Here is a 57,671-nt window from a genome sequence, read left to right on the forward strand (position 1 = left end):
GGGCGCGGGCCGGCGGTCACAGGTCCACGTCCAGCCCGGACGACGACCGGCGCACGCCCGTGGTGACGGCCGACGGTCCGGCGTCGGCCGTCACCACGCCGCGACCGGGCCGGGCGTCGGCGGCCGTGCGGGCCGGTCCCTGGTCCTGGTCCGGGCGGTCCGACGGCGCGTCGCCGCCCACGCCGACCTGCACGTCGAGTCCGCCGAGGTCGCGCGCGAGGTCGCGTCGCAGGTCCGCGAGCGCGCCGCGCAACGCCTCGCGCGACGCCTCCGTCCCGCCCACGAGCTCGACGCGGACCTGGTCCGCCGCGATGTGCGCGACGACCCGGACCGGGCCGAGGTGCTCCGGGTCGACGGGGACCGTGAGGACGTGCCGGCCGTGCGCGAGACCGCCGAGCGCGGTGAGCCGCGCGCCGAGCTGCTCGGCGAAGGGCGCGGGCGCCGGTGTCGGGCCGGTCGGGGCCGCGTTCGGGTGCGTGGGGCCCGTCGACGTCGCCGGGGCGGTCTGGGCGGTGAGCGCCGCCTGGAACGTCGTCGCGGCCGAGGGTGCGGTGACCGGAGCGGTGGTCTCGGCAGGGGACGCGGCGCGCGCGGGGTCGCCCGTGGTCGTCGTGATGGGCGTTCCGGCGTGGACGAGCGGGCCGTCCGCCGGGGCCGCGCCACCGGCGGCAGGGGCGGTGGTCGCGGTGGTCGTGTGCGACGGCGTCGGGGTCGGTGCCGAGGTCGAGGCCGTCGTGGCGACGGTCGCCGCGCCCGGGCGCGCCGTGGCGCCGTCGGTCGTGGTCGGCACGGCGTCGCTCGGCACGGCGTCGCTCGGCACGGCAGTCGAGGTCGTCGCGACGGCGGACGCGGCGGCGCCCTCCCCCACGACGGCCGGCGGTGCCGGCGGGCTCGCCGGGGTCGCCGGCGCGACGCCGGCGCGCGTCGCGGGCGCGTCGACGGGGGCGGTCGCCGCCCCGGCTCCGACCGCGGCGAGCACCGTCGCGGCGGGGACGGCGGTCGTCGCGACGAGCGCCGGCAGGGGCGTCGTCGGGGTGGGCGTCGCCGAGCCGGCAGCGTCGGCCGCCGGCTCGGGCGTGGCCGTCGCGTCCGCCGTCGCGTCGCCCTGGCCCGTGGCGTCGGCCTCGGCCGGGCGGCTCGCGCCGCCCGTCACCGCGGCGTCCGTGGGGTCGGCGGGGGCCGCCGGGTCCGCGCGATCGGTTGCGCGCTCGGGTCGGGCGACGTCGGCGCCGACACGGACGTCGTCGAGCGTGCGGGCGAACGCGTCTCCCGCGCCCGGCAGGCCGGTCGGGGAGGACGCGCGCGAGGGCCGCGCGGCGAGCGTGGTCACGGTCGTCGTGGTCGTCACGAGGCCACCCCCAGGGAGGTCGCGAGGCCCGCCAGGGACGAGCCGCGGGTGCTGGACAGCGACGCGAGGAGCTCCATCGCGGCGCGCTGGCTCGCGGCCGTGGCCGCCGTGCCGGTGGAGGGCCCGCCGAGCCCGGTGAGGCCGGTCAGGCCGGTCAGGCCGGTCAGGCTGCCGAGCCCGGACACGCCCTGCAGCCCGCTCAGCCCGGCGAGCGCGGTCCCGCCCGGCAGCCCCGGGACGGACGCCGAGACGGTCGTCGCCTGCTGCTGCGGGAGGATGCGGCGGATCGCGGTGGGCGTCGCGTAGACGTCCCGCACGACGACGTGCGCGCCGGGCTTCGGGGCGTCGACCATCTTCCCGTCGCCCACGTAGATGCCGATGTGCGTGCCGCCGCCGAAGACGACGAGGTCGCCGGGCAGCGCCTGGTCGAGCGAGGCGACGGGCTCGCCCATCTTCTGCTGGTCGCGCGCGACGCGCGGGACGTCGGTGATGCCGACGTCGGCGAGCGCGCGCAGCACGAGGCCCGAGCAGTCGAGGCCGCCCTCGTCGAGGGACTCGCCGCCCCACACGTAGGGCACGCCGACGTACTTCTGCGCGGCGGCGACGAACGACTGCGCGGTCGCGCCGCCCGCCGGGGCGGCGGGCAGACCGGACGCGTCCGACGCGCCGGTCAGCGACGCGAGCAGCGTCTGGAAGTCGTCGCCGGTCGCTGCGGCACCCGTGGCGGCGGGGACAGCCGTCGTGCTCGCCGACGCGGCAGGGCGCGGGGGCGCGACGAGCGCGCGGAGCTCGGCCATGCGCGCCTGCACGGAGGCGATCCCGTCGACGGTCATGCGTCCTCCCGTGCCACGCGGCGGCCCGCGACCTCGTCGAGGACGACCTGCTCGGCGTGCAGCTCCTCGGCGCGGACGGTCGCGTCGTGGCGCTCCTCGAGCCGCTCGACGGCGCGCGCGTCGCGGCGGGCCGCGACCCACACGTCGGTCCGCTCCTCGCTGTGCGTCTGCGCGGCGACGACCTGCTCGCCCTGCTCCTCGAGGAGCGCGACGAGCGACGCGCGCGACGCGACGGACGCCCGGAAGGCGAGGCCGTCGGCGACGTCGGGCAGCGTCGAGCCGCTGAGGCGCTCGCGCGTCTCGCGGGCACGCTCGGCGGCGGCACGCTCGGCGCGACGCGCGGCGGCGAGCTCGGCCGCGGCGCGCTCCTCGGCGAGGGCGCGCACGCGCAGCAGGCCGGCGAGCGGGAAGGAGCGGGTCATGCGACGTCCCCCAGCTGCTGGACGAGGGCGGACAGGTGCGCCCACGCCTGGGCGGACGGCACGACGTCCTCGATGTCCTGGCGCAGGAACGCGTCGATCGCCCGGCCGTGCGTGACGGCCGCGTCGACGAGCGGGTTCGAGCCCGCGACGTAGGCGCCGACGTCGAGGAGGTCCTGCGCCTGGCGGCGGGCGGCCATCACGGCGCGCAGCCGGCGGGCGGCGTCGCGCTGCTCGGCGGTCGTCACGCGGGACGCGACGCGGCTGATCGAGCCGAGCGCGTCGACGCTCGGGAAGTGGCCGGCGACCGCGAGGCGGCGGTCGAGCACGACGTGCCCGTCGAGGATCGAGCGGGCGGCGTCGGCGATGGGCTCGTTGTGGTCGTCGCCGTCGACGAGGACCGTGTAGAGGCCGGTGACGGAGCCGGTCGCGCCCGTGCCGGCGCGCTCGAGGAGCTGGGCGAGCAGCGCGAACGTCGACGGCGGGTAGCCGCGGGTCGCGGGCGGCTCGCCGACGGACAGCCCGATCTCGCGCTGCGCCATGGCGACGCGCGTGAGCGAGTCCATCATGAGGACCGCGTGCCGGCCCTCGTCGCGCAGCGCCTCGGCGATGCGGGTCGCGAGGAACGCGGAGCGCAGGCGCACGAGCGGCGGTTCGTCGGACGTCGCGATGACGACGACGGACCGCGCCAGACCCTCGGGGCCCAGGTCGTCCTCGAGGAACTCGCGGACCTCACGGCCGCGCTCGCCGACGAGCGCGATGACGGACACCTCGGCGTCCGTCCCCCGCGCGACCATCGACAGCAGGCTCGACTTGCCGACGCCCGACCCGGCGAACATGCCGAGCCGCTGGCCGCGGCCGACGGTCACGAGCGTGTCGAGCACGCGGACGCCCAGGTCGAGCGGCTCCTCGACGCGGCTGCGCTCGAGCGGGTGCGGGGCACGGCCGTCGAGCGGCACCCACGCCTGCGCCCGCAGCGGGCCCTTGCCGTCGATGGGCCGGCCGAGACCGTCGAGCACGCGGCCCAGCAGCCCGGGCCCGACGGGCACCCGCAGCGGCTCGCGCAGCGGGCGGGCGGGCATGCCGGCGCGGAGCCCGGCCGTCGGGCCGAGGGGCATGCAGCGCGCGGTGGCACCCGCGGTCGCGACGACCTCGGCGAGGACGTCGTCGCCGACGCGCACGAGCTCGCCGACGGCGGCACCCGTGCCGACGACCTCGATCGTCAGGCCGACGACCGCACGCACCGTGCCGATGCGCTCGGGCGCGGCGGCCGCGAGCGCGCGGTCCCACGCGGGGGCGCCGGGCGCGGACGCGCGGACGGGTGCGACGGCGGCGACGGGCGCGTCGAGGGTCGCGGTCACGCCTGCTCCAGGGCGGCGCGCGCGCGGGCCAGCGCGGTCGTGACGCGCGCGTCGAGGTAGCCGTCGGGCAGCTCGGCGACGGCGTCGCCGGCTGCGAGCGTCGCGTCCGCGACGAGCGTCACGGTCGCGGGAAGCGTCGGGGCGGTGCCGCCGGTCGCGCTCGTCGCGGCAGGCACCGCGGCGAGGTCGTCGGGGTGCATCCGGACGGTCACGGGCTCGGCGGGGTCGACCTGGGCGAGCACCCGGGCCAGCACGGCACGGGCACCCTGCGCGTGGTCGGCGAGCTCGATGCCCAGGACCGCGGTGGCGAGGTCGAGCGCCGCCGCGTGCAGACGACGGTCCACCTCGGCGACGACGGGCACGGTGCGCGCGGCGGCGGCCGACGCGGCGGCCTGGAGCGTGTCGAGCGCGTGGTCGAGCGCCGCCTGCGCGGCGACCCTGTGCTGCTCGGCGGCGGCACGGACCCGCACCGACTCCTCCTGGGCGACGCGCGCGGCCTCGCGGGCCCCGGCGGCGTAGCCGGCGGCGAACCCCTCGGCACGCGCGGCCTCGGACGCGGCGCGGTCGATCACGGGTGCGACGGTCGAGGCCGCCGCGAGCGGCGACGGCGTGAAGACGACCGGGTCACCCGCGGAGCGCGCGACGGGCGACGCCGTCGCACCGGTCGCGACGAACGCGGCCGGCACGGGGACGGCGGGCGTGACGACCGCACCGCCGGGCAGTGCGGCGGCGAACACGGGGGCCGCGGCCGGCACGTCCGTCGTGGGGGTCGCCGTGGCGTCCGGCGTGGGACGCGGCGTGGGCACGAATCCGAGGTCAGGCAACGAGCTCGTCCTCCGCGTCGCGCCGGATGACGATCTGGCCGCTCTCCTCCAGGCGCCGGATCACCTGGACGATCGCCGCACGCGCGTCCTCGACGAGCGAGAGGCGCACGGGGCCGAGCAGCTCGATCTCCTCCAGCAGGTTCTCCCGCGCCCGCTCGGACAGGTTCCGCATGACGGTCTCGCGGACCCCGTCGCTGACGCCCTTGAGCGCCACGGACAGCTGGGCGGTCTCGACCTGGCGCAGCACGAGCTGCATGGCCCGGTCCTCGAGCAGCGTGATGTCCGCGAACACGAACATGCGGCTGCGGACCTCCTCCGCGAGCTCCTCGTCGCGTGCGGCCAGACCCTCGAGGATGACCTTCTCCGTGCCGGGGTCGGCGCGGTTGATGATCTCGACGAGCGGCTGCACGCCGCCGACGGCGGCGAAGTCGTTGGCCTGCAGGACGCTCGACGCCTTGCGCTGCAGCGTCTCCGCGATCACCTGGACGACGTCGGGCGACGCGCGCTCCATGAGCGCGATGCGGTGCGCGATGTCCGCCTGCAGCTCGGGGTCGAGGCCCGCGAGGATGATGCCGGCGTGGTCGGGCTTGAGGTGCGCGAGCACGAGCGCGATGGCCTGCGGGTGCTCGCTCGACAGCAGCGAGACGACCTGACGCGCGTCGGCGTGCTGCAGGAACTCGAACGGCTGCCCCTGCATGGTCGTCTGGAGCCGCTCGAGCACGTCGGCGGCCTGCTCGGCGCCGAGCGACGCGACCAGCAGGTGCTGCGCGAGGCCCATGCCGCCACCGACGCCCGGGCCGACGACGGACACCGCGTGGAACTCCTCGAGCACCTCGTCGGCGAGCCGCTGGTCGACACGCTCGAGCCGCAGGATCTCGGCCGTGAGCTCCTCGATCTCGTTGACGTCGAGCTGCGCCATGACGCGCGCGGCGCGGTCGCGGCCGAGCTGCAGGAGCAGCATCGCGGCCTTCTGGGTCCCGGTGAGCGCGGCCATCAGCGGCGTCCGGACGGGGTCGCGGTGCCGAGCCAGCCGCGCAGGAGGTCCGCGACCTCCTCGGGCTGCTCGTCGGCGAGGGCGGTGATCTCGGCACGCTTGCGGGCGACCGGGTCGGGCTCGGTCGGCAGCGGCCCGGCAGGCAGCTCGGGCAGGGCGTCCTCGGGGAGGCCCTCGAGCGCGAGGCGCGCGTCGTCGTCGAGCACCGGCTGGAGCTCGCCCAGGTCGATCGCGGTGCGGCGCGACCGGCGCGACCGGCGGGTCATCGCGATCGCGATCGCGAGCAGCAGCGCGAGGACGACGGCCCCGATCGCGGCCTGCTGGATGAGCGAGCGCTGCTCGGCGGCCTTCGCGGCGGCGTCCGCCGCGGCGAGCGCCTCACCGGCGGCCTCGGCCTGAGCGGTGTCGAACGGCACCGCCTGGACGGCCACGGTGTCGCCGCGCTCGGCGTCGATGCCCGCGGCGGCCGCGATGGTGTCGCGCAGCTCCGCGAGGTCGATCGGCGCGGCGGCCTTCTCGTCGAGGACGACCGCGACGGACTGCCGCTCGATCGCGCCCGGACCCTGCTGGACGCGCTCGGTCGTCTTGTTGATCGCGTTGGTGCGGTCCTCGGTCGTCGACTCGTACGAGCCCGACCCGTTCGTCCCGTCGCCGCCCGGCACCTGGATGTTGTCCGGGCCGAGCACACCGGCGGCGCCGGAGGCGGCACCGCCCTCGTACGTCTCGGTCGTGGTCGACGACGCGAGCGGCGGGGTGTCGGGCGTGGCCGCGAACTCCTCCGTCGTCCGGTCGGTCTGGCTCTGGTCGACCTCGGCGGTCACCGTGACGGCCGACTTGCCGGGCCCGACGACGCGGTCGAGCAGCGCCTGCACGGACGCGGCGACGCGCGCCTCGTAGTCGCTGGCCTGCTGGCCGCCGACGCCGCCGGTCGTGCCGGTGCCGACCGCGGACAGGACCTCGCCCGTCGAGTCGACGACGGCCACGTCGGTCGGCTTCATGCCGTCGATGCCGGCGGACACGAGGTGGACGATCGCCTGCACCTGGTCGACCGACAGCGACGTGCCGGGGCGGGTGCGGACGAACACCGACGCGGTCGGGTCCGCCTTCTCCGAGACGAACACCGAGTCCTCGGGCAGCGCGAGCTTCACCGTCGCGGACTCGACGCCGTCGATCGCGCCGATCGTGCGGGCGAGCTCGCCCTCCAGCGCGCGCTGGTACGTCGTCTGCTGCTGGAACTCGCTCGACGTCATGGGCATCTCGTCGAGCAGCGAGTAGCCGCCGCCGTCCGCGTTGGTCGGCAGACCGGCCGCGGCGAGCTTGATGCGCTGGTCGTACAGCGCCGTGTCCGGGACGAGGACCGTCGAGCCGCCGTCGGCGAGCTGGTACTGCACGCCGTCCGCGGTGAGCTGGTCGACGACCGCGGACGCGTCCGCGCCGGACAGGCCCGTGAACAGCGGGCTCATGGTCGGGCGGGACATCCACGTCGAGAGCGCGAACGCCCCCAGCACCAGGACGGCGACGCCGATGAGCGCGAGCGTGCGCTGCGCGAGCGAGAACTGCTTGACGGCCCCCGTGAGACGGTCCACGGCGGCCTGCACCTGGGCGGGCATCAGGCCTGCATCCTCATGATCTCGGTGAACGCCTCGACGGCCTTGTTGCGCACGGCGGCGGTGAGCTCGAGCGCGGTCGACGCCTGCGCGGACGCGATCGTGTAGTCGTGCACGTCGTCGAGGTCACCCGTGACGGCACGCACCGCGAGCTCGTTCGACGTGGACTGCAGCTGCTGCAGGTTCTCGATCGAGCCGAGGATCCCGGCGAACTGCGCACCCGCGGCCGGGTCGGCGGCGGTCGCGGCACGCGTCGCGTCGAGCGCACCGGTGGGGAGCACCCCCGTCACGGGGGTCACGGCGAAGGTCATCACTGCCGTCCGATCTGCAGGGCCGCCTGGTAGGTCTCGCGCGCCCGGTCCACGACCGTGGCGTTCGCCTGGTAGCCGCGCTGGGCCATGATCAGCTGGGTCATCTGGCTCGACATGTCGATGTCGGGGTACCGGACGTAGCCGTCCTCGTCGGCCAGCGGGTTCGACGGCTCGTACACGAGCCGACCCTCGGCGCTGCCCTCGACGATGCCGGCGACCTGCACGCCCTGGTTCTCCCCCGCGCTCTCCGCGGCCACGACGTACTTGGCGCGGAACGCGTCCTCCGACGTCGGGCGGACGGTGTTGAGGTTGGCGAGGTTGTCGCTCACGGCGTCGAGCCACTTGCGGTGGACCGTCAGGCCGGTGGAGGCGATCCCGATCGCTCCGAAGATCGTCATCAGCTGGTCCTCATGGCGGTGCGGACGGACGAGAACTGGCCCGAGACCGCCTGGGTCGCGAGCTGGTAGCGCAGGTTGGTGTCGATGTTGAGCAACGTCTCGGCGTCGAGGTTGACGTTGTTGCCGTCCTCGCGCGTCGGCTCGAGCGACCGGTGCGTCGTGGCCTCGACCGCGCCGCTGCCGTGCGCGACCGCGCGCGTCAGCTCGTCCTCGAACCGGACGCGGCGGGCCTGGAAGCCCGGGGTCTGGATGTTCGCGACGTTGTCCGCGATGGCGCGCTGGCGCAGCGCGAGCCCGTCGAGCGCGCTGTTGAGCGCGACGGAGCTCACGGAGTCGAACAGACCCATGACAGGTACACCTCTCCCGAGGACGGGTGGGGCGGCCGATCCGTGGCCTGTTGCGTGAGCGAGTCCTTGCTCACTCCCCCCATCGGCCGGGCCTCCGGGCCGATGAGAGGTTTCAGGACGGGCGAACGGGTGACATCACGCCTGGGCGTCGACGTACACCGGGAGGTCCGGGCGGACCGGGCGCAGCGCGTCGGCGGCGACGAGCTGGCGGCGGCTGCGCACGAGCGCCTCCGCGGTACGGCGGGCGACGTCGAGCTGGCGGTCGAGCAGCGCCTGGCCGCGCTCCTGGAGCGAGACGGGCAGGGTGCCGAGGTCGCGCGGCGGCTGCCACACGGCGGCGCGCGCGACCTCGTCGACCGGCGCGAGGTGCGCGGTCCGCAGCAGCTCCTCCGCCGCGGCGACGTCGACCTCGAGCGCGTCGAGCGCGCGGACCCACGCGGCGTGGAAGTCCGTCGCGGGCGTGCCGGTCGTGCCGGCCGCCGGGGAGAGCATGTCAGCCGACGCCGAGCAGGCCGACCGCGGTCGCGGTCTCCAGCGCGGGCGCGTCCGCCGGGGTGGGGATCTGGACCTGCGCGAGCGAGCGCGCCGCCTCGTGCCAGGCCTCCGCGAGCGGCTCGATGAGCGCGCGGCAGGACCGGGTGATCTCGACGTCGCCGCGCGCACCGGCGCGGATGAGCTCGCCGAGCAGGAAGCGGTAGATCGACATGAGCTGCGGGCCGCCGTCCCACGCCGTCTCGTCGAGGCTGACGATGAGCTCGGCGACGATCTCCTGCGCGTGCTGCAGGTGCCCGCGACCGGCGACGACCTCCCCGGCCTCGAACGACTCGGCCGCGCGGTCGACGTCGACCAGCATCCGGTCGTAGAGCATCGTGAGCAGACGCGCGGGTCCGACCGTGGCGACCGCGTCGGCCACGTACCGCGAGCGGATGTCAGGCATGGGGTGCGACCTTCCGGTGGGCGTCAGGAGCTCGAGGACGCGGACAGGGACGACAGCTGGCCGGCGAGCCAGCTCGACTGCGACTGCAGGTTGGACAGCGTGACCTCGAGCGCCGAGTACGTCTTCTGGAGGCTCTCGCGACGGATCTCGAGGCGGCGGTCCCACGCGTCGATCTGCGTGCCGAGGGTCTTCACGAGGTCCTGCTGGCCGGTGATCTTGCGGGTCAGCGTGCCGTCGACCTTGTCGGAGGCCTCGACCGCGACGTCGGCGACGCGCTGCGCGAGGCCCGACACGACCTTCTGGACCTTGTCGGGGTCGGCGGCCAGCGCCGCCTTGAACTTGGCGTCGTCGAACGTGAACCCGCCGTCCTTGCCGATCGTGATGCCGACCTCGGAGGGCGACGTGCCGTCGACGGGGTAGGACGCCGCGGTCTGCAGCGCCTGCTTGAGACCGCGGACGGCGCTGTCGCCCGCGAACAGGCCACCGCTGACGACCGTGCGGCCGTCCGCCGCGGTGGTCGTCGTGGTCGACGTGCGGGACGCGACCTCCGAGAAGACGACACCGAGCGCACCGACGAGGCCCGAGGCCAGCGACGTGATCGCGGCCGTGTCGCGACTCACCGTGAGGGTGACCGGGTCGGCCTCGACCTTCGAGATCGTGATCGACGTGCCGGCGAGCACGTCGGCGAACGTGTTGGACGACGAGGTGACCTTCTGCTCGGCGCCGACGACCCCGGCCCAGAGCGTGATCTCGGCGTCCTTCGCGGCACGCGTGTCGACGAGGGACAGCTTCGCCGCCGTGCTCGCACCGACCTGCTCCTTCGTGCCCGCGTAGACCTCGAACGCGTGCTTCGCACCGGTCTCGGTGGAGGTGAGCTGGAGCCGCGTGGTCCCGCCGACCGTGACGGCGACCGCGTTGACTCCGGCCTTCGACGCGCTGATCGCGCGGGCCGTGGCGGCGGCGTCGGCGCCCACGGTGACCTCGGTGAGGGTGCCGTCGGGAGCCTTGAACGTGAGCTTCTCGCCCGCGGCGGGGAGCGTGGCGTAGTCGGTCAGCGAGACCTGGCTGGCCGCGAGGGCGTCGACACGGAACGTCAGCTCGGTGGGCGTGCTGCCCGTGCTCGTCGTCGCGGTCACCGACGCGGCGGACGCCGCCGCCTTCGTGACCTCCCACGACGTCGCGGTGGCGGCCTTGGTCGCGGCGTCCTTGAGCGACGAGACCTTGGTGTTGAGCGACTGCAGCGCCGTGACGAGGTTCGTCGTGGCGGCCTGCTTCGACTTCAGCAGCGTCTGGGGGGCCGACTCGACCTGCATCAGCTGGTTGATGAGGTCGGTCGTCTGCAGCCCGGAGACCAGGCCGTCGATGCCCATCGTCGCCATGCGCGGTCGCTCCGCTCGTCGTGGTGGTGGTGCGGGGGTGAGGCGCCGGTGGCGGGCGGCTGGTGGGCCGCCCGCCACCGGAGCGCTCTAGGTGGTGGCCGTCCCCGGTCGGGGGGTGGTCACCGGGTGGATCACCGCAGGAGGGACAGCACGCCCTGGGGGATCTGGTTGGCCTGCGCGAGCATCGCCGTGCCGGCCTGCGACAGGATCTGCGCGCGGGTGAAGGAGACCATCTCCGACGCCATGTCGGTGTCGCGGATGCGGGACTCCGACGCGGACAGGTTCTCGACCGAGACGTTGATGTTCTTGATCGTGTGCTCGAACCGGTTCTGCAGCGCACCGAGGTTGGCGCGAGCCGTCGAGACCGAGGAGATCTTCTCGTCGATCTTCGTGATGGACGCCTGCGCGGCGGTGGCCGAGGAGAAGTCCAGGCCGGCCGTCGTGTTGGCGACCGTGGCGCCGTTGTCGACACCGGTGCCCGGGTCGGTGCCCGCGGCGACGGTCCCGCCGTTGAGCGCCTTGACCTCGATGCCGGTCGCGGCACCGTTGGCGTCCTTGACGACGTTCACGGAGAAGTTCGCCGCGAAGTTCGTGTCGGCCGCGAGGGCGTCGGCGAACTTCTGCACGCTGCCCGTGGTCGCGTTCGAGATCGCGGTCGCCTGGGCGCCCGAGATCGCGACGACGACGTCGCTGGTCACGCCCGAGCCGTTGTCGACCGAGAACGTGTAGTTGCCCGCGGCGACCGCGGTGTTGTCGACGTCGAACTTCGTGCCACCGGTCGCGAGCGAGCCCGTGGTGAGGTCGGCGGCGATCGTCTTGATGTTGGCGCCCGACAGGTCGACCTGGATCTGGCTGTTGGTGTCGCCGTCGGCGCCGACCTGGAAGGTCAGCTTGCCCGAGCCGCCGCCGGCGGAGCCGTCGAGGAGCTTGGTGCCGTTGAAGTTCGTCGACGCGGCGATGCGGTCGAGCTCGTCGACCAGCTGCGTGGCCTCCGTGTCGATGTTCTTGCGCGCCTCGGCGTTGTTCGAGTCGTTACCGGCCTGCACCGCGAGGTCACGCACGCGCTGCAGGATCGAGTGGACCTCGGTCAGGGCGCCCTCAGCGGTCTGCACGACCGAGATGCCGTCCTGGGCGTTGCGGGCGGCGACCTTGAGGCCACCGACCTGCGAACGCAGACCCTCGGAGATCGCCAGACCGGCCGCGTCGTCCGCCGCACGGTTGATGCGGAAGCCCGAGGACAGCTTCTCGAGCGACTTCGAGAGGTCGTTCTGCGTGTTGGACAGGTTGCGGTACGCGTTCGTCGCCGCGATGTTCTGGTTGATCGAGAGACCCATGGTTCTCTTCCTCCTTGATTCGGGTCCGGAGCGGCCCATCCGTGGGCACACCCTGCAGATCGGCGGGTTCCGACGGTCGGTGAGGGTTTGCGTCGAAGAACTTTCCGACGGTCCCTCGCCTGCGCCGGCCGCCGGGGATCAGGCGCCGCGCAGACGCGCCGCGACGGGCGTGCCGTCGGGTGCGGCGACGACGTCACGCTGGCTCGGCACGACCGACAGCCGGTCGGCGGTCGGGATCGACGTGACGAGCGCGGCGCGTGCGGCGACGGCGGCGAAGTAGGACTGACGGCGGCGCTCGGCGACGCCGTCGGCGCGCTCGGGGGCGGGCACGAGGTCGGGGTCGAGGCCCGCGTTCATGCCGTCGCGCAGCAGGCCGAGGGCCTCGGTGCGCAGCTGGCTGATGCGGGACTGCGTGACGCCGAGCTCCGCGGCGAGGTCGGCGACGCTGCGGTCCTGGAGGAACAGGCCCTCGATGACGGTGCGCAGGCGGTCGGGCAGCGTGACGACGGCGGCGCGCAGCCAGCGGTGGCGCTCGTCGGCGAGGACGCTCTCCTCGGGCGTGAGCTCGCGGTCGACGACGAGGTCGGCGACGGCACCCTCGGTCGCGTCCATGGACAGGACCCGGCGCTCGGCGTCGCGGGTCGCGTCGTCGACGGCGCGGAGGTCGACGCCCATGGCGTTCGCGAGCTCCTCACGCGTCGGCTTGCGCTTGAGCACGCTCGTGAGCCGCTCGGTGGTCGCGGCGAGCTCGCGGACGCGCTGCCGGGCACCGCGGGACGCCCAGTCCATCGAGCGCAGCTCGTCGACGAGCGCGCCCTTGATGCGCAGCGAGGCGTAGCGGGCGAACGGCACGCCGGTCTCCGGGTCGTACGCCTGTGCGGCGAGGACGAGCGCGAGGCTGCCGGCCGACGCGAGCTCGTCGCGCGAGACGGTCGGGGGGACGCGGTGCAGCATCTCGCTGACCGCGTACCCGACGAGGGGCAGGTGCGTCGTGACGAGCTCGTCGGTCGCCGCTGTGTTGTTGCTCACCTGCACTCGTTCGGCCCAGGTGGCAGCACCCTTGAGTCATGGGTTCCGGTTCACCCGTGACTGGACACGCGCCCAGTTGGAGGACGGTCCGGTTCGTCCTGGGGGAACACCCAGAAACGATTCATGAGAGCGTTTCCGCAGGCAATCGGTGTGACGCGCATCACACCCGAATGGCCCTGCGGGACCTTTCGGACGCTTCCAGGCGCACCGGACGGGTGAGTCCGCAACCGCTTCGACGACACGCCGGTGACCCGATGGTGTGACAGCGCTCCCACCCCCGGACCACGCGATCTCCGGCGAACTCGTCACAATCGCCCGACCCGTGCCGATGGAGGGAGCAGACGCCCGACGGACCCCGGCGGGCAGGACCTGGAGGACACCCCCATGCCCCTCAACGGGCTCTCCGACGCACTGTGGCAGCAGCGGAACCTGCTCGAGCTCCTGCTCTTCAAGCTCGAGGAGGAGCAGCTGATCCTCACGAGCGGGCGCTCGCGGTGGCTCGGGCACGCGACCCGCGAGGTCGAGACGGTGCTCGACGAGATCCGCACCGCCGAGCTCGGCCGCGCGCTCGCCGCCGAGCTCGCCGCCGTCACGCTCGGCCTGCCCGGCGACGCGAGCCTCGCCGAGATCGCCGCCGCCGCACCGGCACCCTGGGACGACCTGCTGCGCGCGCACCGGGACGCCTTCGCGACGCTCGCCGCCGAGATCGCCCAGCTGTCCGACGGCAACCGCGAGCTCCTCGCGCTGTCGCACCGCGCGACCCAGGAGACGCTCGCGACGCTGCAGGACGTCCACACGTACACGGGCGCGGGCACGACCGCGGCGGCCGCACCCGCCGCGCGCCTCGTCGACCGCACCTTCTGAGGAGACCCCCACCCGCATGAGCACCTTCTCCGGCCTCGGCACCGCGCTGAGCTCCCTGATCGCGCAGCGGCAGGCCCTCGACGTCGCGGGGCAGAACGTCGCCAACGCGAACACCGTCGGCTACACGCGCCAGCGCGCGTCGCTGTCGGCACTCCCCTCCGCCAACGTCCCGTCGATGTTCTCCGTCAACAACGGCGCCGGCGAGGGCGTGCGCGTCACCGGCGTCGAACGCCTCGGTGACGTGTTCCTCGACCTGCGCCTGCGCACCCAGACCGCGGGCGCGTCGTACCTGTCGGCGCGGGCCGAGGCGTACGGCGTGCTCGAGAAGAGCCTCGGCGAGCCCGGCGAGACCGGCCTCGCGAGCCAGCTCTCGACGATGTGGGGCGCCTGGTCCGACCTGTCGAACACGCCCGACAAGAACGCCGCGCGCGCCGTCGTCCTCCAGGACTCCAAGGCCGTCGCCGACCGCATCGCGAGCCTCTACACCTCCGTCCAGACGCAGTGGACGCAGGCCCGCACCACCACCGCCGGGCTCGTCGAGCAGGTCAACACGACCGCCGCGGGCGTCGCCGACCTCAACGCCCGGATCCTCGAGATCACCAACGCGGGCGGCACCGCCAACGAGCTCATGGACCGCCGCGACCAGCTCGTCACGCAGCTCTCGTCGCTCGTCGGCGCGAGCGCCACGACCCGCGAGAACGGCCAGGTCGACGTCCTCGTCGGCGGCAACGCGCTCGTGTCCGGCAAGCGCGTGCACGAGCTCGCCGTCACCGGCGCCGCGTCCTTCGCGCAGGCCACCGCCGGTCAGGCCGTCACCGTCGTCTGGGCCGAGCGCCCGACGCAGAGCGCGGGCCTCGACGGCGGCCGCGTCGCCGGGCTGCTGTCCGTGCTCGCCCCGCCCGACGCGACCGGCACGGGCGGCATGCTCACCGAGGCCGCCGCCCGCTACGACGCGCTCGCGACCACGCTCGCCGACCAGGTCAACACGCTGCACGGCGGCGCGGTCACCGCCGACGGCCGCACCACGGGCGACTTCTGGACGTTCCAGGCCGGCCGGCCCGCCGCGCTCGGCCTCACCGTCGCGCTCACGTCCGCCGCGGACGTCGCCGTCGCCGACCCCACCAAGGGCCCCCTCGACGGCACCGTCGGGGACGCGATCGCCGCGCTCAAGACCAGCCAGACCGGCCCCGACGCCCACTGGTCCTCGACCGTCGTCGACCTCGGCGTCCGCGCCTCGAGCGCGAGCTCGCGCGCCAAGGTCGCCGAGTCCGCCCGCGCGACCGCCGAGCAGCAGCAGCTCGCGGCGACCAGCGTGGACACCGACGAGGAGACCGTGAACATGCTCGCCTTCCAGCGGGCCTACGAGGGCGCCGCGCGCGTCCTCACCGCCGTCGACCAGATGCTCGACGTGCTCATCAACAAGACCGGCCTCGTCGGAAGGTGACGCGATGATCCCCCGGGTGACGCACCTGACCGTGCAGCGCCAGACGTTGTCCAACCTGCAGGGCAACCTCACGTCCATGGCGGACCTGCAGGCGAAGCTCTCGAGCGGCAAGAAGATCACCGTGCCGTCCGACGACCCCGCCGGCGCCTCCGACGTGCTGCGCCTGCGCGGCGAGCAGCGCGCGCTCACGCAGTACGCGCGCAACGCGACCGACGGCGACTCGTGGCTCACGACGGTCGACGCGGCGCTGCAGTCGTCCATGACCGCCATGCGGCGCGCCCGCGACCTCACCATCCAGGGCGGCAACGGCGGGCTCGGCCCGACGTCGCGCGAGGCCCTGGCCGCGGAGATCGAGGGCGTCCGGGACTCGCTCATGGACCAGGCCAACGCGTCCTACGCGGGACGCACCGTCTTCGCGGGCACCTCGGACGCCGGCCGCGCGTTCCAGGCCGACTACAGCTGGACCGGCACCGCGGGCGCGTCCGTCGACCGCCGCGTCGGTGACGCCACCACGGTCCGCGTCGACGCCGACGGGTCCGCGGTCTTCGGCGAGGGCGCGACGTCCGTGTTCGCGCTGCTCGACCAGGTCGCCGCGACACTGCGCGGCGGCGGCGACTCCACGACCCACCTGAACGCCATCGACGACCGGATGGACGCGATGCTCACCGAGCTGTCGTCCGTCGGTGCCCGGCAGAACCAGGTCGGCTCCGCGCAGACCTCGATCGTGAGCAACCAGCTCACCACCAAGACGCAGCTGTCCGGGATCGAGGACATCGACCTCGCACAGACGATCCTCGACATCCAGATGCAGGAGGTGGCCTACAAGGGGGCGCTCGGCGCCGCCGGAAAGGTCCTCCAGCCGAGCCTCATGGACTTCCTCCGATGAACATCGCCCCCGCCACCGTCCCGGTCGCCGTCGGCGGCCACGTCCTCGACGTGCCCGGCGAGCTGCGGCTCGTCACGGCCCTGCCGGGCCTGCCCGGACGCACCTCGTACGTGCTCGACGCGCTCGACGACACCGGCGTGCTGTTCGCGCTGCGGTCCGTCGACGCCGACGAGCACGAGGTCCGCCTCTTCGTCGTCAGCCCGACGCTCTACTTCCCCGACTACCACCCGCGGATCCGCCCGGGCGTCCTCGGCGACGACACCGACCCCGCCGACGTCGTCGTGCTCGTCGTCGTGCACCCCGGCGCCGCCGGCGAGCCGCCCACCGCCAACCTCCTCGCGCCCGTGCTCGTCGACCGGGCCCGCGGCCTCGCCGTGCAGTCCGTGCTCGACGAGGACTGGCCGCTGCGCGCCCCCGTCGGCTGACGCCGGGCCACCTCGAGCACGCCCGGACGGGCGTGCTCGGACCCGTCTCCTCAGTTCCGCGCGGCTCCTGCCGATAGGTGGACCAGCAGCACTTCGCACCTCGGAGGAGAGGGACGACCGCATGTACCAGCTGGACCAGCCGCCCGCCCACGTCGGATCGGCCGTCGTCCACCGCCAGCCGATCGTGCACCCCGACAGGTCCGTGTTCGGGTACGCGGTCCGTGCGTCCGTCATGGCCCCCGACGGCTCCGTCGAGCCCGAGCACCGGGTCGAGCACCTCGTCGAGGCGCAGTACCGGATCCTCGACCCGGACCTCCTGTCCGGCGACAAGCTGCTGATCCTGCGCGCCACCACCCGCGTGATGATGGGCGGCCACGACCTGCCGCCCGCCGGCGGCGGGGTCGTCGTCGAGATCCCCGGGCACATGACGTCCGGCGAGGACGCGGCCGAGCAGGTCATCGCGCTCAAGCACATGGGCTACGGCCTCGCGCTCGGCGACTACACGGGCATGCCCGCGCACGACGAGTTCCTCTCGATCGTCGACTACGTGAAGATCGACGTCGCCGCGCAGGCCGACCGCCTCGACCAGCTCGTCGCGCACGTCCACAAGTGCGGCGCGCACGTCATCGCCGAGCGCGCCGACTCCCGCGACCGCATCCACGCCGCGCTCTCCGCCGGCGCGGACCTGCTGCAGGGCCCGATGTTCGAGCGGCACCGCTCCGACGCCGGACGCCAGCTCTCCGCGGGCGAGGTGCAGTGCTTCGAGCTCGTCCGGCTGCTGTCCGCCGAGTACCCCGACCAGGACGCCGTCGTGCACGTCGTCGAGTCGGACCCCGAGCTCACGATGCGCGTCCTGCACCTCGTGAACTCCTCCGCGAGCGGCGTGCGCCGGCGGATCGACTCCGTGCGTCAGGCCGTCGTGCTCGTCGGCCCGCGCCAGCTCAACGCGCTCGCCATGGCGTCGCTCGTCGACGCGCGCACCGCCGCCGTCGGCCCGCTGTGGTCCGTCCTCACGCGTGCGCTCACGTGCTCGCGGCTCGCCGGGACCGACGCCGGGTACGTCGTCGGGATGCTCTCCGCGGTCGCGTCGCACCTCAAGCTGTCGATCGACTCGATCATCGAGCGGTCGGGCGTCTCCGAGGCCATCGCCGACGCGCTGCGCGACCAGACGGGCCCGCTCGGTCCGGTGCTCGCCGCGGTGCTCGCGCACGAGGAGAACGACACGGCCGCCGTCGTCGCCGCCGGGTACGAGCCCATCGAGGTCGCGCACGTGCACCTCGCGGCGATCCCCGAGGCCCTCGCGACCGCGACCGCCCTGGCGACCGCCGCGGCCTGACCCGCGGGCGGAGATCAGCCCTCGGGCCCCCAGGCGGCGTCGAGCGCGACCTCAGCCGCGCGCGTCGGGTCGACGAGCACCGTCTCGACCGCGAACCTCGCCGCCCACCGCCCGGCCGCCTGCGCGAGCCCTGCGGCGAGCCCGGACACGTGCACGGCGTGCACCACGGCGTCCCGGCCCGCGCCCTCGACCCACCAGTCGACCGGCGCGCCGTCGACCGTGAGGTCGTCGTGCTCGACCCACGTGGCCGGCGCGTCCGGGAGCAGCGCTCGCGCCTCGGCCGGGACGTCGACGACCTCGCCGCCGCTCCCGACCTCGCCCGCCGCGAGCTCGTCGACCAGCGGCAGGTCCAGCAGCTCGGCGGTGCGGGCCGACCCCGGCACGACCGCCGCCACGTCGGTGCGCTGCCACCACATCGGCCGGTCCGCGACCGCCGCGTCGTCGGCCCGCACGACCGCCACGCGCCCCACGCCGACCAGCGCCGGCACCCGCTGCGGCGGCACGTCCGGCCGGGCGGCGCGCCACACGGCCGCGGCGACGCGCAGGTCGACCGGGGACCCGACAGTCCCCGCGTCGAGCAGCGCCGTCCACGCCGGCTCGTCCACCTCCGCGAGCGTGGCCACACCCCCGAGCGCGCGCTGCACGCCCACGTCGCACGCCGCGAGCAGGTCGGGCGCGGGCGGCAGGAGCGCGGCGACGACCGCGTCCGCGCCGGCCTCCCCACCCGGGCCGCTCGCGGCGAACGGACCCGCCGGTGCGAGGTCCGCGTGCGTCCGCAGCCACCACGCCGTGTACGACGGGGCCGTCGCGCCGTCCTCCCCGCGCACCCGCTCGACGAGCGCGCGACGCAGCGCCGGCTCCCCGCCGACCCGCGCGAGCACCGCCGGCCACGCGCCGTCCGCGACCGCGTCCAGGTCCGCGACCGCCACCGCCTCGCCGACGTAGGCGCCCGGGCCCAGGCGGTCCGCGAGGTGGTCGAGGTACTCCTCCCAGCCGTCCAGCGACTGCGCGGCGAGCACCCACGGGTCGGACGTGTCGTCGCCGAGCGACGCGGCGTCCGCGACGACGTGGTCCACGCGCACGACGACGAGGTCCGCCCGGACACCCGCTGCCTCGAGCACGTCCGCACCCCACCGGTCGACGTCCCCGACCGACACGGGCGCGAGCACGCGGTCGTCGAGCAGCGCCGCCGCAGGACCGCCGGGCAGCACGAGACCGTCGGCCGGGGTCGGCTCACCGTCGGCCGCCGTGAGCGTGAGCAGCCCGAGCCACGGGCGTGCCTCCGGCGGCGGCCCGCCCGGCAGCGTCGCCGCGACGACCGCCAGCACCGCGTCGGTCACCTCCACGGCCGCGTCGAGGTCGTCGTCGTCCGCAGCCGCCAGCACCGCCGCCCTGACCGCCGGCTGCGTCAGCAGCGCCTCCGCGTCCGCGTCGAACGCCCCGAGCCGCTGCAGCAGCGGGTGCTCCGCCGCCGGGTGGACGATCCGCAGCCCCCAGCGGCCCAGCACGTCGAGCGCGTCCGCGCCGAGCCGGTCCGCGAGGTCGCCGTCCAGCATGAGCGTGCCGCGCGCGCCCCGCACGACCCGGCCGTCCGCGAGCGGGACCGGCAGCGCGCCGAGCGACTCCCGCGCGCGCGAGTCGTCCGCGAGCCCCTCGAGCGCCGCGTACAGGTCCGGCCACGACGCGTCCGCCACCGCCGGCAGGTCCTCGACGACGTCCGCGAGCGACCGGACCTCGACGCCCAGCGTCCGCGCCTGCGCCTCGCGACCCGGCGGCAGCTCGGCGAGGCCCGCCACGCGCGCGCCCAGTGCCGCGACCGCGTCCCCCCGCCCGGCCTCCCCCTGCACCGCGACCGCGTCGCGCGGCGCGACGAGACCGGCTCCGCCGTCCGGGCCGTCCACCACGGCCGACGTGCGCCGCCCCGCGTCGAGGTCGGCGCGATCCGGGCGCCGCCCCGCGTCGCGGTCGGCGTCGGGGTGATCCGCGCGCCCTCCGTCCGCGTCCGGGCGGCCGGTGGTGCCCGCACGCCGCAGCAGGGGCGTGCGCGCCAGCCGCTCGACGACGCGCGCCCGCAGGGCACCGTCGAGCGCGCCGTCCGCGAGACCCGTCGGGACCAGCGCGAGCGCGTCCCCGCCGTCCGCCGCGACCCGCTGCGCGAGCGTCGCGTACACCTGCGCCGCACGGTCCAGCAGGGCTTCCGTGAGCGGCCCGGCCGCGACACGCCGACGCGTCGGGTCGAGCGGCAGCGTCGCGACCAGCAGCGCCGGCAGCGTCGACGGCTCGTCGGTCGGCGTCGGCGCGTGCACGACGCGCACCCCCGCGTGCGCGCCCGACCGCGGCAGCGCCCACGTCACGCGCCAGTCCCGCGCGGCCCGCTCCTCGACCGGCCGGTCCGCGAGCAGCGCGAGCGGCAGCTCGCCCTCCGCCGACGCCACGAGCCAGCGGCGTCCCACGTCCGCCACGCGCCGCGGCGGCTCGTCGGACGTCAGGTCCTCGACGACGACCTCGACGAGCGCCGGCAGCGCGAGCAGCAGCGCGTCGTCGACCGCGCGCAGCAGCCCCCGCACCTCGTCGGCCGCGACCTCGTCGCGCAGCTGCAGCACGACCGCCGTGTCGTAGCCCGCGGGCGGCGGGCCGTCGGCGGGGAACGGCAGCCGCAGCGCGGGCAGCGAGCCGTCCCGGCGCCGCACCTCGTCCGCGAGCGCCGGCACCTGCGCCGCGGCGTCCGCGAGCAGCTCCGCCGTGTCGCGCAGGCTGAACCGCACGCCGCCCGTCGTCGACACGACCGAGACCTCGTCGGACACCGCGCGCACCGCGGCGAAGCCCACCCCGAACCGTCCGACGACCCGACGCTCGGGCGCCGTGCCCCCGTCCGGCCGCTTCGACGACGCCCGCATCGACGCGAGCGACGCGACGCCTGCCTCGTCGAGCGGCGCACCCGTGTTCGCGGCGACCAGCACGAGCGTGCCGTCGTCCGCGCGCGCCAGGCGGAGCAGCAGCCGCCCCTCGACGCCCGCCCGGGTGGCCGCGTCGGCGGCGTTCTGCGCGAGCTCGACCACGACGCGGTCGCGGTAGTAGCCGCGGGCGTGGTCCTCCTCGGTGTTCGCGTCCTCCCGCAGGCGTGCCGGGGACGCGCGCCACGCCCCCAGCACGGCGGCGCGCAGGGCCGCGGTGCCGAGGGCGTCGAGCATCACTGCTCCGGGTCGGTCCCGGTCTCGGCCGCCGGCACGTCGGCGGGGGCGTCGTCCTGGGCGACGGGCTCCTCGAGGAGGGCCTCCTCCACGAGCTCGGCCGCCACCGCGGGCTCGACGACGACGGACTCGTCCGCAGCAGCCGCGTCGGCGACGACCTCGTCCGCGCCTGCCTCGTCGGCGGGGGCATCGCCGGCGGCAGGCACGACGACGACGGTCTCGTCCGCTCCCGCCTCCACGACGACGGCCTCACCCGCTGCGGCCTCGACCACCACGACCTCGTCCGCGGCAGGGACCGGCGCGGCGTGCGGCACGACCTCGACGCGCATCTCGTCGATCAGCGGGTCGGGCGCGGGCCAGTCGCTCGGCGGCGCCTCGGCCTCCGTCTCGGAGTGCGCACCGCACCCGTGGTCGAGGCTCACGACCTTGCCGTCGTCGGGCGACCACTCGTTGGCGCAGACGCCGAACACGGTGCCGAGCGACCCCTGCAGGGTCACGAGGACCCCGCACGACGCGCAGGCCGCGGACGCCGCGAGCGCGCCGGCGGTCGTCGGTCCGTGCGAGCCGCGGTACCAGCGCTCGGCGGCCTCGTCGCGCCCCTGCGGGGACAGCACGCGGGCCCGCGCGAGGGCGAGCTCGTCGATCGCGACGGAGTCGAGCTCGTCGTCGCCGGTGGGCGTCCAGCCGGGCTCGAGGCGCGGGTCGTCGGCCCGGAACGGCAGCACGTCGCCCGGGCCGATGTCGCCGGGGCGCAGCCGCTCGGACCAGGGCACCCACGTGGCGGCGAGGATCGCGTCGTCGCCGGGCAGCAGCTCGGCCTCGCAGACCGTGGGCGTGCGGCCGCGCGGCACGCGCGCGACGGTGACGGTCCACTCCCACCCGCGGTAGCCGCGGGCCAGGCACGCGAAGCGGTGCGAGACGAGCCGCTCGCCCTCGACGACGTGGCCGAGGTGCTCGCCGACGTCCGCCGGGTCCTCGGCGATGCCGATCGCGACCTCGCGGGCCAGGTCGACGGCGTTGCCGAGGACGGCGTCCTTCGTGGCGACGGCCATCCTCAGGCCTCGAGGTCGTCGGCGACGCGGCGCAGCAGCGTGGCGTACTGCGTGGCGCGGGCCTTCTCGGGGTAGCGGCCGCGGCGCAGGTCGTTGCCGACGCGGTCGAGCACCTTGATGAGGTCCTCGATGATGACGGCCATGTCGTCCGCCGGCTTGCGCGCGGCCTTCGCGACGGACGGCAGCGGGTCGTGGATCTTCACGGACAGCGCCTGCGGCCCGCGACGGCCGTCGGCGACGCCGAAGTCGACCTTGGTGCCGGGCTTGGGCGTGACGCCCGCGGGGAGCGCGGACGCGTGCAGGAACACCTCGCCGCCGTCGTCGTCGGCGATGAACCCGAACCCGCGCTCGGTGTCGAACCACTTGACCTTGCCGGTGGGCACGGCAACCCCTTGTCCTTCTGCGTGACGACGTCCCCTCGACGTCCTGACCCTCCAGGTTACCGGCCCGTGCCGCCGCGGTGCGCGTACCGGTCCCGTCGACCACCCGCCCGCCCGTGACGTCGGGCGTGGGTCAGCCCTGCGCGAGCCGGTCGAGCGCGAGCGCCGCGAGCACGGCGGGGCCCGTGACGAGCGCGTCGTCGGCGAACCGCGCGTGCGCGGAGTGGTTGTACGCGGCGGTGCGCGGGTCCTCGCCGACGGGCGTCGCGCCGACCGCGACGAACACGCCCGGCACCTGCTCGAGCACGTAGGAGAAGTCCTCGGCGCCCGGGAGCGGCTGCGCCGCCTCGTGCCACGCGTCCGCGCCGAGCAGCGCGGGGACGACGCGCGCGGCCCGCTGCACCTCGTCGGGCGTGTTGACCGTGACCGGGTAGCCACGCTCGTAGTCGACCGTGGCGGTCAGCCCGTGCGCCGCGGCGACGCCCTCGCACACGCGCGTCAGGCGCTCCGGGACGACCGCGTGCGCGGCCTCCGAGAAGGTGCGGACGGTGGCCTCGAGCCTGGCGGTCGGGGCGATGACGTTGTCCGTCGTGCCGCCGAGGATGTGGCCGACCGTGACGACGACCGGGTCGAACACGTCGAACTGCCGCGTGACCATCGCCTGCAGCGCGAGGACGATCTCGGCCGCGACCGGGACGGGGTCGGCCGCGAGGTGCGGCATCGAGCCGTGCCCGCCGCGTCCGTGGACCGTGACGTGCACCGTGTCGGCGGCGGCGAGGATCGTGCCCGGCCGCGACATCACGACCCCTGTCGGCAGCAGCGAGGACATGACGTGCAGCGCGTACGCGGCGACGACCCGGTCCCCGGCCGCGTCGAGCACGCCCTCCTCGATCATGAGGCGCGCGCCGTGGTCGCCCTCCTCGCCCGGCTGGAACATCAGCACGACCGAGCCCGCGAGCCGGTCGCGGCGGGCCGCGAGCAGCCGGGCCGCGCCGACCAGGCCCGCGGTGTGCAGGTCGTGCCCGCACGCGTGCATGACGCCCGGGTTCTCGGACGCGGACGGCTCACCCGACTCCTCCGCGACGGGCAGCGCGTCCATGTCGCCGCGCAGCAGGACCGCGGGCCCGGGGTGCGCGCCGCGCAGCACCCCGACGACCGACGTCAGGCCGCTCCCCGTCGTGACCTCCAGCCCGAGTCCGTCGAGCGCGTCGAGCACGAGCCGCTGCGTCGCCGGCAGCGCCAGGCCGATCTCGGGCGAGCGGTGCAGGGCGTGCCGGAGCGCGACGACGACGTCGCGCTGCGCGCGGGCGTCGGCGAGCAGCGAGGCGAGCACGTCGTCGGCGACCTGGCCGGTGGTCGGGTCGAGGGTTCCGGTCACGGCTGACCTCCGGACTGGGTGGGTGGACGTCTCGCACGCTAGCCGCAGGCCCGGCGTCGTGCCCGCGCCCCGGTCCGTGCGCGGGGCGTCCGTGCTGCGTCGCACGGCCCACCGCGCGGTCGTGCGAGCCCCCGGCGCCCCTCCCCCGCTCCGCCGTGCGGTGGAGCGCGACCTCGGCCACCCCCTGCCGTGAGGGCGGGAAAGTATCGTGGGACGGATGGCCACGTTCACCGGGTACCTGCGCGCGTGCGGGGACGACGACCTCGTCACGCTGCTGCGGCTGCGCCCAGACCTGGCGTCGCCTTCTCCCTCCACGCTGTCGTCGCTGGCCGCACGCGCGACCAGCCGTGCGAGCCTCGAGCGCGCGCTCGCCGCCGTCGACGCGGGCGTCCTGCAGGTCGTCGAGGCCGTCGTCGCGCTCGGTGCCGAACGTCCCGTGACGGCCGCCGCCGTGCGCGCCGCGGTCGCGGGAGACGACCCCGCGGGCGGGCGGCTCGTCGACGCCGCGCTCGCCGACGCGCAGGCCCGCGCACTGGTCCACCCCGACGTCCCGGATCCGGGCGCGCGCCCGGCCCGTGCCCGGTCGGCCGCTCGTGCCGACGTGCCCCTGCACGCGGCACCCGGGCTCGCGGAGCTCCTCGGCCCGTACCCCGCGGGCCTCGCCTCCGTCGAGCACCACCGTGGTGAGCAGCCCGCGGACGGTCGCGGCACCGGCCCCGACGACCCGGCCGAGGTGCGCGCGCTGCTCCAGGAGGCGCCCGCCGGCGCGCGGCAGGTCGTCGACGCGCTCCTGTGGGGTCCGCCGGTGGGCCTCGCCCCGACCAACGCGACCGCGACCGCGGGCGCTGTGCAGTGGCTCCTGCGGCGCGGGCTCCTCGTGCACGGCGACAGCCGTCACGTCGTCCTCCCGCGGCGTGTCGCGCTCGCGCTGCGCGGCGGCCGGACGCACCGCGCACCCGCGCTCGCGCCCACCGTGCCGACGGACGCCCCGCACCGCTCGGACGCGCTGGTCGCCGCCGAGTCGGCGGCGGCGGGCGAGCACGTCGTCCGGCTCGTCGGGCGCCTCGCGCACCTGTGGGAGCAGGCACCCGCACCCGTGCTGCGGTCCGGTGGGCTGGGCGTGCGCGAGCTCCGGCGCGTCGCCACGACGCTCGAGGTCGACGAGGTCGAGGCCGCGTTCGTCGTCGAGCTCGCGGGTGCTGCGGGGCTCGTCGCGGACGACGGCGAGGAGTCGCCGACGTTCGTGCCCACGCTCGACCTCGACGACTGGGCCGCGCTCGAGGTGCCCGCGCGGTGGGCCGTGCTCGCACGCACGTGGCTGTCCACGCCGCGGACCCCGTGGCTCGTCGGCACCCGGGACGAGCGCGGCGCCGTGCGCGCGGCCCTCGACCCCGAGCTGCACCGCACGTGGGCGCCGCGGCTGCGGCGCTCGGTGCTCGGTGTCCTGGCCGACGCGCACGGCGTGGCCCTCACCGCGCACCAGGTGCTCGACGTCCTGCGCTGGCGCGCACCCCGGTCGGTGCCCCCCGAGCAGGCGGTGACCGCGGTGCTCGCCGAGGCCGGGCGCCTCGGCGTCCTCGGTGCGGGGGCGCTGTCGCCGGCGGGTCGAGCCCTGCTGGGCTCCGCGCCCGACGACCCGGCACCCGCCGACGTGTTCGCCGCCGCGCTGCCGCCGGCGGTCGACGAGGTGCTGCTCCAGGGTGACCTCACGGGCATCGTCCCGGGCCGCCCGAGCGCCGCGCTCCAGGCGCTGCTCGACGCGACGTCGCACGTCGAGTCGCGCGGCGGCGCGCTCACCGTGCGGTTCACGCCGACGACCGTGCGCGCGGCCCTCGATGCGGGCGCGACGGCCGACCAGGTGCTCGCGGACCTCGCGGCGCACGCGCGCGGCGTCGTCCCCCAGCCGCTGGAGTACCTGGTCCGCGACGCCGCCCGACGGCACGGCCGGCTGCGCGCCGGGACCGCGTCGAGCTACGTGCGCGCCGACGACCCGACGCTCCTGGCCGGGCTGGTCGACGACCCGCGCCTCGCCGACCTCGGCCTGGTCGCGCTCGCCCCGACCGTCCTGGCCGCGCAGGCGAGCACGCGTGAGCTCGTCGAGACGCTCCGCGAGCGCGGGCTCGCACCCGTGACCGAGGGACCCGACGGCGAGGTGCTGCACCTCGCGCCCCTCGTGCGGCGCGTGGGACGTCGTGGTGCGGCCGCGGCCCGCCGCCGCGCGAGCGCCGCCGTCGCGCCGACCGGGCCGACGGCGTTCCGCGAGCCGCTGCCCGACGAGCGACTCGCGGCGCTCGTCCCCGAGCTGCGCCGGGCCGACGCCGAGCTCGTGACCGACCGTGTCACGCGGGCGCGGGACGTCGTGCACCCGGGCCGCGGCGCGACGCAGGCCGGTGCGTCGTCGCCCGACCGCGGCGACGGGGACCGCGGCAGCACGACGGGCGCGACGGCCGGCGTCGGCGACGCGGGGGCTCGCGCGGACGAGGCGCGGGCGTCCTACGCCGGTCGCGCGGCCGCCGTGCGCGCACGTGGCACGGTGCGCGACGACGCCGGGGACGCGCGCGGTGCGGCCCGCAGCGCCGCCACCGTCGCGGGCGCGGGTGAGGCCGTCGCGAGCGAGGTGCCGGGCGTCGTGCGCGGGACGGGCGGTGCCGCCGTCGGGGTCGAGGGAACAGCCGACCCTGCCGCGGCGTTGGTGCTGCTGCGCGAGGCGGCCGCGGAGCGCTCGACCGTCTGGGTCGAGCTCGTCGGGCCGCAGGGCGTCCCGGAGCGGCGGCTGCTGCGACCGGTGCACGTCGAGGGTGGGCGGCTGCGGGCCGTCGACCCGGCGCGCGAGGCGGAGCTGACCGTCGCGGTGCACCGCATCGCGTCCGTGCAGCGCGCCGACGACGACCCCGGCACCCCGGGCGACACCACTGCCGCCGACGAGGCGAAGGAGACCACGTGACGAACGGCCCGCTGATCGTGCAGAGCGACAAGACGCTCCTGCTCGAGGTCGACCACGACCAGGCCGACGCCTGCCGGCGGGCCATCGCCCCCTTCGCCGAGCTCGAGCGCGCCCCGGAGCACGTGCACACGTACCGGCTGACGCCGCTGGGTCTGTGGAACGCGCGCGCCGCCGGGCACGACGCCGAGCAGGTCGTCGACGTGCTCCTGGAGTACTCGCGGTACCCCGTGCCGCACGCGCTGCTCGTCGACGTCGCGGAGACCATGTCGCGGTACGGGCGGCTGCAGCTCGTCCAGCACCCCGTGCACGGCCTCGTCCTGCACGCGCTCGACGCCGCGGTGCTCGCCGAGGTGCTGCGGTCCAAGCGCACCGCCGGGCTGCTGGGGGCGCGCCTCGACGACACGGACGTCGTCGTGCACCCGTCGGAGCGCGGGCACCTCAAGCAGGTGCTGCTCAAGCTCGGCTGGCCCGCAGAGGACCTCGCGGGCTACGTCGACGGCGAGGCGCACCAGATCGACCTCGCGCAGGACGGCTGGCACCTGCGCCCCTACCAGGAGCACGCGGTCGAGTCGTTCTGGCACGGCGGGTCCGGCGTCGTCGTCCTCCCCTGCGGCGCGGGCAAGACGCTCGTCGGCGCGGGGGCGATGGCGAAGTCGTCGACGACGACGCTGATCCTCGTGACCAACACCGTGTCCGCGCGGCAGTGGCGCGACGAGCTCGTCAAGCGCACGACGCTCACCGAGGACGAGATCGGCGAGTACTCGGGCGCCCGCAAGGAGATCCGCCCGGTCACCATCGCGACCTACCAGGTGCTCACGACCAAGCGGAAGGGTGTGTACACGCACCTCGAGCTGCTCGACGCGCGCGACTGGGGCCTCGTCGTCTACGACGAGGTGCACCTGCTGCCCGCGCCGATCTTCCGCATGACGGCCGACCTGCAGGCCCGCCGCCGCCTCGGGCTCACCGCGACGCTCGTCCGCGAGGACGGCCGCGAGGACGAGGTGTTCAGCCTCATCGGCCCCAAGCGGTTCGACGCGCCCTGGAAGGACATCGAGGCGCAGGGCTACATCGCGCCCGCCGACTGCATCGAGGTCCGCCTCACGCTGCCCGACCACGAGCGCATGCTCTACGCGACCGCCGAGCCCGAGGACAAGTACCGCCTCGCCGCGACCGCCGCCGGGAAGAACCGCGTCGTCGAGCGGCTCGTCGCGCAGCACGAGGGCGACCAGGTGCTCGTCATCGGCCAGTACCTCGACCAGCTGCACGAGCTCGCCGAGCACATCGACGCCGACCTCATCACGGGTGAGACCACCGTGCGCGAGCGGCAGCGTCTGTTCGACGCGTTCCGTGCCGGGGAGATCCACAAGCTCGTCGTCAGCAAGGTCGCGAACTTCTCGATCGACCTGCCCGAGGCGTCCGTCGCGATCCAGGTGTCGGGGTCGTTCGGGTCCCGGCAGGAGGAGGCGCAGCGCCTCGGCCGGATCATGCGCCCCAAGTCCGACGGCAAGACGGCGCACTTCTACACGGTCGTCGCACGCGACACGGTCGACCAGGAGTTCGCGGCCCACCGCCAGCGCTTCCTGGCGGAGCAGGGCTACGCCTACTCGATCGTCGACGCGGAGGATCTGGACGTCGCGCAGTAGGTGGTGAGGGCGGCCGCAAGTCCGTACTCGCGACCTACGGAGCGGAGTCCGGATCCGACCACAAGCGCGGAGGATCTGGACGTCGCGCAGTAGGGGGGGAGGGCGGCCGCAAGTCCGTACTCGCGACCTACGGAGCGGAGTCCGGATCCGACCACAAGCGCGGAGGATCTGGACGTCGCGCAGTAGATCGTGAGGTCGGCCGGAGGCCGCACTCGCGATCTACGGAGCGGAGTCCAGATCCGACCACAAGCACAGAGATCTGGACGTCGCGCAGTAGAGCGTGCGGGCGGCCGGAGGCCGCACTCGCGAGCTACGGAGCGGAGTCCAGATCCGACCACAAGCACAGAGATCTGGACGTCGCGCAGGCGGTCGGAGCGCAGTCCAGGTCCGACCACGAGCACAGGGACCTGGACCCGACCTGTCGGCAGGGAACCGGCCCGACCTCAGCCCCGCGCGACGGCCCCGTCGCCCGTCGCCCACGACAGCCACCGCACCGCCTGCGACCGCATGAGCTCGCGGACGTGCTCGGCGAGGTCCCAGAGCGCGGGTCCGACGCGCGCGGCGTCGTGCACCCAGCCGGGTGCCGATCCGGTCCACCAGGCGGCGACGGCGTCCCGCTGCCAGACGAGGCGTGCGGCGACGTCGGTCCGGGCGCGCTCGACGGCGGCCGCGACGTCCCCGACGACCTGCGCGACGCCGGCGTCGAGGCGGGCGCGGTCGACGAGCGACTGCACCGGCACGTCGGGGGCGACGACCGCGCCGGTCGTGCCGCGCTCGGCGGGCCCGGCGGCGTGCGCGGGTGCGGTGAGGGCGACCAGGCCGACGAGCGTGAGGACCGCGACCGCGGCCACGTGGCTCACGCGTCTGGTCCGCGGCACCTGCCCCCACCTTCCTGTCGACGCGGGCCGGCGGGACGCGTTCGTCCCTGTGAGTCCGCTGTGTGCGACGACCCTCCCACCGCCGGTGCCCGCAGGTCAACGTGCCGCGCCGCGCTGACCTGGGGCGACGCTTCACCGGCGCCGACAGGGCGCGGCCGGTCGACGGCGGCCGCGGGAACCCGGGGGGCTGGTGTCTCGTTGCGGCGGGTACCACCCTGAGAAAGGATCGTCGCGTGCGTCCCCGGTCCCGCGCGTCGTCGCCCGTGCCCCTCGTCGGTCCTGCGTGCGCGGCCGCTGCGCTCGCCCTCGCGGCCGTGCCCGCGCTCGCCGCCGCACCGGCCGCTGCGGTGCCGCTGCGCGCCGCCGAGCCGGTGTCGATCACCGCGGACATCACGGACGAGGTGGGCGCGCTCGGCGGGTCGCAGGGCGTGGTGCAGGCCTCGCTCGACGAGCTCTCGGCCGCCACGCCGTACGACCTGTACGTGGTGTACGTCGCGGACTTCGGGGGGCAGAACCCGGTCGACTGGGCGCAGGCGACCGCCGCGCAGTCGGGGCTGGGCGAGTCCGACTTCGTGCTCGCGGTGGCGACGGAGGCGCGCCGGTACGCGCTCGTGCCGGAGTCGACGGGCGACCTGTCGAGCGGTGAGGTGCAGGCGGCCGCGACGGCCGCGGAGGACCACCTGTCGCAGGACGACTGGGCGGGTGCGGCGGTCGCGACCGCCGACTCGTTGCGGGCGTCGGCGACGGGCGCCGGCGGTACCGGCGGCGGAGGCGGGTTCGGCTTCGGCGGGGTGCTGCTGCTCGGTCTCGTCGTCATCGGCGGGTTCTTCCTGCTGTCGGCCGTCCTCCGACGCCGGCGGGACCGGCAGGCCGGACCGCCTCCGCAGCAGCAGGCCGTCGGACCGGTCGACGAGCTCGTGGCGCTCCCCACGGCGGAGCTGGACAAGCGGTCGTCGTCGGCGCTCGTGCGCATCGACGACGCGCTGCGCACGTCGGAGCAGGAGCTCGGCTTCGCGCAGGCGCAGTTCGGGCCGGACGCGACGCGCGAGTTCGAGCAGGTCCTCGCGACGTCGAAGCAGCAGGTCACCGAGGCCTTCCGCCTGCGGCAGACGCTCGACGACGACATCCCCGACACCGAGCCGCAGGTGCGCGACACGGCGACCCGCATCATCCGGACGGTCGCGCAGGTCTCCGCGGCGCTCGACGCGCAGAAGCAGGCGTTCGACGAGCTGCGCGACGTCGAGTCGCGGGCCGGCGACGCGATCGAGGCCCACGCGCGCGAAGCCGCGGCGCTGCAGGCGCGCGTCGACACGGCCCGCGCGACGCTGCAGACGCTCCAGACGCGCTACCCGGCGACGGCGCTCGCGTCGGTCGTGCACAACCCCGACCAGGCGCGCCTGCTGCTCGACGAGACCGGCGCGACGCTCGCGCAGGGCCGCACGGCCCTCGAGCAGGGCGACCGTGCGACCGCCGTCCGGTACGCGCGGGCCGCCGAGGAGGCGCTCGGTCAGGCGCGCGTGCTGCTCGACGCGGTCGACCACGCGGGCACCGACCTCGCGTCGGCGGGTCCGCGCCTCGACGCGGCGGTCGCGTCGATCACGTCGGACATCGCCGACGCGCAGCGGCTCGGCCCCGGCCGCCCCGAGGTCGCACCGCGCGTCGCGGCGGCGCAGGCCGCGATCGCCACCGCGCAGTCCGCCCGGACGGGCGCGGGCGACCCGCTCGCCGCGTTGCGCACCATCACCGAGGCGGAGGCCGCGATCGACGCGGCCCTGGCGCCGCTGCGCGAGGCCCGTGAGCGTGCCGACCGCGCGCGCAGCCTGCTCGACGAGACCCTCGGCCGGCTGCGCTCGGCGCTGCGCGCGACCAGCGACTTCGTCGCGACCCGCCGCGGTGCCGTCGGGCCCGAGGCACGGACGCGGCTCGCCGAGGCGGAGCGGTGGTACCGGCAGGCCGAGGACCAGGCCGGGACCGAGCCCGAGGCCGCGCTCGAGTCGGCTCGCAAGGCCGAGCAGCTCGTCGCGGACGCGCAGTACCTCGCGCAGGCCGACGTCGAGCAGGCGGACGCCTACCGCTACCAGTCGACGGGCCAGCGCGGCACGGGCGGCGGCGGCCTCAACGGCGTCGGCGGGATGGTGCTGGGCGGCATCCTGCTGGACTCGATCCTGCGCGGCGGCGGCGGCTGGGGTGGCGGCGGAGGAGGCGGCGGCGGGGGCGGCTTCGACGGCGGCGGGTTCGGGGACGGCGGCTTCGGCGGCGGCTTCTGACCCCACGAGCCACGACCCGGCCGAGGGCCGACGCCCGCGGGCGGACGACGGCGCAGGACGAGCACGACAGGCAGCGCAGGACCACGGCACGACCACGGAGCGAGGGAAGGCACGGCGATGACCGAGAAGCAGAGCATCTTCGGGCGGATCACCCAGCTGGCGCGCGCGAACATCAACGCGCTGATCGACCAGGCCGAGGACCCGCAGAAGATGCTGGACCAGCTGGTCCGCGACTACACCAACTCCATCGCCGAGGCGGAGCAGGCCATCGCGCAGACGATCGGCAACCTGCGGCTCGCGGAGCAGGACTACAACGAGGACGTCGCCGCGGCGCGCGAGTGGGGCGGCAAGGCCCTCGCCGCGTCGACGGCCGCCGACCAGGCGCGTGCCGCGGGCGACGCCGTCAAGGCCGACCGCTTCGACAACCTCGCCAAGGTCGCGCTCGGCAAGCAGATCCAGGCGGAGGGCGAGGTCCGCGAGGCGGAGCCGCTCATCGCGTCGCAGCGCGAGACCGTCGAGAAGCTCAAGTCCGGCCTGGCGCTCATGAAGGACAAGCTCGGCCAGCTCAAGACGCGGCGCGACACGCTCGTCGCCCGGCAGAAGTCGGCGCAGGCCCAGCAGACCGTCCAGACCGCGATCTCGTCGATCAACGTGCTCGACCCGACGAGCGAGCTCGCGCGGTTCGAGGAGAAGGTCCGCCGCGAGGAGGCCATGGCGATGGGCCAGGCCGAGCTGGCCGCGTCGTCGATCGACGCGCAGTTCGCGGAGCTCGAGGCGTCGGGCGCGCAGATCGAGGTCGAAGCGCGTCTCGCGGCCCTCAAGCAGGGCAGCGCGCCGCAGGCGCTCGGCACGACGCCGGTCACGCCGCAGCTGGAGGCCGCGCCCGAGCAGTGACGCCGCGGTCCGCTCGCGGCACCGCACGCACGACGACGGCCGGCTCCCCGGATGGGGGCCGGCCGTCGTCGTGCGGTCGTCGTCCGCGTCGTCGGGGCGGTCTTCGTCGTACGACGCCCTCGTGCGGGCCGTCGCCGGGGGGCGTCATGCGGGCGTGCGGTCTCCGGCACGCGCCACGACGAGCGCCGCGAACGTGCGGGCGATCGTCTCCCCTGCCCGCGCGACGGACGCGTCGTGCTCGGCCGTCGCGACGTCGACCGCGGCGGTGTCCACGTCGTCGTGCAGCTCGGCCCACGCGTGCAGCGTCGCGGGCGACGCCTCGGGGTGGAACTGCACGCCCCACGCCGACCCGACGCGGAACGCCTGGTAGGGGTACTGGCGCGAGTGCGCGAGCCACGTCGCGGTGCGCGGCAGGTCGACGATCGCGTCGGCGTGCATGCTCGGCATCGGGGTCGAGCGGTGGTCCTCGGGCACGTCGACGTCCACGAGCGCACCGACGAGCGCGTCGCCGACGGCCTCGGGGCGCCAGCGCACGTCGACGACGCCCGACTCGCGGCCGGGCGGGGCGGCGACGTGCACGCGGCCGCCCGTCGCGACCGCGAGCAGCTGGGCGCCGAGGCAGATCCCGAGTGTCGGGACACCGGCCTGCACGGCGTCGGCGAGCAGCGCGCGGGTGGCCGGGATGCCGGGCGCGTCGTCGGAGAGTGCGGACATCTGGCCGCCGAGGACGAGCAGGCCGTCCAGGGCGTCGGCCGCGGGCAGGGGGTCGCCGAGGTCGGCGCGCACGAGGCGCACCTCGACACCGTCGAGCCAGCCGGCGAAGCGGTCGAGCGGCACACCGGCGTCGAGCTGGACGACCGTGAGCACCGGGGCGTGGGGGGACGTGGCAGTCACGAGGCAGCACCGTACCCGCTGCGCGACCCGCCTCACCCGGGCCCTGTGGACCGTCCGGGGCGTCGGCCCACGTCAGCACGTGACGCGCGTCGCAGGTTCCACCCCTCAGGCCTGGTCGCGGTGCGCCGATGGGACGAGCGGCGTCGGGAAAGAGGCGTCGTCCTCGTCCCCCGCACCCGAGAGGTCTCTCCGTGCTGCGTCCTTCCCTCCCCCGACGGCTGCGCGCCGTCGCGACGACCGCCGCGCTCGTCCTGGCCGCCGCCGTCGGCCTGTCCGCGCCCGCGAGCGCCGTGCCCGACGGCTACCCGGTCGCCGACGTCCCCGCCACGGGCGCGGTGCAGACGACCATCCCGGTGACGGTGGTCTGCCCGTTCGTCGAGGACCAGCCGTGGACGATCGCGTCCTGGGTGACGTCGGAGGGCAGCGGCATCCTCAAGACCGCGCACGGCGTCCTCGCGGACGCGCAGATGGTCTACAGCGGCTCGGTCTGGTTCTCCTCCCCCGCGCCCGCGGGCTACGTCGACGTGAGGTGCGGGTACGAGGACGGCGACGGTCGCGAGACGTGGGTGTCGTCCGGCCGCTTCCCGATCTCGGTCGCCGCACCGGTCGTCGCGACGACCACCGCGGTCGCGGTCGCCCCGTCGGTGACACTGCCCGCCACGCTGCCGGCCGTCGCCACCGTGGCCACGAGCGGCGGTGCGGTCACCACCGGCTCCGTCCAGTTCTCCGTCGACGGCGTCGACGTGGGCGCGCCCGTCGCGGTCGACGCGCACGGCGAGGCCCGCACGGACCTCGGGGCGCCGGCACCCGGCCACCGCAGCGTCTCCGCGCGCTACCTCGGAGCGTCGGGGGGCGCGACCTCCGCGTCGGCCGGCACGCCCCTGCACGTGCTGGCCGAGGCCGGCGTCACGCTGACCCTGCCCACCACCGCGACCGACGCCGCCCCCGTCCTGCTCCGCGCCGACGTCACCGGCACGGACGGCCTGGCCGCCCCCGGCGGGACGGTCGCGTTCACGTGGGACGACGGCTCGCTCGGCTCGGCCCCGGTCGTCTCGGGCGTCGCGGAGCTCACGCTGCCGCTCCCGGCGGGCACCTTCACGGGCGTCACCGCCACCTACTCGGGCGACGGCGTCCACGGCGGTGCCACGTCGGCCGCGCAGACGCTCGTCGTCGCCGAGCACGTCGCGCCCCGTCCCGTCGTGACCGTCGACGTGCCGTCGACCGTCGTCGCCGGTCCGGTCACGGCGACCGTCACGGTCGTCGGGCCGCACAGCGAGGCCGTCACGCCCGAGGGCGACGTCCAGCTCATCGTGCTCGACGCCGACGAGCACTACCTCCTGCACGTGAACGCGACGCTCGTCGACGGGAGCGTCGAGGTCACGACTCCCGCGCTCGCCGCCGGCTCGTACACGGTCCTCGCGCACTACTCGGGCTCGAGCACCCAGGGCGTCTACGCGCAGGCCGACTCGACCTACCACGCGCTCACCGTCACGGTCCCGGTCGTCACGCCCGACCCCCAGCCGTCCGCCCCGACGCCGCCCCCCACGCCCGTCGTGCCGACGCCCGCACCGGTCCCGGCGCTCGCCGGCTCGACCTCGTCGACGACCCCGGGCGGGTCCGTCACGCTCGTGGCGCGCGGCTTCCTGCCCGGGGAGACGGTGCAGTTCCACCTGCACTCCGAGCCGGTGCTGCTCGGCACGGCCGTCGCGGACGCCTCCGGGGTCGCCACGCTGGTCACGGCGGTCCCCGCCGGCACGGCCGCAGGCCTGCACCACGTCGTCGCGACCGGTACGACGTCGCAGCGCACGGCGCAGATCGAGCTGACGGTCGCGGCCGCCGGGACGTCGTCGGGGACCCGGCTCGCGAGCACCGGCGCCGACCCGGCCGGCCTGCTCGGTCTCGTCGCCGCGCTGCTCGTCGCGGGCGCGGCGATGGTCGCCGCACCGCGGGTGCGCGCGCGACGCTGACCCCGGCCGGGAACTCCGGTACCCAGCACCACCCGGACGGCGGTGCGCGGCACGCGTCGCGCACCGCCGCCGGGCGTCGTGGTGGCCGAGCGCGGCCCGCAGCCGCTCCACGGCGGCTGCCCACGGCGGCTGCCCACGGCGCGCGTGGCACGCAGCGCGCTCCCAGGCGGCATCCAGGAACCAGGACCAGACTGGGAGGATGACCGGTGCGCCCGCCCAGCCCGAGGCCCGCCTGCTCGTCGTCGACGACGAGCCGAACATCCGCGAGCTCCTCGCGACGTCGCTGCGGTTCGCGGGCTTCGAGGTGCACGCCGCCGCCGACGGCGGTGCCGCGCTCCGGCTGGCCCGGGACGTCGAGCCCGACCTCGTCGTCCTCGACGTCATGCTCCCCGACATGGACGGCTTCACCGTGACGCGCCGGCTGCGCGAGAAGGGCCAGCACGTCCCCGTGCTGTTCCTCACCGCGCGCGACGACACCGCGGACAAGGTGCAGGGCCTCACGGTCGGCGGTGACGACTACGTCACGAAGCCGTTCAGCCTCGAGGAGGTCGTCGCGCGGATCCGCGCGATCCTGCGCCGCACGTCGCCCGGCATCGAGCTGTCGTCGAGCGTGCTGCGGTACTCCGACCTCGAGCTCGACGAGGACAGCCACGAGGTCGTGCGCGCCGGGCACCCCGTCGAGCTCTCCCCCACCGAGTTCAAGCTCCTGCGCTACCTCATGCTCAACCCCGGCCGGGTCCTGTCGAAGTCGCAGATCCTCGACCACGTCTGGCAGTACGACTGGGGCGGTGACGCGAACATCGTCGAGTCGTACATCTCCTACCTGCGGCGCAAGGTCGACCAGCTCACCGACGCCGACGGCAACCGGCTGCCGCCGCTCATCCACACCAAGCGGGGCGTCGGCTACCTGCTGCGCGAGTCGACGTGACCGTCCCGCCGTCGTCCCCGTCGTCCCCGTCGCCCGGCCCTCCGGTCACCGACCCGGCACCCCCGGCGGTCCCCGGTCCGACGGCCTCGTCCTCCGCGCCTCCCGTGCCGTCCGAGGACGAGCCCGACACGCCCGGCTCCGCACGCCCGACGCGGCCCACGTCGCTGCGCGCGCGGTGGGACGCCGTGCCGCTCGTCCACCGGCTCGTCGGCATCATCACCGTCCTCGTGGGCCTCGGCCTCGTGCTCGCGGGCGTGGTGAGCGCGACGCTGCTCGGCGGGACCATGGTCGGGCAGGTCGACGAGAAGCTCGAGTCGGAGGGCTTGAGCCTCGCGCAGCAGCAGCTCGACTCCCTCACGCCGTTCGGCAGCACCCTCGCGCCCAGCGACTACTACGTGCGCGTGCAGGTCGGCGGGTTCGAGAACGTCAGCCCGCCGTCGCGGTCCGCGCGGCTGCGCTACGGCGTGCCCGTCGTGCCCGACCTCACCGCGGCACAGGCGACCGCACGTCGCGGCGAGCCGTTCACCGTCCGGTCGACCACGGACGACTCGCGCTGGCGGGCGGTGGCGTACCCGTTGACCGTCGAGGGCGCGACCGGGTCCGTGGTCGTCGCGCTGCCCCTCGGCGACGTGCAGAGCACCGTGAAGCGGATGGTGCTCGTGCTGGTCGTCAGCGGCGTGGGGATCGTCCTGCTCGGCGCGCTGGCCGGCGCGTGGGCCGTCCGGCGCTCGCTGCGCCCGCTGCGCGAGATCGAGTCGACCGCCGCCGCGATCGCCGCGGGCGACCTGTCCCGCCGCGTCCCGCCCGCGCCCGAGCAGACCGAGGTCGGGCGCCTGTCCGCCGCGCTCAACGGCATGCTCACGCAGATCGAGCAGGCGTTCGCCGCACGCACCGCGTCCGAGGCGCGCATGCGCCGGTTCGTCGCCGACGCGTCGCACGAGCTCCGCACCCCGCTCGCCGCGATCCGCGGGTACGGGGAGCTGTACCGGATGGGCGCGCTGCGGGAGCCCGCGCAGGTCGACGAGACCATGCGGCGCATCGAGGACTCCGCGACCCGGATGGGCGGGCTCGTCGACGACCTCCTCGCCCTCGCACGCCTCGACGAGAACCGTCCCCTGCGGCGCGAGCCCGTCGACCTCACCGTGCTCGCCGCCGACGCCGTCAGCGACCTGCACGCTCTCGACCCCTCGCGCACCGCGCGGCTCGTGCCGCTCGTCGCCGGGGCGCCGTCCGGACCGCACCTCGTCCTCGGCGAGGAGCCGCGGCTGCAGCAGGTCGTCGCGAACCTCGTCGGGAACGTCGTGCAGCACACCCCGCCGGGCACGCCTGTCGAGCTGGCCGTCGGCACCGCACCCGACGGTCAGGCCGTCCTCGAGGTGCGCGACCACGGGCCCGGCATCGACCCCGAGCACGCCGCGCGGGTGTTCGAGCGGTTCTACCGCGTCGACGCGTCCCGCGGCCGGGACTCCGGTGGCGCCGGGCTCGGCATGGCGATCGTCGCCGCGATCGTGACCGCGCACGGCGGCACCGTCGGCCTCGCGGAGACGGACGGAGGCGGCACCACGGTGCGCGTCGTGCTCCCCGCGGCGCGCGCCGAGGATCCCGAACCGGGCCCCCCGGTGCCGTCGCGAGGCTCTACTATGGCGCGTCCTGACCATCGGCGTGAGGCTTGATCCATGGGCGTCCATGACGCACCCCAGTGGCTGTTGTCCGCGTTCCAGCGCAGCGCACAGGGGGCCGGAGCGACAGCGACGACGGAGGAGATCCGTGACGTCGGGCAGGCGCTCGTCGACAGGTGGTCCGCACCCGGCCGCGACTTCCACAACCTCAAGCACCTGGTCGACGTGCTCGTCCGCGTCGACGAGCTCGTCGAGGAGACCCACGAGCCCGACCTCGTGCGGCTCGCCGCCTGGTACCACGGCGCGATCTTCGACTCCGCCGAGCGCAAGGCGTACGCCAACCGCGGCGGCGAGGACGAGATCGCGAGCGCCCGGCTCGCCGTCGACGAGCTGACCCGCCTCGGCATCCCTGAACGCGCGACCCGGCGCGTGCACGACCTCGTCGTCGCGCTGGTCCGGCACTCGCCCGACCCGGCCGACTTCGACTGCGCCGTGCTGTGCGACGCGGACCTCGCGATGCTCGCCGCCGAGCCCCAGCGGTACAAGTCGTACCTGCACGACGTGCGCGCCGAGTACTCGCACCTGCCCGTCGAGGCGTACGTCCGCGCGCGGCTCAAGATCCTCGACAAGCTGCTGCGACGCCCCTCGCTGTTCTCGAGCCCGCTCGGTGCCGCGTGGGAGGAGCCGGCGCGGCAGAACATCTCCGCCGAGAAGCAGCGGCTGGAGAAGGAGCTCGCGAAGATCGACGCCGAGGCCCTCGCGGCGCAGCACGCCGAGTCCGCGGCCCTCGAGGCGTCCGACGGCGCGGCCGCTCAGGCCGCCGTCCGCGCGTCCAGCGGCGACCGGTAGGACACGCACACCTGCGACATCTGCGGAGCCGGGCTTCGACCCCCGACCCGTGGAGGCACGGGCGCGCCACCTGGTGCGCTCGTCGCCGGCTCCGCCGACCGCTGTCGGCCCGCCCGCTCATGCGGTCGCCGTCGAGCCGTCCACAGCCCGGGTTCCCTGACGTCCGTGCACCGCGTCGCGCCTCGACCGTTCGACGACCGACGTCCGCTCCCTAGCGTCGTGCCGCACGAGGTCCCGCCAGGAGGGCGGGGCCGTCGGAGTCGGGAGGTCCGCATGAGCAGGTACGAGGTCGACAGCGCGCACGTCGCACAGGCCGCCGCGGGGGTGCAGGCACGGGCCGCGTCGATCCGCAGCGAGGTCGCCGCGATGCACCGGCAGCTCGCCGACCTGCAGGGCACGTGGCGGGGTTCCGCCGCGACGGCGTTCGCGGGCGTGGTCGCGAACTGGTCCTCGACGGAGGCGAGGCTCGAGCAGGCGCTCGACCAGATCAGCGCCGCGATGCACAGCGCCGCGCAGACGTACGCCGACGCGGAGGCCCAGGCGTCGCGTCTGTTCACGGCCTGACGGTCTCCGGTCGCGATCGTGCGACCGGAGCGGTGTCGAGCAGGAGCGCGAGCGGCAGCGGCAGCGACAGGGCCCGCGTGACACGCACCCGGCGGTGCGGTCGACGACGCGGTGGCACGACGGGGCACCTAGGCTCGGTCGTGTGACCGTGCTCGTCGACCCGCCGCTGTGGCCCCGGCACGGCACGACGTGGGCGCACCTCGTCAGCGACTCCTCGCTCGACGAGCTGCACGCCTTCGCCGCCCGCGCCGGGCTCCCCCGGCGCGCGTTCGACCTCGACCACTACGACGTCCCCGACGAGCGGATCACCGAGCTGGTCGCGCTGGGTGCGCAGCAGGTCAGCGCGGGCGACCTGATCCGGCGCCTGCGGGCGTCGGGCCTCCGCGTCCCGGCCCGGGACCGCGGCGCGTCCCGGCACTGACGGGCGGGCCCGTCACGCTCCGGCGCGGAGGGCGGCCACCCAGCCACCAGCCCAGGTCAGGTCGGCGCCCGCGAGTCCTGACTCGGCGGTGCAGCCGAAGCCGACCACCCAGGTTCCGTCCTCGAGCTCGACCTGACCGAGGTTCAGCGGTCCGGGCAGCGCGGCGAGCAGACGTCCGAGCGCGCCCGGCGCGACGCGCCAGACCTCACCGGCGATCGGTGCACCGTGGCCCGGGCCGACGCGGACCAGGCCTGGCTTGCGCGGGGTCGTGTCGAGGGCGACGAGCCGGTAGGCGTCCGAGGTGCGCACGCTCGCGACGAATCGCGCGCCCAGGTCCTCGAGCTCGCCGTTGAGGGGCTGACCACGCAGGTGCGCGCCGACGACGAGCACGTCCACGCCCGGTGCGACGACCAGAGGCGCGGCCAGGAGGGGGGCCGGGGGCGCACCGGACGTCGACGGTGCGGGGGCGGGCGGGGGCGTGTCGGTCGGCGAGGTCGCGGTCGGGACGGGCGTGAGAAGGCGGGCGGCGAGGTCGAGGGCGAGCTGGTCGTCGAAGGCGCGGGCGATCACCGTCACGCCGAACGGGCCACCGTCGGCCTCGCCCGCGGGCACGGCGACGGCCGCGAGGTCGAGGAGGTTGACGAAGTTGGTGTAGGTGCCGAGGCGGCGGTTGAGCCCGACCGGGTCGGCCTGGACCGCGGCGATCGTCGGGTGCTCGGTCGTCGTGGGCAGCAGGAGGAGGTCGCAGCCGTCGAGCGCCACGAGCGCGTCCGCCCGCGCGGCGTCGAGGCGGGCGCGGTCGGCGACGTAGGCGTGCGCGGGCACGTCGCGGCCGCCGCGGATGATCGCCGCGACGGTCGGGTCGGCGTCGACGGGGTCGGTGTCGAGGAACGCCCCGACGGCCTCGTAGCGCTCGGCGACGATCGCGCCGTCGTACAGCAGCGTGGCCGCGTCGAGCATCGCCGAGACGTCGACGGTGCGGACACGGGCTCCCGTCGCGACGACGGCCGCGACCGCCTCGTCGAACGCGGCGCGCCAGCCCGGCGACAGGGGTGCGAGGTCCTCGGGCCGCGGCACGGCGACGACCGGTGTCGCGCGCAGCGCGAGTCGCACGTCCGCGGGCCACGTGCGCCCCGACGGATCGGCGGCGTCCGGGCCCACCATGAGGCGGGTCGCGAGCGCGCCCAGCGCGAGGTCGCGGGTGAACGTGGTCACCACGTCGTACGTGCGGCACGCGGGCACGACGCCCGCGGTCGGGACGAGCCCGACGGTGGTCTTGATGCCGACGATCCCGTGGAACGCGGCGGGCACGCGACCGGACCCCGCGGTGTCGGTGCCGATCCCGACGTCGGCGATCCCGAGCGCGACCGCCACGGCGGAACCCGAGCTCGACCCTCCCGACACCCGGTCGGGCAGCGTCGCGTGCCGGACGGCGCCGAACGGGCTGCGCGTCCCGACCAGGCCGGTCGCGAACTGGTCGAGGTTCGTCTTGCCGAGCACCACCGCGCCCGCGTCGACGAGCCGCTGCACCGCGGGCGCCGTGACCGCGGCCGGTCCCGGGCGTCCGGCAGCCGACGTCGCGTACGACGGGCACGCCGCGGTCGTCGGCAGGCCGGCGACGTCGACGTTGTCCTTGACCGCGAGCACGACGCCCGCGAGCGGCAGGTCGGCACCGGCCGCGACGCGCGCGTCGACCTCCGCCGCCGCCGCGAGCACGTCGGCACGGTCCACGAAGGTGATCCACGCCTCGGGCCGGTCCACCGCGTCGAGCCGTTCGAACGCTGCGCGCACACGCCGCACGGCGGCGCCATCGGCACCGCCCACCACGACGGCACCGACGGCACCGCCCGCCACCACGGCACCGTCGGCGCCGGCGACGCCGCCGCTCGTCGCCCCCGCCCCCACCAGGTCCACCACGTCGTCCACCTTCTCCGTCGTCGCCGCGCTCCCGGCCTGCTGCACCACCGTCACGCGTCCCTCCCCGTCACGCACGCCGTCCGCGCACGGTCGACCACCCGGCTCACGCACACCGTCAGTGCCGTCACGAGCCCACGGCCAGGATCGCGAGCGGCGCGCCGGGCGCGACCTGCTGACCGGGCGAGACGAGCACCTCGAGCACGCGCCCGTCCGCGGGTGCGACGACGCCGAGCTCGAGCTTCATGGCCTCGAGCGCGACCAGCAGGTCGCCCTCGCGGACCTGGCTGCCCGACGCGGCCTCGACCCGCCACACGCTCCCGACCATGGGGGCCTCGACGAGCACGTGCCCGTCGGCGAGCTCGATCTGCGCCACCCCGGCAAGGCCCGCCCCGGCGGGCCCGGCGTCGGGTGCGGGCTCGTCGTGCGCGTCGAGCTCCCCGGCGGCGGCCCAGGCGGCGCGCTCCTCGGCGAACGCGGCGGCCTGCCGGGCCTGGAAGGCGGCGATGTCGTCGGCGTGCGCGGCAAGCAGGTCGAGGTGCTCGCGGTAGGAGAACGTGCCGTGCTCGACCTCGACGTCGAGCCGCCCGGCGGCGAACGCGGCGCGCTGCTCGAGCAGCTCGGCGGCACCGACGGGGTGCCAGACGACGCGGTCGAAGAACCGCAGCAGCCACGGCTTGCCGGGCTCGAAGACGCCGCGCTGCCGGTGGCCGGACCAGATGGGCACGGTCCGCCCGACGAGCTGGTAGCCCCCGGGCGAGTCCATGCCGTACACGCACAGGTACTGCCCGCCGAGGCCGACGGTGTCCGCGGCGGTCCACGTGCGGGCCGGGTTGTACTTGGTCGTCATGAGCCGGTGGCGCGGGTCGAGCGGTACGGCGAGCGGGGCGCCGAGGTAGACGTCGCCGAGCCCGAGGACCAGGTACTCGGCGCTCGTCATGGTGTCGAAGACGTCGTCCGTCGACGGGAGCCCGTTGATGCGGCGGACGAACTCGATGTTCGACGGCAGCCACGGCGCCTCGGGGCGGACGCCCGCCTGGTAGCGGTGCACGGCGTCGGCGATGACGGGGTCGTCGAAGGACAGCGGCAGGTGGACGCGGCGGCTCGGGACGACGAGGTCGGCGGTCGCGGGCAGGGCGGCCTCGAGCTCGACGAGCACCGTGACGAGCGCGCGGACGGGCAGCACGTCGGGGTCGACGTGCACGTGGAGGGACCGGACGCCGGGCGTGAGGTCGACGACGCCGGGCAGGTCGCGGGCCCGCAGCGCCTCGGCGAGCGCGTGGACGCGCATGCGCAGGCCGAGGTCGAGCACCATCGGCCCGTACTCGACGAGCACGTTGTCGTCGCCGCCGCGCAGGTAGACGACCTCGGGCGTGCCGAGCGGGTCGGCGGCGTCGCCGGCGACGCGGGCGAGCACACCGTCGTCGCCGTCGGGGCCGACCCCGAGACCGCCGGGGACGGACGCCGCGGAGCGCAGGGCGTCCGACCCGCGCAGGGCGTCGGCGGTCGCCTCGGGGACGGGCACGAGCCGGACGGTGTCGCCGGGCCTGATCTGCCCCATCTTCCAGCGGTGCCCGGCGACGACGGTCACGGGGCAGGCGAACCCGCCGAGGCTGGGACCGTCGGGCCCGAGCAGGATCGGGGTGTCGCCCGAGACGTTGAGCGCGCCGACGGAGTACGGGTTGTCGTGCAGGTTCGACGGGTGCAGCCCGGCCTCGCCGCCGTCGGGTCGCGCCCACTGCGGCTTCGGCCCGGTGAGGCGGACGCCGGTGCGGTTGGCGTGCGTCTGCACCTGCCAGGTCGCGTCGTAGAGCATCCGCATGTCGTCGGGCGTGAAGTACGTCGGCGCGGGCTGCGGGCCCTCCTGGACGGCGACCTCCCACGCGTGCACGAGCTGCGGGCGGACGTCGTGCGGGACGGGCGCGACGGGCGGCGCCTCGGCGTCCACCGCCGCCGGGACCAGGGTGTCGCCGAGCGCGAGCGCCCGACCGGTGTAGCCGCCGAACCCGCCGAGCGAGAACGTCGACGCCGACCCCAGGTAGAGCGGCACGTCGAGCCCGCCGCGCACGAGCACGTAGGTGCGCAGGCCCGCGCCCGACGGCGCTCCGACGTCGAGCACCGAGCCCCCGGGCACGACGACCGGCTCCCACTGCGGCACGGGCTCGCCGTCGACGGTGACGGGCGCGTCGGCGCCGGTCACGCACACGACGGCCTCGTGGCTGAACCGCAGCCGCGGACCGGTGAGCGTGCACTCCAGGCCGGGTGCGCCCTCGGGGTTGCCGAGCGCGCGGTTGCCGAGGCGGAACGACAGGTCGTCCATCGGGCCGGACGGCGAGATGCCGACGTCCCAGTGGCCGAGGCGTCCGGGCCAGTCCTGCACGGTGGTCATGACGCCGGGCCGCTCGACGGCGATGTGCGGCTCGTCGTCGACGACGCCGCCCAGCGTGCCGGTGGTGTGCGTCGCGGCCCGCACGGACGGGTCGGCGACCGCGGCGCGCAGCAGCGGCAGGTTCGTCTGGAGGCCCGACATGCGCGTGCCCGCGAGCGCGGCGGCCGACGCGGCGAGGGCGGCGTCGCGGTCGTCGGCGTGCACGATCACCTTGGCGAGCATCGGGTCGTAGAGCGTCGTGACCTCCTGCCCGGTCTCGGCCCACGCGTCGATGCGCACCCCGGTCGACGGGTCGGGGTAGACGACCTCGGTGAGCAGCCCGGCGCTCGGCTGGTGGTCCTTGCGCGGGTCCTCGGCGTACACGCGCGCCTCGACCGCGTGCCCGCGGATCTCCGGTCCGGCGTCGGGCACGTCGTCGAGGAACGACGCGTCGCCCTGCGCGAGCCGGATCATCCACGCGACGAGGTCCACGCCCGTGACGGCCTCGGTCACCGGGTGCTCGACCTGCAGGCGGGTGTTGACCTCGAGGAACGACACCTCGCCGCGGTCGACGTCGTAGACGTACTCGACGGTGCCGGCGGAGCGGTAGGCGACGGACGCCGTGAGCGCCCGCGCGGACTCGTGGAGCGCGGCGCGGACGTCGGACGGCAGCGCGGGGGCGGGTGCCTCCTCGACGACCTTCTGGTGGCGACGCTGGAGCGAGCAGTCGCGGTCGCCGAGGCTCACGACCCGACCGGCGCCGTCGCCGAAGACCTGCACCTCGAGGTGCCGCGCACGGGCGACGTACCGCTCGAGGAAGACACCCGCGGACCCGAACGACGCCGCGGCGATGCGCTGCACGCGGTCGAACGCGGCGACGAGCTCGCCGGGGTCGGCGCACGCCTGCATGCCGATGCCGCCACCCCCGCCGACGGCCTTGACCATGACGGGATACCCGACGACCTCGGCGGCGGTGAGCGCGTCGGCGACGGTCTCGAGCAGACCCGAGCCCGCGACGAGGGGCACGCCCGCCGCGCGCGCGGCCTCGCGGGCCTCGTGCTTGTCGCCGAACACGGACAGGTGCGCGGGCGTCGGCCCGACGAACGCCAGCCCGGCGGCCTCGACCTGCGCGGCGAACGCCGCGTTCTCGGACAGGAACCCGTAGCCGGGGTGGATCGCGCCCGCGCCGGTCTCGGCGGCGGCGTGCAGGACGAGCTCGGTCCGCAGGTAGCTCTCGGCGGCCGGGCCGGGTCCGAGCCGGACGGCCTCGTCGGCGAGGCGCACGTGCGGGGCGGCCGCGTCGGCGTCGGAGTAGACCGCCACCGTCCGCAGGCCGAGGTCGCGCGCGCTGCGCAGGATGCGGACGGCGATCTCGCCACGGTTGGCGACGAGCAGGGTGTCGAACACGGCGTCCCCCGGTGCGGTCGTCGGACCGGCCGCACCCGCAGCCTCGACGGCGGCGGATCACGATCGGCGGGTGTGTATACACCCCGGTATCCCGCACGCTACGAACCGCTTGTTTCCCACCCCACCGCCCCGCGTAAACGTCGCGTTACGACGGCTCTCGCCGCCCCCGCCGGACGCCGCCGGGTGCCCGGCATCTGTCGACCCGGGGCTGGGTACCGGTGAGATGCTGGTTCCGGTCACCAGCCCCGGGTCGCCCGACGCCGACGAGAGAGGAACGCGGCGAGGGCGACGCCGCGCAGCAGGTCAGCCGGCGAGGGCCATGCGGGTCATGGCGCTGGTGGCACGCTCCATGACGACCTCGAGCGACTCGCCGACGTGCTTGTGCAGGGCGGTCAGCGCCTCGGGGAGGCGGCGCTCGAGGACGAGCTCGACGATCTCGATGTGCTCGTCGATGGTGAGCGCGATGCGGCCGGTCTCGACGAAGTCGTGCATGCGCACGGCACGGATCTTCTGGTTGACCGTGACGAGCGCGTCGGTGAGCTGCGCGTTGCCCGACGCGCGCGACAGCGCCTGGTGGAACCGCTCGTCGAGCAGCACGAACGACGGGTCGGGCTCGGGCGGCGCGTCGCGCAGGACGTACCAGCGACCCAGCTCCTCGCGCAGGACCGCCTCGTCGTGCCGGACCGACGGGTTCTCGATGGCGCGCGCGATGCCGCGCAGCTCGAGGGTGATGCGCAGCTCGTAGAGGTTGCGCAGGTCCTCGAGGCTCGGGACGACGACCGCGTACCCGTAGTCCGTGCGCTCGACGAGCCCGTCGGACAGCAGCCGGGACAGCGCCTCGCGCACGGGGGTGCGGGACACCTCGAAGGCCTTGCCGAGCTTGGGCTCGGTGAGCCGCTCGCGCGGGGAGATGCGTCCGTTCAGGATGTCGTCGCGGAGCCGGTGGTAGACGACCTCGCGCAGCGACCGCGCCTCGGCGGCGGCCTCGTCCGAGGTCCCGACGGGCGTCGCTCCGACCGTGCCGGTGGCCGTGTCGGCGGCCGTGGTGGACGGGCCGGTCAGGCCGGTGCTCATGCTCACGGAGCCTAGTCCTCCCCCGCGACACGTCCGGGGCGCGACGCTCCCCCGCCGCCCACGGCCCTCGCGACCGAAGCGGTCCCGGCGAGCGCTGCGACACGCACCGCCGACCTGCCGTCGCCGACCCTCGGACGCGCGGCCGTCGTCATGCGGGCCCCGACCCGAGCACGCGTTGCCGCCGTCATGTCCGCACCGACGGTCACAGGGCCATCGCCGCCCGCACGTCGGCCTCCTGCTCGGCCCCGCCGGCCCCCGTGCTCGTGACGCGGCCGGACTCGAGCACGTAGTACCGCTGGGACGCGGCGAGCGCGAAGCCGACGTGCTGCTCGACGAGCAGGACGGTGAGCCCGCGCTGCGCGGTGAGCGTCGCGACGGCGTCCTCGATCTCCTGCACGACGGACGGCTGGATGCCTTCCGTCGGCTCGTCGAGGACCAGGACGCGCGGCCCGGTGACGAGCGCACGGGCGATCGCGAGCTGCTGCCGCTGACCGCCGGACAGCAGCCCGGCCCGCCGCGAGAGCAGCCCGCGCAGCGCAGGGAACAGGTCGAGCGCGTCGTCCACGCGCGACGCGCCGGCCGACCCGGCGCCGTCGGCGACGAGCTGCAGGTTCTCGCGCGCGGTGAGCTGCCCGAACGACTGCTGGCCCTGCGGCACGTACGCGAGCCCGCGGCGGACCCGCTGGTGCGGGCGCAGGCGCGTGACGTCCTCGCCGTCGAGCGCGACGCGGCCCGACCGGACGGGCAGCAGCCCGACGGCGGCGCGCAGCAGGGTCGTCTTGCCCGCGCCGTTGTGGCCCAGCACGGCGGTCACTCCCGCGTCGGCGACGGACACGTCGACGCCGTGGACGACGGAGGTCCGTCCGTACCCGACGTGCACCCCGGTGAGCTCCAGCATCACGACACCTCCGTGGACGATGCGGACGAGGACGCGGACGACGGCGAGCCCGCCGACGGCGGTGCGGACGACGAGCCGCCAGACGTCGCGGACGACGAGACCGCCGCCGGGGTGGTGCCCGCGACCGTCGCCGCCGACGCCCGCGCACCGGCGTCCCGGCCCAGGTACACCTCGACGACCTTCGGGTCGGCCTGCACCTGCGCGACGGACCCCTCCGACAGCACCGACCCCTGGTGCAGGACGGTGACGGACGACGCGAACGCCCGCAGGAACTCCATGTCGTGCTCGACGACGACGACCGTCCGCTGCTCGCCGATGCGCTGCAGGAGGCGCCCGGTCTGCTCGCGCTCGGACTGCGACATCCCGGCGACGGGCTCGTCGAGCAGCAGCAGGCGCGCGTCCTGCACGAGCAGCATGCCGATCTCGAGCCACTGCTTCTGGCCGTGCGCGAGCACCCCGGCGGGCAGGTCCCGCACGTGCCCGAGGCCGACGGTGTCGAGCGCAGCCTCGACGTGCTCGGGCACGTCGGTCCGGCGTCGCAGCATCGACCACGGTCGACGCGACGAGCCCGCGGCGATGTCGAGGTTCTGGAGCACGGTGAGCTCGTCGAACACGGACGCCGTCTGGAACGTCCGGCCGACGCCCGCACGGGCCGTGCGGTGCGACGCGCGCCCGACGAGCTCGACGCCGCCGAACCGCGCGGACCCGGTCGCGGGTGCGAGGCCCGTGATGGCGTCGACGACGGTCGTCTTGCCCGCGCCGTTGGGGCCGATGAGGAACCGCAGGTCACCCTGGGTGACCGTGAGGTCGATGCCGTCCACGGCGACGAACCCGTCGAACACGACCCGCAGGTCGCGCACCTCGAGGTAGTCGTGGCGGAAGCGCTCGCCGGGAGCCGCGATGACGGCCTCGAGCGCCTCGGTGTCCAGGCCGGTCGTGCCGTCGACAGGCCCGTCGAGCGGGCCGCCGTCGACCGTGCGGCCGTCGACCGTGCCGCCGTCGACCGGCTCGCCGCCGGTCGACCCGTGCGTCGAGGGCGCGGCGTCGTGGCGCTCGGTGCTCATGCGTGCCTCCCGCTGACGGCGGGGTCGTGGACCCCGGACTCGTGGTCGTCGCTGCGCGGCGCGTCCCGCAGCACCGCGTCACCCGCGTCATCGCCGCTGTCCCCCGACCCGGCCACGGACCCGCCGCGCCGTCGCCGCCAGACCTGACCCAGCGTGGCCAGGCCGTTCGGCAGGAACGCGACGACGACGACGAACAGGGCACCCTGGAAGTAGGTCCAGAACGACGGGAACGACTCGGACAGGCTGGTCTCGGCCCACGAGACGCCGATCGCGCCGAGGACCGGTCCCAGCAAGGTGGCCCGGCCGCCGATCGCGACGCCGACGAGGAACGCGATGGACGGCACGACGCCGACGTCGGCGGGCGAGATGATCCCGACGATGGGCGTGAACAGCGCCCCGCCGATCGCGGCGAACGCGGCGGCGACGGTGTAGGCGACGACCTTGACGAGCGCGGGGTCGTAGCCGAGGAACCGCACGCGGTTCTCCTGGTCGCGGACCGCGACGAGGAGCTCGCCGTAGCGGGACCGCATGAGCAGCCGGACGGCGGCGACCATGAGCAGCAGCACGACCGCGGCGATGTAGTAGAGCATCCGCTTGTTGACGGGGTCGGACAGGTCGTAGCCGAAGAAGCCCCGGAACCCGTTGAGCCCGTTGGTGCCGCCCGTGACCTTCTGCTGGCCGATCAGCAGGATCGCGAAGGCGGCGGCGAGCGCCTGCGAGAGGATCGCGAAGTAGGCGCCGCGGACGCGCCGCTTGAACACCGCCAGCCCCAGGAGCGCCGCGAGACCGGCCGGGAGCAGCAGGACCGCCAGGATCGTGACGACCGGCGAGCGGAACGGCTCCCACCACCCCGGCACGGTCCCGTCGCCGTACAGCAGCATGAAGTCGGGCACGCCGCCCGGGCCGGCGTCGGCGAGCTTGAGGTGCATCGCCATGAGGTAGCCGCCGAGACCGAAGAACACGCCCTGCCCGAGCGTGAGCATCCCGCCGCGGCCCCACGCGAGGCCGATGCCGACGGCGACCATCGCGAGGCACAGGAACTTGCCGAGCAGGTTGAGCCGGAAGTCCGAGAGGACGGCGGGTGCGACGCCGAGCAGCAGCGCCGCGGCGAGCAGGAAGCCGCCCCACACGCGGGCGCGCGGGCCGAGCCGGGCGCTCACGCGAGGCTCCGGGTCCGGACCGAGACCAGGCCCTGCGGCCTGACCTGGAGGAACGCGACGATGATGACGAACACGAGCACCTTGGCGATCGAGGCGGTCGTCGAGTACTCGATGCCGGCCTGCAGCAGCCCGAGCCCGACCGCCGCGATGACCGCGCCCTTGAGCTGGCCGATGCCGCCGACGACCACGACGAGGAACGCGTCGACGATGTAGTTGGTGCCGAGCGTCGGGCCGATCGACCCGAGCAGCGTGAGCGCGACGCCCGCGACCCCCGCGACGCCGGACCCGAGGAAGAACGTCAGCCGGTCGGTCGCACGCGTCGAGATGCCCGACGTCTCCGCGAGGTCGCGGTTCTGGACCGTCGCGCGGATGCGCCGGCCGAGCGGCGTGAACCGCAGCGCGAGGGACAGCGCGACGACGGCGAGGACCGCCAGCGCGAGGATGAACAACCGCGTCTTGGGCACACCGACGCCGAGGATCTCGACGGCGCCCGACAGCCAGGACGGCGCCCGCACGTCGACGTTCGGCGCCCCGAAGACGTCGCGCGCGGCCTGCTGGAGCACGAGCGCAACGCCGAACGTGACGAGCAGGGTGTCGAGCGGCCGCGTGTACATCCGTGAGATGAGCGTGACCTCGAGGATCAGGCCGAGCAGCCCGCCGACGAGGAAGCCGATGACGAGCGACACGAGCAGCGAGACGCCCGCGTCGGCGATCACGCCCTGCACGACGAACGCGGTGTACGCGCCCGCCATCATGAACTCGCCGTGCGCCATGTTGATGACGCCCATCTGACCGAACGTCAGCGCGAGCCCGAGCGCCGCGAGCAGCAGCACCGACCCGAGGCTGAGCCCGGCGAAGAGCTGGGAGACGAGGGCGTCCATGCGCGGCCCGTCCTTTCCTGTGGTCCGGGGACGAGGAGGCGGTGGTGCCCCGACGCGCGTGCGTCGCGCCGGGGCACCACCGGTCAGCGGGTCAGGACAGGCCCTCGGCCCAGTCGTAGCCCTCGAGGAACGGGTCCGGCTCGATCGGGCCGTCGGACGACCACTCGGTGTAGATGAGGCCGTCGGGGCCGATCTTGCCGATGAGCGCGGTCTTGGCGATGTGGTGGTTGTCGCCGTTGACGGTGACGGTGCCCTCGGGGGCGTCGAAGCTCACGCCGTCGGCCGCCTCCTGGATGTCCGCGACGTCGAAGGACTCGGCCTTCTCGACCATGCCCTTCCAGAGGTAGAGCGACGTGTACGCGGCCTCCATCGGGTCGCTCGTCACGCGGTCGTCGCCGTACTTCGCCTTGAACGCGGCGACGAAGTCGGCGTTCTCGGGGCTGTCGACCGTCTGGTAGTAGTTCCACGCGGTGAGCTGGCCCTCGATGTTCTCGATGCCGATGCCGCCGACCTCCTCCTCCGCGATCGACACGGACACGACGGGCAGCGCGTCGGCGGTGAGGCCGACGTTCTTGTACTCCTTGAAGAACGCGACGTTGGAGTCGCCGTTGAGGGTGTTGAACACCGCGTCGGCGCCCGAGCCCTTGAGCTTGGTGACGATCGTCGCGAAGTCGGTGTGGCCGAGCGGCGCGTACTCCTCGCCGACGATCTCGACGCCGTTCGCCTCGGCCCAGGCGACGATCTCCTTGTTGGCCGTGCGCGGGAACACGTAGTCCGAGCCGACGAGGAACAGCTTCGTCTTGCCCTGCTCCTTGAGGTACTCGACGCCCGGCAGGATCTGCTGGTTCGTCGTCGCGCCCGTGTAGAAGATGTTCGGCGACGCCTCCAGGCCCTCGTACTGGACCGGGTAGAACAGCAGCGCGTCGTTGCTCTCGAACACCGGGAGCATCGCCTTGCGCGACGACGACGTCCACCCGCCGAAGACGGCCGCGACGCAGTCGGACTTGATGAGCTTCTCGGCCTTCTCGGCGAACACCGTGGGCTCGGACGCGCCGTCCTCGCCGACGATCTCGAGCTGCTTGCCGAGCACGCCGCCACCGGCGTTGATCTCCTCCGCCGCGAGGTCGAGCGCGTCACGGACGGTCTGCTCGGAGATCGCCATCGTGCCCGACAGCGAGTTGAGGAAGCCGATCTTGATCGAGTCGCCGGACGTGTCGACGCACGACGCGGAGCCCGACGCGCTGGAGTCGCCGGAGGAGCCGGCGTCGGTCCGGGAGCCGCAGGCCCCGAGGGCCAGGACGAGCGCGACGGCGGCCGGGGCGGCGAGCGCGCGGGTGGTGAGGAGTCTGGTCAACGGACGTGCCTTTCGCTGGGGACGAGCTCACGGACGAACCGGACGAGGCACGAGGACAGCCGCAGGCACCGCGCTGTGTCCCGGGGTGTATACATCCCTGTGCCCATGCCCGGAGACGCTAGGGACGGGATGTTTCCGCCAACGCCCCGCGGCTGTGAACGGTCTGTTTCGCCCTGGTCCCGGTTCGGCCACGACGGGCCGTCCGTCAGGCGCGGTCAGGTCCGGCGTACGCTCCCGACATGCCGCACCTGCGTCCGCTCGACCAGTCCTCCAAGCTGAAGAACGTCCTCTACGAGATCCGCGGCGCGGCGCTCGACGAGGTCGCGCGGCTGGAGTCCGAGGGGCACACGATCCTGCGGCTCAACACCGGCAACCCGGCGGCGTTCGGGTTCGAGGCACCGCACCAGATCGTCCGCGACGTCATCGCGTCCATCCCGAACGCGCACGGGTACACCGACTCGCGCGGCATCCTGTCGGCCCGTCGCGCGATCGTCACGCGGTACGAGACCGAGCCGGGGTTCCCGCAGATCGACGTCGACGACGTGTTCCTCGGCAACGGCGTGTCCGAGCTCATCACGATGGTCATGCAGGCGCTGCTCGACGAGGGCGACGAGGTGCTGATCCCGTCACCGGACTACCCGCTGTGGACCGCGATGACGTCGCTGTCGGACGGCGTGCCCGTGCACTACCGGTGCGACGAGTCGAACGGGTGGCAGCCCGACCTCGACCACCTGGAGTCGCTCATCGGGCCGCGCACCAAGGCGATCGTCGTCATCAACCCGAACAACCCGACGGGCGCGGTCTACTCGCGCGAGACGCTGACGGCCATCGCCGACATCGCGCGCCGGCACTCGCTCCTCGTGCTGGCCGACGAGATCTACGACCGCATCCTGTTCGACGGCGCGGTCCACACGCCCATGGCGACCGTCGCGCCCGACCTGCTGACGCTCACGTTCAACGGGCTCTCGAAGACGTACCGCGTCGCCGGCTACCGCTCGGGCTGGCTCGTCGTGACCGGGCCGCGAGAGCACGCGGCGGGCTTCCTCGAGGGCATCGAGCTGCTCGCGTCGACCCGCCTGTGCCCCAACGTCCCCGCGCAGCACGCCGTGCAGGCCGCGCTGGGTGGCGTGCAGTCCATCGAGGGGCTCATCGCGCCCGGCGGGCGGCTGCACGAGCAGCGCGAGGTCGCGTGGCGCGGCCTGACGTCGATCCCCGGCGTCACGTGCGTCCGCCCCGACGGCGCGCTCTACCTGTTCCCGCGCCTCGACCCCGAGGTGCACGAGATCCACGACGACGCACGCCTGGTGCACGACCTGCTGGTGAGCGAGCACATCCTGCTGGTGCAGGGCACGGGCTTCAACTGGCCCACCCCCGACCACCTGCGCGTCGTCACGCTCCCCGAGGCGCGCGTCCTCGCGGAGGCCGTGGAGCGCATCGGCAACTTCCTGTCGTCCTACCGGCAGTAGCCGCCCGGGCCGCGCAGCGCTCTCGTCGAGACCGACATGGATGCCGTCCGGCACCCGTGAGCGACAAACCATGTCGGTCTCGCCGGGGACGGGTGCCGCGCCGCGCGCCGGGCTGGGAGACTCTCCCGGTGATCCGGTACCCGCGTCCCCTGGTCGACGGTGACGTCGTCGCCGTCCCCGCGCCGTCTGCCGGTGTCGAGCCGCGCCACGCGGCACGGCTCGACGTGGCCGTCACGTCGCTCCGGTCCCGCGGATGGCAGGTGCGCGTGGGCGAACTGGTCCGCGGCGAGGGGATCGCGAGCGGTCCGGCACCCGCGCGCGCCGCGGAGCTGACGCGGTTCCTCGTCGACCCGGACGTGCGTGCCGTCGTCCCGCCGTGGGGCGGCGAGATCGCGATCGACCTGCTGCGCCTGCTCGACTGGGACGCGCTCGGCGAGGACCCGACGTGGTGCGTCGGCTTCTCCGACATCTCGACGCTGCTGCTCCCGCTGACCCTGCGCACAGGTGTCGCGACGCTGCACGGGCAGAACCTCATGGACACGCCGTACCGGGTTCCGTCGCCGTTGCTGCCCTGGACGGACGTGGTCACCGCTCCGGCCGGCGCGGCGCTCACGCAGGGCGCGGCCGAGGCGTACCGCGGCAGCGGCTTCGACGACTACGCGACCCACCCGGAGGTCGACCGGTTCACCCTGGACACACCGGGCGGCTGGACACGGATCGACTCGGAGGGCGACGTCGACGTGCGCGGCCGGCTGGTCGGCGGCTGCCTCGAGACGGTGTCGCACCTGGCCGGGACCCCGTACGGCGACGTGGCGCGGTTCGCGGCGACGCACGCACCCGAGGGGCTGGTCGTCTACGTCGAGTCCGCCGAGTCGCACGCCGCCGACACCACGCGCCGTCTGCTCGGCCTCCGGTACGCGGGCTGGTTCGACGCCGCGACCGCGGTCCTCGTCGGGCGCACCCGCGGCGCCGACCTGCCGGGATGGACGCAGCACGACGCCGTGCGGCACGCGCTCGGCGACCTGGGCATCCCGGTCCTCGTGGACGTCGACTGCGGCCACGTCCCGCCGCACCTGTCCCTGGTCAACGGCGCCCTCGCGCACGTGACGCACTCGGCGACGGGCTCGTCGATCACCCAGCACCTCGTCTGACCCGGCGAGCCGGCACCTCGCACGCTCGAACGCTCGAACGCTCGAACGCTCGAACGCTCGAACGCTCGAACGCGCCATCGTGACCGTACCGGACCCGGTTGACGTGCCCGAGGGCGCGTTCGGCGCCGCTCCGAGCGGTCAGGACGCGGCGAAGCGGGCGTGGACCCGTGCGGCGACGGTGATGTCCTCGGGCTTGAGGTCGAGGCCACCCGTGGGCCCGGCGGCGGCTGCGGCGCGCGACATCTGCGCGACGCCCGGGTCGCTCGTCGGGCGGGACTGGTCGCCCAGCATCCCGGGGTCGGCGACCGCGAGGGGCCGGACGGCCGACAGCCCGAGCGCCTGCGCGTAGGTGGTGGCCGTCGCGACGGCGTCCTGGACGGCCCGCGTGCGGGCGTCGGCGGTGAGCCGGGTCCTCGTCACCTCGGTGAGCGCCCACTCGATCCCGCTCACGGTGACGCCGTCGCGTGCGGCGACGTCCTCGACCCATGCGGCGAGGCGCGCGAGGTCGCGGAACTTCACGTCGAGCCGCACGGCGGCGTGGTGCACGAGGGGCAGCTGCTTGCCGTCCTTGTTCCACGGCCGGTCGGACCAGACGCGGATGCGGTCGGACGACCACCACGTGACGGCGGGTGCCGCCGGGTCGGTGAGCCGCTTCGCCTCGTCGGCGAGCCGGCCGTGCTCGCGCAGCGTCCGCTCGACGACGCGCTCGCGGTCGGGGCCCTCGAAGCCGACCGTCAGCACGACGGTCCCGCGCTCGGCCGGGTGGTGGTGGTCGAACCGTCCTTCGACGGTCACGGTCGTCTCGTGCACACCGCGGAGCGTAACCCGGCGCTCAGACGATCTTCGGGAACGCCAGCAGCAGCACCGCGCCCGCGACGAGCAGCACGAGCGCGACGCCCAGGACCACCCAGCGCAGGCGCTCGGTGCGGCCGCGGGTCGACAGCGACGCGAAGAACAGCACGAGCGCGAACAGCACCGTGAGGAACGTGTACCGGTCGCTGCGCTCGTCGAGGAGGAGACCGCGTGCGAACCACTCCTCGGCGCGCTGGTCGGCCGCCGCGGCCTCGGCGGTGCCCGGCGGCTCGTACGACGGCATCGCGAACGGGCTGCGCGGCGCAGACGGGTCCTGCAGCGGCTTGAGCGCGAGCCACGCGTCGACCGCGGGCGCGAAGTGCGGGCTGAACCGCTGCCTGACGAACTCCGCCAACGGCTGGTCGTCCTGCGCGACGGCCTCCACCCACACCGCGAACGTCTGCAGGTCGTAGCCGCGCGCCGCGTCCGCCTCGGCGGCGTGCCGGCTCGCCTCGATGCGCGACGACGACGCCTTCGAGAACGCGATCGACATCTCGCCGCCCCACTGGCTCGCCTCGAACACGCTCCACGCCGTGAGGACGGCGGTCACCGACAGCACGACCACGGTGACGATCTCGCGGACGTGTCCCTCGCGGCGCGCGTGCGCGTGCGGCCGGTGCGCGTCCGCGGTCTCGTCCTCGCGGTGCGCGGCGGCGTGCTCAGCCTCGCGGTGCGCGGGGACCTCGTGCTCGCGGACCGCGGCGTCGTGCTCGTCCGGCATGGCGACCTCCCGACGGCCGCCCGTCCCGCGGGCGCCTGCGGGCACGGTAGGTCGGTGCGCCGTCGCGGCACGTCACCCGGCAGGGGTGACCGTCACTGCGGGACACGGTCGGACGTGGGGCCCGGCGCGCCGCAGCAGCACGAGCGCGACGAGGGGCCGGCCACCCGCAGGTGACCGGCCCCTCGTGCCGTGCTGGGTCGTGCAGTGCGGCCGTCAGGCCGCGCGACTCACGTCAGCGGATCAGAATCCGCCGCCGAAGTCGTCGCCACCGCCGGCCGGGAGGGCCGGAGCCTTCTCGGGCTTGTCGGCCACGACGGCCTCGGTGGTGAGGAACAGCGCCGCGATGGACGACGCGTTCTGCAGCGCGGAGCGCGTGACCTTGACCGGGTCGTTGACGCCGGCGGCCAGCAGGTCCTCGTACGTGTTGGTCGCGGCGTTGAGGCCGTGACCCGTCGGCAGGTTGCGGACCTTCTCGGCCACGACGCCGCCCTCGAGACCGGCGTTGACGGCGATCTGCTTGAGCGGGGCCTCGATCGCGGACTTCACGATGAGCGCACCGGTCAGCTCGTCACCCTCGAGGTCCAGCTTCTCGAACGCGAGCGCGCCGGCCTGGATGAGGGCCACGCCACCACCGGCGACGATGCCCTCCTCGACGGCCGCCTTGGCGTTGCGCACGGCGTCCTCGATGCGGTGCTTGCGCTCCTTGAGCTCGACCTCGGTGGCCGCGCCCGCCTTGATGACGGCGACGCCGCCGGCGAGCTTGGCGAGGCGCTCCTGGAGCTTCTCGCGGTCGTAGTCCGAGTCCGAGTTCTCGATCTCGGCACGGATCTGCGAGACGCGACCGGCGATCTGCGCGGCGTCGCCGGCACCCTCGACGATCGTGGTCTCGTCCTTGGTGACGACGACCTTGCGCGCCGTGCCGAGGACCTCGAGACCGACCGTGTCGAGCTTGAGGCCGACGGTCTCGGAGACGACCTGGCCACCGGTGAGGATGGCGATGTCCTGCAGCATGGCCTTGCGGCGGTCGCCGAAGCCCGGCGCCTTGACGGCGATGGACTTGAACGTGCCCTTGAGCTTGTTCACGACGAGCGTGGCCAGGGCCTCGCCCTCGATGTCCTCGGCGACGATGAACAGCGGCTTGCCGGACTGGATGACCTTCTCCAGCAGCGGCAGCAGGTCCTTGACGTTCGAGATCTTCGACTCGACGAGCAGGACGAACGCGTCCTCGAGGACGGCCTCCTGGCGCTCGGGGTCGGTCACGAAGTACGCCGACAGGAAGCCCTTGTCGAAGCGCATGCCCTCGGTGAGCTCGAGCTCGAGGCCCAGCGCGGACGACTCCTCGACCGTGATGACACCCTCCTTGCCCACCTTGTCGAGGGCCTCGGCGATGAGCTCGCCGATCGCGGTGTCACCGGC

Annotated in this window: 49 protein-coding genes (1 of these 49 running past the window's edge); 17 read left to right on the forward strand and 32 right to left on the reverse strand. The window is 75.1% G+C overall.

Annotation, left to right across the window (positions count from 1 at the left end; translation table 11 throughout):
- Positions 1-16 precede the first annotated feature (16 nt).
- From KOV94_RS04180 to KOV94_RS04250, 15 genes are all read right to left on the reverse strand, one after another.
- Positions 17-1,348 (reverse strand): flagellar hook-length control protein FliK, encoded by a 1,332-nt coding sequence (locus tag KOV94_RS04180; RefSeq protein ID WP_218051302.1) that lies wholly within the window; start codon positions 1,346-1,348, stop codon positions 17-19.
- Positions 1,345-2,181, reverse strand: coding sequence for a C40 family peptidase (locus KOV94_RS04185; protein ID WP_218051303.1), 837 nt, complete (start codon positions 2,179-2,181; stop codon positions 1,345-1,347). Before KOV94_RS04185 ends, KOV94_RS04180 begins: the two co-directional genes overlap by 4 nt.
- On the reverse strand, positions 2,178-2,603 hold the full coding sequence (locus KOV94_RS04190; protein ID WP_218051304.1) for a flagellar export protein FliJ: 426 nt from the start codon (positions 2,601-2,603) through the stop codon (positions 2,178-2,180). Before KOV94_RS04190 ends, KOV94_RS04185 begins: the two co-directional genes overlap by 4 nt.
- Positions 2,600-3,961 (reverse strand): FliI/YscN family ATPase, encoded by a 1,362-nt coding sequence (locus KOV94_RS04195; protein ID WP_372449436.1) that lies wholly within the window; start codon positions 3,959-3,961, stop codon positions 2,600-2,602. Before KOV94_RS04195 ends, KOV94_RS04190 begins: the two co-directional genes overlap by 4 nt.
- Positions 3,958-4,785, reverse strand: coding sequence for a FliH/SctL family protein (locus KOV94_RS04200; RefSeq protein WP_218051305.1), 828 nt, complete (start codon positions 4,783-4,785; stop codon positions 3,958-3,960). Before KOV94_RS04200 ends, KOV94_RS04195 begins: the two co-directional genes overlap by 4 nt.
- The gene (gene fliG / locus KOV94_RS04205; protein ID WP_200829818.1) at positions 4,778-5,779 is read right to left on the reverse strand and encodes a flagellar motor switch protein FliG; all 1,002 of its coding nucleotides are present in this window, start codon (positions 5,777-5,779) and stop codon (positions 4,778-4,780) included. The genes KOV94_RS04200 and fliG overlap by 8 nt, the downstream gene beginning before the upstream one ends.
- Complete coding sequence (gene fliF / locus KOV94_RS04210) at positions 5,779-7,389, reverse strand: flagellar basal-body MS-ring/collar protein FliF (RefSeq protein ID WP_218051306.1); 1,611 nt, start codon at positions 7,387-7,389, stop codon at positions 5,779-5,781. The genes fliG and fliF overlap by 1 nt, the downstream gene beginning before the upstream one ends.
- Positions 7,389-7,697, reverse strand: a complete 309-nt coding sequence (gene fliE, locus KOV94_RS04215) for a flagellar hook-basal body complex protein FliE (protein ID WP_124344291.1) — start codon at positions 7,695-7,697, stop codon at positions 7,389-7,391. The genes fliF and fliE overlap by 1 nt, the downstream gene beginning before the upstream one ends.
- Complete coding sequence (gene flgC / locus KOV94_RS04220) at positions 7,697-8,095, reverse strand: flagellar basal body rod protein FlgC (RefSeq protein ID WP_124344292.1); 399 nt, start codon at positions 8,093-8,095, stop codon at positions 7,697-7,699. The genes fliE and flgC overlap by 1 nt, the downstream gene beginning before the upstream one ends.
- On the reverse strand, positions 8,095-8,442 hold the full coding sequence (locus KOV94_RS04225; RefSeq protein WP_200829819.1) for a flagellar basal body rod protein FlgB: 348 nt from the start codon (positions 8,440-8,442) through the stop codon (positions 8,095-8,097). The genes flgC and KOV94_RS04225 overlap by 1 nt, the downstream gene beginning before the upstream one ends.
- A 135-nt stretch (positions 8,443-8,577) precedes the next feature.
- Positions 8,578-8,934, reverse strand: coding sequence for a hypothetical protein (locus KOV94_RS04230; protein ID WP_124344293.1), 357 nt, complete (start codon positions 8,932-8,934; stop codon positions 8,578-8,580).
- A 1-nt stretch (position 8,935) separates the two neighbouring features.
- Positions 8,936-9,379, reverse strand: coding sequence for a flagellar export chaperone FliS (locus KOV94_RS04235; protein ID WP_218051307.1), 444 nt, complete (start codon positions 9,377-9,379; stop codon positions 8,936-8,938).
- 23 nt (positions 9,380-9,402) lie between these two features.
- A complete protein-coding gene (gene fliD, locus KOV94_RS04240) occupies positions 9,403-10,758 on the reverse strand; it encodes a flagellar filament capping protein FliD (RefSeq protein ID WP_218051308.1) in 1,356 nt (451 codons plus the stop codon).
- 131 nt (positions 10,759-10,889) lie between these two features.
- On the reverse strand, positions 10,890-12,092 hold the full coding sequence (locus KOV94_RS04245) for a flagellin N-terminal helical domain-containing protein (protein ID WP_124343048.1): 1,203 nt from the start codon (positions 12,090-12,092) through the stop codon (positions 10,890-10,892).
- Between the two features lie 138 nt (positions 12,093-12,230).
- Positions 12,231-13,121, reverse strand: a complete 891-nt coding sequence (locus KOV94_RS04250) for a sigma-70 family RNA polymerase sigma factor (RefSeq protein WP_124343049.1) — start codon at positions 13,119-13,121, stop codon at positions 12,231-12,233.
- 384 nt (positions 13,122-13,505) lie between these two features.
- On the opposite strand from KOV94_RS04250, the gene flgN reads away from it, so the two are divergent.
- From flgN to KOV94_RS04275, 5 genes are all read left to right on the forward strand, one after another.
- Positions 13,506-13,985: a flagellar export chaperone FlgN gene (gene flgN / locus KOV94_RS04255; RefSeq protein WP_124343050.1), complete on the forward strand. Its 480-nt coding sequence runs from the start codon at positions 13,506-13,508 to the stop codon at positions 13,983-13,985.
- A gap of 16 nt (positions 13,986-14,001) precedes the next feature.
- The gene (gene flgK / locus KOV94_RS04260; RefSeq protein WP_124343051.1) at positions 14,002-15,429 is read left to right on the forward strand and encodes a flagellar hook-associated protein FlgK; all 1,428 of its coding nucleotides are present in this window, start codon (positions 14,002-14,004) and stop codon (positions 15,427-15,429) included.
- 4 nt (positions 15,430-15,433) lie between these two features.
- Positions 15,434-16,315, forward strand: a complete 882-nt coding sequence (gene flgL / locus KOV94_RS04265) for a flagellar hook-associated protein FlgL (protein ID WP_124343052.1) — start codon at positions 15,434-15,436, stop codon at positions 16,313-16,315.
- Complete coding sequence (locus KOV94_RS04270; RefSeq protein ID WP_124343053.1) at positions 16,312-16,740, forward strand: flagellar assembly protein FliW; 429 nt, start codon at positions 16,312-16,314, stop codon at positions 16,738-16,740. The genes flgL and KOV94_RS04270 overlap by 4 nt, the downstream gene beginning before the upstream one ends.
- A 121-nt stretch (positions 16,741-16,861) precedes the next feature.
- Positions 16,862-18,076, forward strand: a complete 1,215-nt coding sequence (locus KOV94_RS04275; RefSeq protein WP_124343054.1) for an EAL and HDOD domain-containing protein — start codon at positions 16,862-16,864, stop codon at positions 18,074-18,076.
- A 14-nt stretch (positions 18,077-18,090) separates the two neighbouring features.
- Here the strand turns inward: KOV94_RS04275 and KOV94_RS04280 are convergent, their stop codons facing one another.
- The 4 genes from KOV94_RS04280 to KOV94_RS04295 form a co-directional block, all read right to left on the reverse strand.
- Entirely contained in the window at positions 18,091-21,267 is a 3,177-nt protein-coding gene (locus KOV94_RS04280; protein WP_225916101.1) for a sacsin N-terminal ATP-binding-like domain-containing protein, read from the reverse strand.
- Positions 21,267-22,319 carry a DUF3027 domain-containing protein gene (locus KOV94_RS04285; protein ID WP_218051310.1) on the reverse strand — a complete coding sequence of 351 codons (1,053 nt, stop codon included), beginning with the start codon at positions 22,317-22,319 and terminating at the stop codon, positions 21,267-21,269. The genes KOV94_RS04280 and KOV94_RS04285 overlap by 1 nt, the downstream gene beginning before the upstream one ends.
- A 2-nt stretch (positions 22,320-22,321) precedes the next feature.
- Positions 22,322-22,702: a cold-shock protein gene (locus KOV94_RS04290; protein WP_218051311.1), complete on the reverse strand. Its 381-nt coding sequence runs from the start codon at positions 22,700-22,702 to the stop codon at positions 22,322-22,324.
- Positions 22,703-22,832: 130 nt separating this feature from the next.
- Positions 22,833-24,077 carry a M20 metallopeptidase family protein gene (locus KOV94_RS04295; RefSeq protein ID WP_308160359.1) on the reverse strand — a complete coding sequence of 415 codons (1,245 nt, stop codon included), beginning with the start codon at positions 24,075-24,077 and terminating at the stop codon, positions 22,833-22,835.
- Between the two features lie 217 nt (positions 24,078-24,294).
- Here KOV94_RS04295 and KOV94_RS04300 point away from each other — a divergent pair, with 217 nt between their 5' ends.
- Positions 24,295-27,021 carry a helicase-associated domain-containing protein gene (locus tag KOV94_RS04300; protein WP_218051312.1) on the forward strand — a complete coding sequence of 909 codons (2,727 nt, stop codon included), beginning with the start codon at positions 24,295-24,297 and terminating at the stop codon, positions 27,019-27,021.
- Complete coding sequence (locus tag KOV94_RS04305) at positions 27,018-28,664, forward strand: DNA repair helicase XPB (RefSeq protein WP_124344570.1); 1,647 nt, start codon at positions 27,018-27,020, stop codon at positions 28,662-28,664. Before KOV94_RS04300 ends, KOV94_RS04305 begins: the two co-directional genes overlap by 4 nt.
- Positions 28,665-29,107: 443 nt before the next feature.
- On the opposite strand, the gene KOV94_RS04310 is transcribed toward KOV94_RS04305, so the two are convergent.
- Positions 29,108-29,524, reverse strand: coding sequence for a hypothetical protein (locus tag KOV94_RS04310; RefSeq protein ID WP_124344569.1), 417 nt, complete (start codon positions 29,522-29,524; stop codon positions 29,108-29,110).
- Positions 29,525-29,775: 251 nt separating this feature from the next.
- Between KOV94_RS04310 and KOV94_RS04315 the strand changes: the two genes are divergently transcribed.
- Both KOV94_RS04315 and KOV94_RS04320 read left to right on the forward strand, forming a co-directional pair.
- Positions 29,776-31,809 (forward strand): TPM domain-containing protein, encoded by a 2,034-nt coding sequence (locus tag KOV94_RS04315; protein ID WP_218051313.1) that lies wholly within the window; start codon positions 29,776-29,778, stop codon positions 31,807-31,809.
- Positions 31,810-31,926: 117 nt separating this feature from the next.
- Complete coding sequence (locus KOV94_RS04320) at positions 31,927-32,703, forward strand: PspA/IM30 family protein (protein ID WP_124343974.1); 777 nt, start codon at positions 31,927-31,929, stop codon at positions 32,701-32,703.
- A 144-nt stretch (positions 32,704-32,847) separates the two neighbouring features.
- Here KOV94_RS04320 and KOV94_RS04325 read toward each other — a convergent pair whose 3' ends face one another.
- Positions 32,848-33,597, reverse strand: coding sequence for a type 1 glutamine amidotransferase (locus KOV94_RS04325; protein WP_124343975.1), 750 nt, complete (start codon positions 33,595-33,597; stop codon positions 32,848-32,850).
- A 191-nt stretch (positions 33,598-33,788) separates the two neighbouring features.
- Here KOV94_RS04325 and KOV94_RS04330 point away from each other — a divergent pair, with 191 nt between their 5' ends.
- From KOV94_RS04330 to KOV94_RS04355, 6 genes are all read left to right on the forward strand, one after another.
- Positions 33,789-35,564, forward strand: coding sequence for an Ig-like domain-containing protein (locus tag KOV94_RS04330; RefSeq protein ID WP_218051314.1), 1,776 nt, complete (start codon positions 33,789-33,791; stop codon positions 35,562-35,564).
- 199 nt (positions 35,565-35,763) lie between these two features.
- Entirely contained in the window at positions 35,764-36,492 is a 729-nt protein-coding gene (locus KOV94_RS04335) for a response regulator transcription factor (RefSeq protein ID WP_124341366.1), read from the forward strand.
- A gap of 104 nt (positions 36,493-36,596) precedes the next feature.
- The gene (locus KOV94_RS04340; protein ID WP_124341365.1) at positions 36,597-38,165 is read left to right on the forward strand and encodes a sensor histidine kinase; all 1,569 of its coding nucleotides are present in this window, start codon (positions 36,597-36,599) and stop codon (positions 38,163-38,165) included.
- A gap of 3 nt (positions 38,166-38,168) precedes the next feature.
- Entirely contained in the window at positions 38,169-38,960 is a 792-nt protein-coding gene (locus tag KOV94_RS04345) for an HD domain-containing protein (protein ID WP_124341364.1), read from the forward strand.
- 273 nt (positions 38,961-39,233) lie between these two features.
- Positions 39,234-39,524: a WXG100 family type VII secretion target gene (locus tag KOV94_RS04350; RefSeq protein ID WP_124341363.1), complete on the forward strand. Its 291-nt coding sequence runs from the start codon at positions 39,234-39,236 to the stop codon at positions 39,522-39,524.
- A 142-nt stretch (positions 39,525-39,666) separates the two neighbouring features.
- The gene (locus KOV94_RS04355; protein ID WP_218051315.1) at positions 39,667-39,945 is read left to right on the forward strand and encodes a DUF4031 domain-containing protein; all 279 of its coding nucleotides are present in this window, start codon (positions 39,667-39,669) and stop codon (positions 39,943-39,945) included.
- 12 nt (positions 39,946-39,957) lie between these two features.
- On the opposite strand, the gene atzF is transcribed toward KOV94_RS04355, so the two are convergent.
- From atzF to urtA, 8 genes are all read right to left on the reverse strand, one after another.
- On the reverse strand, positions 39,958-41,916 hold the full coding sequence (gene atzF / locus KOV94_RS04360) for an allophanate hydrolase (protein ID WP_308160360.1): 1,959 nt from the start codon (positions 41,914-41,916) through the stop codon (positions 39,958-39,960).
- A 70-nt stretch (positions 41,917-41,986) separates the two neighbouring features.
- Positions 41,987-45,634: an urea carboxylase gene (uca, locus tag KOV94_RS04365; protein ID WP_218051316.1), complete on the reverse strand. Its 3,648-nt coding sequence runs from the start codon at positions 45,632-45,634 to the stop codon at positions 41,987-41,989.
- A 303-nt stretch (positions 45,635-45,937) separates the two neighbouring features.
- A complete protein-coding gene (locus KOV94_RS04370; RefSeq protein WP_124342101.1) occupies positions 45,938-46,708 on the reverse strand; it encodes a GntR family transcriptional regulator in 771 nt (256 codons plus the stop codon).
- A gap of 202 nt (positions 46,709-46,910) precedes the next feature.
- Positions 46,911-47,606 carry an urea ABC transporter ATP-binding subunit UrtE gene (urtE, locus tag KOV94_RS04375; protein WP_218051317.1) on the reverse strand — a complete coding sequence of 232 codons (696 nt, stop codon included), beginning with the start codon at positions 47,604-47,606 and terminating at the stop codon, positions 46,911-46,913.
- Positions 47,606-48,670 (reverse strand): urea ABC transporter ATP-binding protein UrtD, encoded by a 1,065-nt coding sequence (urtD, locus tag KOV94_RS04380; RefSeq protein WP_225916102.1) that lies wholly within the window; start codon positions 48,668-48,670, stop codon positions 47,606-47,608. Before urtD ends, urtE begins: the two co-directional genes overlap by 1 nt.
- Positions 48,667-49,830 carry an urea ABC transporter permease subunit UrtC gene (urtC, locus tag KOV94_RS04385; protein WP_218051318.1) on the reverse strand — a complete coding sequence of 388 codons (1,164 nt, stop codon included), beginning with the start codon at positions 49,828-49,830 and terminating at the stop codon, positions 48,667-48,669. Before urtC ends, urtD begins: the two co-directional genes overlap by 4 nt.
- On the reverse strand, positions 49,827-50,711 hold the full coding sequence (gene urtB, locus KOV94_RS04390; protein ID WP_218051319.1) for an urea ABC transporter permease subunit UrtB: 885 nt from the start codon (positions 50,709-50,711) through the stop codon (positions 49,827-49,829). Before urtB ends, urtC begins: the two co-directional genes overlap by 4 nt.
- A gap of 91 nt (positions 50,712-50,802) precedes the next feature.
- On the reverse strand, positions 50,803-52,065 hold the full coding sequence (gene urtA, locus KOV94_RS04395) for an urea ABC transporter substrate-binding protein (protein WP_124342105.1): 1,263 nt from the start codon (positions 52,063-52,065) through the stop codon (positions 50,803-50,805).
- A 239-nt stretch (positions 52,066-52,304) separates the two neighbouring features.
- Between urtA and KOV94_RS04400 the strand changes: the two genes are divergently transcribed.
- Positions 52,305-53,531 carry a pyridoxal phosphate-dependent aminotransferase gene (locus KOV94_RS04400; RefSeq protein WP_124342106.1) on the forward strand — a complete coding sequence of 409 codons (1,227 nt, stop codon included), beginning with the start codon at positions 52,305-52,307 and terminating at the stop codon, positions 53,529-53,531.
- Positions 53,532-53,659: 128 nt separating this feature from the next.
- Positions 53,660-54,682, forward strand: a complete 1,023-nt coding sequence (locus KOV94_RS04405; RefSeq protein ID WP_218051320.1) for a S66 family peptidase — start codon at positions 53,660-53,662, stop codon at positions 54,680-54,682.
- A 138-nt stretch (positions 54,683-54,820) separates the two neighbouring features.
- On the opposite strand, the gene KOV94_RS04410 is transcribed toward KOV94_RS04405, so the two are convergent.
- From KOV94_RS04410 to groL, 3 genes are all read right to left on the reverse strand, one after another.
- Positions 54,821-55,492, reverse strand: a complete 672-nt coding sequence (locus KOV94_RS04410) for an SIMPL domain-containing protein (protein WP_124342108.1) — start codon at positions 55,490-55,492, stop codon at positions 54,821-54,823.
- A 22-nt stretch (positions 55,493-55,514) separates the two neighbouring features.
- Complete coding sequence (locus tag KOV94_RS04415; protein WP_124342109.1) at positions 55,515-56,255, reverse strand: hypothetical protein; 741 nt, start codon at positions 56,253-56,255, stop codon at positions 55,515-55,517.
- Between the two features lie 240 nt (positions 56,256-56,495).
- Positions 56,496-57,671: the 3' portion of a chaperonin GroEL gene (groL, locus tag KOV94_RS04420; RefSeq protein ID WP_124342110.1), read on the reverse strand. It continues 450 nt past the right edge of the window; 1,176 of the gene's 1,626 nt are visible here — the last part of the coding sequence; its start codon lies beyond the right edge, outside the window; its stop codon occupies positions 56,496-56,498.

The sequence above is a fragment of the Cellulomonas algicola genome, from assembly GCF_019024305.1.
GTDB lineage: Bacteria > Actinomycetota > Actinomycetes > Actinomycetales > Cellulomonadaceae > Cellulomonas > Cellulomonas algicola.

Bases quoted from the DNA above. Each gene is read 5' to 3' on its own strand.
- KOV94_RS04185 (WP_218051303.1), bottom strand. From the start codon at position 2,181: ATGACCGTCGACGGGATCGCCTCCGTGCAGGCGCGCATGGCCGAGCTC.
- KOV94_RS04190 (WP_218051304.1), bottom strand. From the start codon at position 2,603: ATGACCCGCTCCTTCCCGCTCGCCGGCCTGCTGCGCGTGCGCGCCCTC.
- fliG (WP_200829818.1), bottom strand. From the start codon at position 5,779: ATGGCCGCGCTCACCGGGACCCAGAAGGCCGCGATGCTGCTCCTGCAG.
- fliF (WP_218051306.1), bottom strand. From the start codon at position 7,389: ATGCCCGCCCAGGTGCAGGCCGCCGTGGACCGTCTCACGGGGGCCGTC.
- fliE (WP_124344291.1), bottom strand. From the start codon at position 7,697: ATGACCTTCGCCGTGACCCCCGTGACGGGGGTGCTCCCCACCGGTGCG.
- flgC (WP_124344292.1), bottom strand. From the start codon at position 8,095: ATGACGATCTTCGGAGCGATCGGGATCGCCTCCACCGGCCTGACGGTC.
- KOV94_RS04225 (WP_200829819.1), bottom strand. From the start codon at position 8,442: ATGGGTCTGTTCGACTCCGTGAGCTCCGTCGCGCTCAACAGCGCGCTC.
- KOV94_RS04230 (WP_124344293.1), bottom strand. From the start codon at position 8,934: ATGCTCTCCCCGGCGGCCGGCACGACCGGCACGCCCGCGACGGACTTC.
- KOV94_RS04235 (WP_218051307.1), bottom strand. From the start codon at position 9,379: ATGCCTGACATCCGCTCGCGGTACGTGGCCGACGCGGTCGCCACGGTC.
- fliD (WP_218051308.1), bottom strand. From the start codon at position 10,758: ATGGCGACGATGGGCATCGACGGCCTGGTCTCCGGGCTGCAGACGACC.
- KOV94_RS04245 (WP_124343048.1), bottom strand. From the start codon at position 12,092: ATGGGTCTCTCGATCAACCAGAACATCGCGGCGACGAACGCGTACCGC.
- flgN (WP_124343050.1), top strand. From the start codon at position 13,506: ATGCCCCTCAACGGGCTCTCCGACGCACTGTGGCAGCAGCGGAACCTG.
- flgK (WP_124343051.1), top strand. From the start codon at position 14,002: ATGAGCACCTTCTCCGGCCTCGGCACCGCGCTGAGCTCCCTGATCGCG.
- flgL (WP_124343052.1), top strand. From the start codon at position 15,434: ATGATCCCCCGGGTGACGCACCTGACCGTGCAGCGCCAGACGTTGTCC.
- KOV94_RS04270 (WP_124343053.1), top strand. From the start codon at position 16,312: ATGAACATCGCCCCCGCCACCGTCCCGGTCGCCGTCGGCGGCCACGTC.
- KOV94_RS04275 (WP_124343054.1), top strand. From the start codon at position 16,862: ATGTACCAGCTGGACCAGCCGCCCGCCCACGTCGGATCGGCCGTCGTC.
- KOV94_RS04280 (WP_225916101.1), bottom strand. From the start codon at position 21,267: ATGCTCGACGCCCTCGGCACCGCGGCCCTGCGCGCCGCCGTGCTGGGG.
- KOV94_RS04285 (WP_218051310.1), bottom strand. From the start codon at position 22,319: ATGGCCGTCGCCACGAAGGACGCCGTCCTCGGCAACGCCGTCGACCTG.
- KOV94_RS04300 (WP_218051312.1), top strand. From the start codon at position 24,295: ATGGCCACGTTCACCGGGTACCTGCGCGCGTGCGGGGACGACGACCTC.
- KOV94_RS04320 (WP_124343974.1), top strand. From the start codon at position 31,927: ATGACCGAGAAGCAGAGCATCTTCGGGCGGATCACCCAGCTGGCGCGC.
- KOV94_RS04335 (WP_124341366.1), top strand. From the start codon at position 35,764: ATGACCGGTGCGCCCGCCCAGCCCGAGGCCCGCCTGCTCGTCGTCGAC.
- KOV94_RS04345 (WP_124341364.1), top strand. From the start codon at position 38,169: ATGGGCGTCCATGACGCACCCCAGTGGCTGTTGTCCGCGTTCCAGCGC.
- KOV94_RS04350 (WP_124341363.1), top strand. From the start codon at position 39,234: ATGAGCAGGTACGAGGTCGACAGCGCGCACGTCGCACAGGCCGCCGCG.
- KOV94_RS04370 (WP_124342101.1), bottom strand. From the start codon at position 46,708: ATGAGCACCGGCCTGACCGGCCCGTCCACCACGGCCGCCGACACGGCC.
- urtE (WP_218051317.1), bottom strand. From the start codon at position 47,606: ATGCTGGAGCTCACCGGGGTGCACGTCGGGTACGGACGGACCTCCGTC.
- urtD (WP_225916102.1), bottom strand. From the start codon at position 48,670: ATGAGCACCGAGCGCCACGACGCCGCGCCCTCGACGCACGGGTCGACC.
- urtB (WP_218051319.1), bottom strand. From the start codon at position 50,711: ATGGACGCCCTCGTCTCCCAGCTCTTCGCCGGGCTCAGCCTCGGGTCG.
- KOV94_RS04400 (WP_124342106.1), top strand. From the start codon at position 52,305: ATGCCGCACCTGCGTCCGCTCGACCAGTCCTCCAAGCTGAAGAACGTC.
- KOV94_RS04415 (WP_124342109.1), bottom strand. From the start codon at position 56,255: ATGCCGGACGAGCACGACGCCGCGGTCCGCGAGCACGAGGTCCCCGCG.